Raw genomic sequence first — 57,671 nt, 5'->3', positions numbered from 1 at the left:
CAATTGATTTGTCTGTCACTATTCCGAACAACTCAGATAATGGAACATGATTGTCTGACCAAGTTGTCTTTACAGCCATTGGAAAAGCAAATCCCTTTGTGTAACCACCGTTTTGAATTTTGAGTAATTCGATGAAAAGTGTCGGAAGTTTCACTTGCAGTATATTTTCAGCAGCTGAGACCATTTTGTCGGTCAAAGTTGGATTATTATAGTAATTGTCTCTCCAGAATTCATTCTTATTAACTGCCATGGTATTTCTGTACTGTTGGTCTATAATGTTGCATAACGTGTGGCAATATGAAACGGCTGGGTTTTCGGAGCGCGACGGTATCTACCGAGGAAAACGCTGATGCGAGAACGAGACTTTTGCAAACCACTGAATCCCGGCTGTTTTATAATTGTGTGTTGGCAAATCGTTTTTTAATCCTCAATCAATGTCAAGCTTAAATTACTATATCGGTCATTAATAGTTCCATTTACATCAATTTGATAAGTGTAATTTCCTTTTTTAAGAAGTGTTTCTCCTACATAATCTATTGGCTGTAAGGTGTATGTTTTTCCATCAATTTTTAATTCAACAAAAGCATATCTATAAGCTTTGTCAAAATCTTTATATTTAGATTTTTGCCCAGCCTCTAAATCCTCAAAGTTTACATTTCCAGTTGTAGTGTTTACAACAATATTTTTAAAATTATATTGGCTAACATTTGATAATCGAATTTTAACTTTATTGTTCACATTATCTTTTGAGCAGCTGAATAGTGTGACTATTGTAATAAATAGAATAGTTATTTTCTTCATCGTTTTTATTTTAAGTTTACTATTTATATAAGATGTTTGATAGCTCAAAAGGTTGTCTCAAAATGTTTGCCAACGAATAAATAGGGCTTGGCGTTGTTGGGGAATTAGAATTCCGTCAGCTTGGAACCGAAGCCCAATTGAAATACTGAAGTTGAAGATAACAACTAAAAGCTAAATTGAAAAACGTTGAGCTGGAACAAAAGCAAAACGGAAGTACGAAGGTTGATTGTACTTCCGTTTGCCCCAATGTTGCCAAACCCCATGTTAGCGGTTCGTTGTTTTCTTGTATTTAGTAATATTTATTTTATAAAACGATGTATTGCTTTATCAGCGTTATCTTGGAAAGTAATATTTTTCAAATCAGTGTAAAAAGTACTTTGGTCAACCACGTCCCCTGATAACTTACCCTCCTTACTTGCATAAAAAACGCCACTTTCATATCGGTCATCGGAAATGCCATCTACAAAACGTTTTGCACCTACTTCCAACTCATGCACCATTCCTCCCATCAATGGGAATACAACAGGCATCATAAAATTCTTCAACATAAATTTCATTGCCGGGGGCAAATTATCAGGTGCATTAGTTCCGCCCGTGTTCCCGGGGCTCATTACAATAAATTTGATGTCAGGATATTTTCTTGCCATTGAAAGCGTCCACATGGCTGTTACATATTTAACGTATCCGTATGCTTGCGTTGCATCAAATTTATGACCAAAATAGGTTCCATCAAGAACAGCAGCAAACTCATCTACGGAAGAAGTCTTCATGGCAACCGGTTTCATTCCGAGCATCTTTACGCCTGGCACAGCTTCAGCACTTACTGATAATACTACTTTTTTTAACTTATCATATTTTATTAATTCTTCCACTAAAATTACATGACCCAAAATATTGGTAGCCGCCAATTCATTCATACCGGAGGGCGTAGCTTTAGCAGCCGTTTTCCCAACCATTCCACCTGCATTTAAAATCACGGCATCAACAGGTTCTTTTATTTTTTCTACTGCTTTTCTTACAGAATTTGCATCCGAAACATCTCCAATAATAATTTCAAAAATCCTTTTCCCCGTTTGCTCTTCCAGGTCTTTTTTTGCATCCTCGGCTTTCACTTGATTTCTGCAGAAAAGGATTACCTTTTTTGTTTCTTCTTTCAAGGCTAACTGTCGGGCTGTTTCTTTCCCAAGTCCAGTATTTGCTCCTGTTATTAATACGCTTTCGTTCATTTTTTTTATCGTTTTTATTAGTGAAAAATCACGATACAAAAATGAAACTTAAAATAAATTCAAACTTGTCAGTAAAGTTCAAAAACTGGTAAATTCAGCTCAACTACTTCTTACGATATACGGAAGGAGGTTGATTATACTTTTGTTTGAAGGTCTTTGTGAAATGTGAAGTGTCCTGAAAGCCGACTTCGTAACAAATTTCAGATACAGATAATTTAGTTGATTGTATTAGCTCAAGAGCCTTTTCCAATTTCTTTTCTTTAATGAAATTGGCTGGTGTATCACTAAATTGTGTTTCAAATTCTCTCTTAAATGTTGAAAGGCTACGCCCTGTCAAACGGGCTAACTCGACTATAGAAATGGGTGAGTATAAATGTGCTTCCACTACCTCAAACAAACTTGCTTGTCTTGGATTAAATAAATGTGAGAATAAAGTAATTATATTTTCTGCATTGTCTGTTTGAAGAAGTAATAGGATGAGTTCTTTGATTTTTAATTTAAGCAAATCGTCTGTAACCAAGTTTGGATTCTCAAAATAGAAATCAAGGCTTTGGATGAAATGGGTTATAACACTTTTTTTTTCTATTTTCTTGATATAGGGTTTGTGAGCATCGCTTTTTATGAAATTCGGAAATTCATTTTTGTATAATTCTTTTAAAATGTCTGGATATAGATGGACAGCATAAACTTCACAAGTCTTAGCAGGATGTTTTTGAATTGCGTTTGTGAAGTAGTTACCACATCTTAATAAAACACTTTCCTCTGTTTGAATAGATAAGTTGTCAGTTGGGGAAGTGAGAGATAGCTCTCCTTCCTTAAGGTAAGTAAAACAGGCTTCGTCCTGAAAAACTGCATCAAGTCTTATTGGTGGCTTGATTATTAATTTTTCAATTGCACATTTATTATTGATGTCAAAATGTTTTCGGTCGAGTATCATTTCTTATTGTTCCTGTCTTAATAGTTGTGGGGTGTCCTACAATGACCGCTAACGTTTTGCAGCTTGGCGTAGTGGCGGATTTTTAGCACAAAAGTTCAATCGAAGCACTGCACTTGAACCTACCACAAAACTGTCATACGAAGCACTGCACCCGCCATTACGCCAAATCGCTGTTAGCGGTTCGTTGTTTTTATTTTCTAGTCAATTTATACTTCAAATGTGTTGTCAAGTCAGATGGAATAACGTCTATAATTTGTAAGTCATACTTGTCTTTGTCAATGCCGTCAAAAAGTCGGATCCCACTGCCTAAAAAAACAGGTGCAATGTGAATAAAAAATTCGTCCACAAGTCCTGCATTTAGAAACTGTTGAATTGTGTTTGCACCGCCTTGTATTCTTATATCCTTTCCTTTTGCTGATTGTCTTGCCTTGTTTAAGGCACTTTCTATTCCATCATTTACGAAGTGAAAAGTTGTCGTGCCTTCTTGAATCCAAGGTTCTCGTATTTCGTGTGTTAATACAAATACGTCTGCTTTGTATAGGTCATTTGGCCAACTCGCTTCGCCTTCCTCAAACATTCGTTTCCCCATAATAAATGCTCCCGTTCTTGCAATTGTTTCTCGAATGTATTTTCCGTCTGCACTATCTTCTTTTCCTCCTTCAAACCCAAGGTATTCCCAAAAAGCTTTTTGATTAAACATCCACGAATGAATTTGTCCGGAAACTCCGCCCATAGGATTTTTAGGACTTCTGTTGTCGCCCGCGAAAAAACCGTCAAGTGATATTCCGCTGTCAAAGATTATTTTGCTCATCATTTATTGTTAGTCAAATTTAATTTTTTCGGTTTGCACTGTCACCTTACAATGACCGCCAACATCTGTATAAATGTAATTAATTTCGTTTATATCCGCTATGAGTGTAGTTCTTCGGGTTTGTCCAACATGATAAAACTATCCCCTATGATTTCGGTTACGGGTGCTTCCGCTATATGCCGGTTTTGAAAAAGCACAAACAGCCAATGCACATGAGTTAAAAAAAACGAGCGATGCCCCGAAAGACATCGCTCGTTTTGAAAATCGATTGGTAAGAATCCTTATTTACCTGCTTCAAACAATTGGAAGAACTGATCCAATTTCGGCAAAATAACGATTTCGGTACGACGGTTCTTGCTGCGGTTTTGGCTGCTGTCGTTGGCTACTTTAGGCAAGTATTCGCCACGACCACCGGCAGTCATACGCTCAGGAGCTACGCCGTATTTCTTTTGAAGAGTACGTACTACTGAGGTGGCGCGTTTTGCACTCAAATCCCAGTTGTCTTCCAATACAGAAGCGCTGCTGTACGGTACGCTGTCGGTATGACCTTCCACCAAGATGTCAAAATCTTTGCGGTCGTTTACAACTTTAGCGATTTTGCTCAATACATTTTCAGCTTGAGTTGTGATGTCGTAGCTGCCGTATTTAAACAACATCTTGTCGGAAAGAGAGATATATACAACTCCTTTTTTCACTTCGACGTTTACGTCTTCGTCGCTTACATTGTCCAAAGAACGTTTTAAGTTCATCACAAGCGCCAAGTTAAGTGAATCTTTACGACGCAGGTTTGAATTCAGATCCTGAATGTATGAACTTTGACGGTTAAGTGCATCCAATGATTTTTTGATGCTTTCTGCACCGTCTTTGCTTACGATAGATAAATCAGAAAGGCGATCCAACAAATTGGTGTTTGTACGTTTCAGGTACGCCAATTCATCTTCCATCGCTTTCAATTTGGCCCGCTCGTTGGTGATGTCGCCATCTTTCATTTTGAGCTGATTGGTCAAATCACTAAGGTCGTTTTTCAATTTTGCGCTGACAGCATCACAATCTGCTTTATTTTTGTCCAGAAGAGCCTGAAGTTCAGCTTTGTCTTTTGTTAGTTGAGCTAATTGTTTTTTGTTACAGGATGCAAACAATACTACGGACAGTGAAAACAAAATAATCTTTCTCATTGATTATGAGGTTTGAGGTGAACAGTTTAAATTAAGGTTAGAAATTAGCAATTAAATTGCCTTTATTTAAGTATATAAGCGTTTTTCAGGGTTTTTTACTTTAAGAATAACGTTTGAGTATTAGGTAAAAGTCCTAAAAAAGCGCTGCAAAGATAGGCAAGTATGATGATATATCAGAAGGATATAAAATATACTTTGCTGTAAAATGCATTTGATAATATGATGAATTACTCCAAATCTGCCCTAAGTACTATCCCAAAAGCCAAAAAAAATCCCTTTTTTGGAAATACGCTGGATTTTGTCCGTAACCCGTTGAGCTTTCTTGAAAAAATGCAAAAAGAGTTCGGGGAGGCAGGTTTAGTGAAACTAAATTTGGTCAACCGTGACTTTTTTCTGGTCTTAACACCGGAAGATACCAAGCACGTGTTGCAGGAAAACAATCGCAATTACCATAAAAGCGAAGCATACAAAGTGTTAGCGATATTTTTGGGCAATGGACTGCTGACAAGCGAAGGAGATTTTTGGCGGCGACAGCGTAAACTGGCCCAACCTGCTTTCTACAAACAACGCCTTGCGCTGATGGTGGAAATGATGAATGAAGAGGTTATGAATCTGTTGAAGCGTTGGGAGCAGCATACGAAAAATGAGGCGTTGGACATGTCGGAAGAGATGCTTAATCTAACCTTGCGAATTGTAACAAAGGCGTTGTTTAGCACCGATGTGAAGCATCGGCTGGGGGGCATTTCAGAATCCCTCAATGAGATCATGCACTTTGCCGACAATACGCTCAAAAGTTTTATTCGATTTCCGTTGCACATCCCAACGCCCCGAAATCAGCGGTTTAAGCGAGCCGTGGAAAAAGTGGAAGCGGTCATTTACAGCATTATTGAAGGACGACGTGAAGAATTGAAACAGGATGAAAATGTTCGTTATGATGATCTGTTAGACATGCTCATTCATGCCAAAGACGAAGAAACGGGCGAAACCATGAATAACCAACAATTGAGGGACGAAGTGACGACTATTTTTATGGCCGGGCACGAAACAACCGCAAATGCGCTTTCGTGGGCACTTTATTTGCTTTCAAAGAACACTGATGTGGCACAAAAACTTCGCGAAGAAATTAACACTGTACTGGGAGAAGACGGAATGCCAACCTTTGAAAATGTGCGTGAGCTTCGGTACACGCTTCAGGTGGTGCAGGAAGTGATGCGTTTGTACCCACCCGCGTGGATCATGGGCCGTAAAGCACTGGGAGAAGACCAATTGAGTGGTCATCCCATTGAGGCCAACACTTATTTGATTCTTCCGATCTATCTGCTTCACCGAAATCCGGCGTATTGGCAGAGACCTAATGAATTTTATCCGGACCACTTCTTACCCGAAAACACCAAAAATCGACCTACCTATGCTTATATCCCTTTTGGCGGAGGGCCGAGAATGTGCGTAGGGAATAATTTTGCGTTGATGGAAATGCAGATCGTACTGGCATTGCTGATTAGAAAGATGGATTTTTTGCTCGTTGAGAAAAACGAAACCAAACCTGACCCGTTGGTGACTTTACGCCCTAAAAAAGCATTGAAAATGAAAATAAAGACTGTAGATCGTTGAATAGGTCAAAAGCATAAAGTAAAAGATAAGCCCCAAAAAAGGGGCAGAAAAAGCCGATTAGACCACTTAAATGATTTTCCCGGAATGGTATAAAGGTTTATGAGCCGGTTTTACAAAAAATTCCTATTTTTACGCCCGTTTTTAACCCAAATCTGAATTTTATATACATATACAATGAGACAAATACTTTTCCGTGAAGCCTTGCGTGAGGCCCTGTCTGAGGAAATGCGCCGCGATGCGAGCGTGTTTTTGATGGGTGAAGAAGTCGCCGAATACAACGGAGCTTACAAAGTAAGTCAAGGAATGCTTGATGAATTCGGGCCTGAGCGCGTCATTGATACGCCCATTGCCGAATTGGGTTTTGCCGGAATCGGTGTAGGTGCCGGAATGAACGGCCTGCGCCCCGTCATTGAATTTATGACATTCAACTTTTCGTTGGTTGCCATTGACCAAGTGATCAACTCGGCGGCGAAGATTCTTTCTATGTCGGCGGGACAATACAGTTGCCCGATCGTCTTTCGAGGCCCTACCGGCAACGCAGGTCAGTTGGGTGCACAACATTCTCAAAACTTTGAAAACTGGTACGCTAACACTCCCGGTCTAAAAGTAGTGGTTCCTGCGAATCCGTACGACGCCAAAGGATTGCTAAAAGCCTCTATTCGTGACAATGACCCCGTTATTTTCATGGAATCGGAGTTGATGTACGGTGATAAAGGTGAACTGCCTGAAGAAGAATACATTATTCCGTTGGGAAAAGCGGAAGTGAAAAAAGAAGGTTCTGACGTAACCATCGTGTCGTTTGGTAAGATGATTTCGCGGGTGGTGAATCCTGCCATCGAAGAATTGGCGAAAATGGGCATCAATGCCGAACTTGTTGACCTTCGTACTGTTCGTCCAATTGATTATGATACAGTGATCAACTCGGTGAAGAAAACCAACCGTTGTGTCGTGGTGGAAGAAGCATGGCCATTGTCATCCATTGCCACAGAGTTGACCTATATGATTCAACGCAAAGCATTTGATTATTTGGATGCGCCTGTTATTCGTGTCAACAACATGGACGTATCCTTGCCTTATGCACCTACATTGGTAGAAGCTGCATTACCGAGCATCAAGCGTACCATTGATGCGGTGAAGGCTGTTATGTACCGTAACTAAGCTCTTATAAGAGTTAAAAGGTGGAATGGGAGGTTAATATTTTTTCTCCTCTCTTTTAACTTTCAATTTTTTAAGCTCCTTTCGAGGAGCTTTTTTTGTTTGGCATGATTTTTTTAGTAAAACTCTTATCATAAAACCGCTATTTTTGGAGTTATTCATCCAAAAATCAATTTTTTGCACTATGAACCGATACATAAAAATTTTTCTGATAGCAGTAGTTGCGCAAGCAGGACTCTACGCGCAGACGGCCGCCGTGACGGTTGATGCCATTTTTGATAAATATTATCAGGCAACGGGCGGCAAAGCACTTTGGGATGGCGTACAGACGTATACCATCAAGCAGGCATACCGGGCCGGAACAGCCAATGATTACGATTTAACAGTACAAAGCTCACTGCCGCAACAGGCAATGTCAAAAACGCGTACTATCATGAAACGTGATTTTATTTACGGTATCAAAGGCACTGATGGCTGGATCAAAATTCCCATCGGGAGCCGCGATAAAGTAACGCAGTTTCAAACGAGTGATATGAGCGAAAAAGAACGCGAAACCATGCGCCGCGAGCTTGTAGATCTTGTGGCACCTTTTGATGATTACACTCAAAAAGGCTACATCGCTACCGTAGTGGGCACCGAGCAGATAAACGGAAAACCTGCCAATCAAGTGGAAATGGAAGGAAAAGGAGTAAAGTATAATTTGTATTTTGACGCTGAGTCCGGTTTATTGGTTCGGGAAAAGTTAACGTTAGCAACCAAAGAAGTCCAGACGCGCGACCATACACAATATGCAAAATCAGCGTACGGAATTTCGTATCCTTCGGAATCAACGTTTGTAAGCAGCATTGATAAAAAACCCGTGAAAGTAACCACCACCATAGACTTTAATCAAGCCATCCCCGACAATACATTTGCACGATAAATGCAGCAGGAGATGGCTTGAAAATGATGCCACGACGCAATGTCGTGGCATTGATATATCAACAAATTAAGACGTCATTACCCACCATACCACCTGCGTGGTAACATCTCCGTACCGGTTTGAGAAAAGTAGGCAAAATAGTTCTTTTGGTCTTCATCGGATTATTATTGGTTTTGGGTACTGCCATCGTTTGGTTACAAACGGGGTCGGGACAGGATTGGCTCACGCGGCGTGTGGTGTCCTATCTGCGCCAAAAACTCCAGACCCGCGTGGAGGTGGCGCATGTGCGCTTTCAATTGCCTGATTGGATAGAATTACAAAACGTCTATTTGGAAGATAAGCACCGTGATACCTTATTGATGGGAAAAAGGCTGTTTGTGGACATGGATGTATGGGGACTTCTACAAAGCAAAGTAGGGATCAACAACATTGAATTAGAGGATGTATACCTCCATGTACACCGGACGCTGCCCGATACAACCTTCAATTTTGCCTTTATTACTCAGACATTTGCCGGTACTGATACTCAGTCTGATACCCTTTCTAAACCTATGGAAATGCGGTTGGATGCCATCAAACTCAAAAATGTAAAACTGGTTTACCGCGATGCGCTCATTGGCACCGACGCTAATCTTTGGATCAGTGAATCGAACGTGACGTTTTCGGCATTTAATCCTTCTTACAATCGCTATCATTTGACAAGTACTGTGCTGAATACCGGTAAAGGCTCGGTTCGGATGTACGCGCCGCTTCGCCCGTCAAAAACGGGAGCGGACAGTTCGGAAGTGGCAACCAATCCTTCCGATTCGTTGGATTTTAGATTGGGAAAGATCCAGATAAAAAACTACGATATATCCTACGAAGACGAAACCCAAAAGCTGAAAACCGGCGGTAAAATCGGGCAGATAGATTTGGAAAGCAATTTTGTTTATCTAAATAAACTCGCGGTATCAATAAAAAAACTCGGAGTTCAGAATACAAGTTTAGTCTTTAAAACTGACGATTTGGCGGTTGACGTAAGTCGTTTCAATACCCAATTGGAGGATTTTACGTTTACGCCCGAACGCACGGCCGGAAAGCTGAAATCCGCCAGTATGGTGGAAAAAAGAGGATTTGTATTGCGGCAGGTACAAACCAATTTTGTGTACTCCAATACGCAAACTTCACTCGAAAATCTGTTTGTACAAACCAACGAAACTATCCTTCGTAATAAAGCGATTTTGCGTTACAGTTCATTGGATGAATTGTCCAAGAATATTGGCAATGTGAACGTAGATGTTAATCTGCAAAACAGCCAATTAAGCTTTAAGGATGTGCTTACGTGGATGCCCACGCTTCGAAAAACGCCTCCTTTTGACCAAAATCCGACGGCCATCGTGAAAGTGAATGGAATCGTGACGGGTAAGGTCAATAACTTAACGTTGAAGGCCGTTGATGTGCGGACATTGGAAGGAACGCGTTTGCGCATGGAAGGAAAAATCGCGGGTTTGCCCGATCCGCAAAAAATGGCAGTGGACGTAAAAGTCAGTGAATTGGTCACGACGCGGGCCGACATTGCGCGTATCATGCCTAAAGATGCTTTGCCGACTTCTATCGACATTCCTGCAAAGTTGGTAGTGACAGGAAGCTTCAAAGGAAGTCTTGATAACCTTACGCTGGATACTCGCCTGGCATCTGATTTGGGCGATGCAACCTTTGCCGGAAACGTAAAGAATTTTGTAAAAGCTAAAAATCAGAGCTACAAAGGAACGCTGGTTTTAAAAGACTTTAACGCGGGAAAATTGCTCAAACAGCCACCCGAACAGCTTGGCAAACTTTCTTTAACGGCAACGGTTGACGGACACGGAATTGACCCCAAAACGTTGCGGACAGAATTGAAGGGGACCGTACAAAGTGCTGATGTAAAAGGGTATACCTACAAAGATCTGAATCTTTCCGGGACGTATCGTCAACAGCAGGCCGATTTTATTGCTGCCATTGCTGATCCCAACGCTACCCTGCGTTTGAATATTCAGGCAGATTTACGGCCTGAATATCCCGTTATTTCGTCGGAGGTAGATATTGATGAATTAAAACTGAAACCCCTCAATCTGTATTCTGAAGATGTAGAGATACGCGGCAAAATAACGGCGGCTTTTCCTTCTACTAATCCTGCCGATCCGCGTGGCACATTGTTGATTCAGGATGGCGTTTTGGTACAGGATGGTAAAGTAATTCCCTTGCAAAACATATCCGTCAACCTCGAAAATGAAAATGGCGAACGATTGGCGGTCATTGATGCACCCTTCCTGAAAGCGCGGGCAACGGGCGTATTTCGGTATGAACAGTTAGCCGATGTAATACTCACCGAGATCAATCGTTATTTTGCCTTGCCTGATATTCAGTACAAGCCCGTAACAGAACCTTATCGGTTTGCGCTGGAGGGAAAAGTAGCTAATCATGCGGTGTTGAAAGCCTTTGTGCCTGAATTGACGAAGATGGATACGGTTCGGTTTTCGATGCAGTTAAACAGCCAACAAGACACAACATTACGGATACAACTACAGGCACCGTTGGTAGAGTATGACAGTATCTTGGTACAGCAGGCAAGTTTTAAGGTGGCAGGTGCCAACAACAAGGCAAATTACAACGCACATGTCGACAAAGTTACATCAGGAACTACTAAAGTCGAACGGACGTACCTGAACGGAGAAATCGCCAATAATATCGTAGGATTTAACCTGGTTCTGAAAGATTCGGTGGATAAGGACCGTCATGGATTGGAAGGAATGTTGGCTACGGTGAACAATAATTACCGCGTACAATTGCGTCAAAGAGGGCTGTTGCTGGACTATAAACCCTGGCGGGCTGATTCGACCGGCTATATTCAGTATGGAAAAGAAGGCTTATTAGCTAAACATTTCAGCATTCAACAAAATAAACAACGACTTTTTGTAAATAGCCTGACCGAAACCCCCAACGGCCCGATTCGGGTTGAAATGGACAGCATCAATCTGCGTCCGTTGGTAGGCATCGTGGCCGATTCCATGATGGTGGCGGGTGTGTTGGGCGGCAATGTGGTATTGCAGAATTACATGACACAAACGCCGGCGTTTACGGGAGATTTCGCCATTCGGAATTTTACCTTTACCAACATTCTTATTGGTGATCTGAATGTAAAGGCTGCCAACCAATCAGCCGAAAATATTGTAGCGGAGGCTACACTCAAAAGCCCTCAAAACGACGTGCGATTGAGCGGAAATTATTACCTCAAAAGCAAAACACCGCTGGATCTGAAATTGGATATCAAGCGCATGGGCATGCAAACGGTAGAAGCCTTCAGTGCCGGACAATTGCGCCGTACACGCGGATCGTTGACGGGACAGGCAACTGTTAAAGGAGCTCTTGACAAACCCCAAATTGATGGCCGGATGGCGTTTGACAGCGTGTCTTTTAACGTAACACAATTGGGTGCTACGTACCGTATCAACAGCAGCAGTTTACAGTTCAAAGGCTCGGAAATTGTACTGCAAAAATTCATCGTAAGCGATACCTCCAATCGTCCGTTGCAAATAGATGGAAAGGTCAATATTGCTAAAATTCCGGATGTTTCGTACGATCTGACCATTGCAGGAAAAGACTTTACGGTGCTGAACGCGACGCGCAAGGAGAATGAATTGTTTTACGGAAAAGGCATTGTAGACGCCAATTTGCACGTAGCGGGCACAGGTGCTAAACCGGTCATTGACGGTTCGGTCAAATTGAAAGAAGGAAGCGATATTACGATCTTATTGCCTGACAGCGATTTGAGTGAAGACGCTACTGACGGAATCGTAGAATTTATCAATCCCAACAAACCGACCGTTGCCGAAGCAGATACAGCCGCCTCAAACTCTGTTAACTATGCTTCCGAAATATCTTTGAATCTTGAAATAGATGACCGCTCGCAAATGACCATCATTGTTGACGAACTCAACGGCGACAATCTGAAAGTCAGAGGCAATGCTCAATTGAACGCAGGGATTTCGCCAAGCGGTGATGTATTCATTTTGGGATTGTATGAATTAACCCAAGGTTCATACGACCTCACGTTTGAGGTGTTAAAAAGAGGCTTTACGATTGAGAAAGGAAGCCGCCTGATTTGGACCGGCGATCCAATGAAAGCAGATGTAGACATTACGGCGGTATATCCTGTAGCGGCCGAGTTGACCCCGTTAGTGCCTAATTCTACCGAATATAAATACCGCAAAGTACCGCTTCAGGTATTGCTTAAAATGCAGGGAAGTCTGGAAAAACCACAAATTACCTTTGATGTTCGCCCCGATCAAACAAAGTTGACCTCAGGAGATATTGAAAAAATAAACAACGACAGGATATTTGATGAACTCAAAAAAAGCCCTGCCGAAATGAACAAGCAGGTATTTTCGTTGCTGGTACTTAATAAGTTTTCGGGACAACAATCTTCTGACTTCTTCTCGAGCGTTAATCCGGAACTGATTGCTCGTGAAAGTGTGAGCAAATTGCTGACAGATCAACTCAATATGCTGGCTTCTGATTTGATCAAAGGTGTTAAACTCGACTTTAACCTTAATTCTACTTCCTTAACAACTAACCAGGGAACAGCCGCGCAAACCGACCTGAATGTAGGATTGAGCAAAGCTTTCATGGACGATCGTTTGACCGTGAACGTAGGCCGAAATTTTGAGATCGAAAAAGGGAGAGCCGCTCGTTCTACCGAACTTATTGACAACGTCAATGTAAACTATAACCTGACCCGTGACGGCCGATATGCCGTTCGTGCGTATCGCAAAAATCAATACCAAGCTGTTTTGGAAGGATTTATTGTAGAAACCGGCGTCAGCTTTGCCGTAGTAATGGATTATGACAAGTTGAAAGAAATATTTAAATAGATGATTGTTAGATTTATCCGCATTATTGTTCTTCTCTTGTCCTTTGGTTTGACGGGTTGTTCGGTAACGAAATACTTGCCGGCCAATGAAAGCCTTTATGTGGGGGCTGAGGTAAAAATGCTTCCTGACTCTAATGTATCGGCCAAAACGGCAAAAACCGTGAAGAGTGAATTGGAGCCGCTCCTGCGTCCTAAGCCCAACAAACTCTTGTTTGGCTTTCCGCTGAAAGTATGGATGTATTATGTGTTGGGGGAACCTAAAAAAGAAAAGAGCTTTCGGGGCTGGTTCCGAAAACGCTTCGGCGAGCCTCCCGTTTTTGCCAGCAAACGCGTTGCTACCACCAACAGCCTTGTAATTGGCAATTACCTCAATAATGAAGGCTATTTTCGTTCGTCGGCAACGGGTGAATTGAAAGAAAAGAATCGGAAAGTAAAAGCCATTTATAACGTTACATTGCGGAAACGCTATACTATCCAAAAAATAGAATTCCTGAAGCAGGACACCGGTGCTTTCTTTAAAAATTTTGACCTTACACAAAAAAACAGTTTACTGAAAGAAGGTGATCCCTACCGGCTGATTGTGATAGAAACGGAACGGGCGCGCATTGACCAGGAACTGAAAAAACAAGGTTTCTACTATTTCCGCCCTGACTATCTGATTATCAAAGCAGATACCAACCTCAATAGCCATCAGGTCAATCTGTCGATGCAACTAAAGCCCAATACCACACAATTGGCTTTAAAAACCTACTTTATTCAGAATATCTTCGTAGTGACCGATAATGGAATGTTGTCTAAGGATACGCTTTCGGGGGCAGTACTTCGGCGCGGCGGCTTGCGGATCGTTGATCAGGAAAATGCGTACAAACCCCGAATTTTTTATAATTCCATTGGGTTCAGAAGAGGAACAACCTACAGCAGTGAATTGCATGATGTGTCATTGTCGCGGCTGATCAACCTCAAGAATTTTAAATTTGTTAAGAATCGATTCGACCTTGTGCCGCGTTCAGATTCCGCGATGTTGGATGTGTATTACTATCTGACACCTCTGAAAAAGAAAACCATGCGGGCAGAAATCAGTGCGGTAACAAAATCCAATAACTTAACGGGTAGCCAAGTGGGTGTAACATGGCTCAATCGCAACATTTTTAAGGGGGCAGAGCAACTGAGAATCAGCGGAAATGTGGGGATAGACGTACAATTGGGCGGCAGGCGCAACAAATACATCAGGGATTATTATCGTACAAGTGCGGAAGCAGAATTAACGTTTCCTCGCTTTGTGATACCTTTTTATAAAATTCGGCCCGAAAAAAATCAGGCACTCCCCAAAACGACATTTTTGACGGGTTTTGAACGGTTGACCCAGCAGGGGTTGTATACACAAACTTCGTTCAAACTGAATTGGGGCTATAGCTGGCGCAAAAATGTAGAAATTGAGCACACCTTTTTGCCCATCGCTCTCAATGTGATCAAACCGAGTAATATAAGCGAGGCGTTGATTGACAGTATATTTACAAGTTCTAAACCACAGGATCTATTCCGCTACCTGACCATTCTGGAGAATCGCCTGATTTTAGGGGCGCAGTACAACATCACGTATACGCCTACGCCAAAGCCGTTAAGCAAAAACAGCTTTGTGATTACGGGCGGTTTTGACATTGCCGGAAATGTGGCAGGCCTTATTTCCAAAGGCCGGAAAGAAGTGGGGTTGGCGTTTGGTATTCCTTACGAACAATATGCACGATTTGATGCAGAAATTCGCTATTACCGCGATATTAATCCGAAACTCCGGTGGGCCAACCGTGTACTGGCCGGTATTGGGATTCCCTACGGTAACTCGTTGTCATTACCACAAATTAAACAATACTTTGCGGGCGGAACCAACGGTATTCGGGCGTTTCGGGCACGTAGCTTAGGACCCGGGTCGGCGAGGCCGGATACCACAAGTATCTTTTTTAATTTGACTTTTGGAGACATACGCCTTGAGGCAAATACCGAATTACGGTTAAGGATCAATAAATACATCGAAACCGCTGCGTTTGTGGATGCAGGCAACATCTGGATGTACCGTAATTATGACGAATCCTATTACACACCCGAAGATAACGCCGTTTTTACCAATCAATTCTACAAACAATTGGCCATTGGTGGCGGTTTAGGAATACGGATCGTTACGCCTTTTGTGTTGGTCCGATTTGATTTGGCCACTCCTTTTCGAAAGCCTTGGTTGCCTGACAATGAACGATGGGTATTTAATAAATTTGATTTCGGCAGCAAAGCCTGGCGAAAAGAGAATTTAGTGCTGAATATTGCCGTTGGGTATTCTTTCTGATTACATATAAACAAAAAACGTGAATGGGATTCCCATTCACGTTTTTTGTTTATATGTAAGTATGAATTACACCGTTACGGCCAAAAGCTGATCCAGAATAAAACGCCCGTCGGCATTGCCTAAAGCCGGATCGGAGGCGCGCTCAGGGTGAGGCATCATGCCGAATACATTTTTACCGGCATTGGTTACGCCTGCAATATTCTCTAAACTGCCATTAGGGTTGGCGGCTTCGGTAATAAGGCCGTTTTCGTCGCAATAACGGAACAGTACCTGATCGTTGTCATTGAGGCTTTTGAGGGTATCTTCATCAGCAAAATAGCGGCCATCGCCGTGAGCGATGGGTATTTTATACGCTTCGCGGTCTAAACCACCCGTTAAAATCGTTGATTTGCTTTGAGGGTTCAGGTAAATATTGCGGCAAATGTAGCGTTGTGAACTATTGCGCAATAATACTCCGGGAACCAACCCCGCTTCGGCCAATATCTGGAATCCATTGCAAATTCCCATGACGTACCCGCCGCGTTGTGCGTGGGCAATAACCTCATTCATGATAGGAGAGAAACGGGCAATGGCGCCGGTGCGCAGATAATCACCGTAAGAAAAACCTCCGGGAAGAATCACAAAATCACACCCCTGAAGGTCGTGGTCTTTGTGCCAGAGTTTTACCACTTCTTGGCCTAAATTGACCCGTAATGTATAGACAGTATCATCGTCGCAATTGGAACCGGGAAAAACTACTACGCCGAATTTCATATGATATAGGAAGTAATTGAGCAAATGTTTGATTGACTTACCGGGGCAAAGTTACGATTTTAGAGGCGGTATTGATAACAAAAAGCAGGTAACTTTGTTGAGAATGTAAAAAGCTTGGAATAAGCGCGGCGTTCTGATGCGGTAAAATGTGCTTCATTAAGCCTTTGGTGATAAAACAGCGGTATATGCAGATATTAAAAAACCTTTTTCAAGTAAGCGGCGACCTGAACGGAATTACTTTTGACCAACCCGGAGCCTTATGGAATGATGGCAATGCGTATGTATTAAAAACACCGCAGGGATTGATCCTGTTTGACAGCGGTTGTGGTGATACCATTGAGCAACTCTTTGACAATATGCGCTATTGGGGTCTTGCGCCTGAAGATATTCATTATTGTTTATTGACTCATCCACACATCGACCACGCAGGCGCGGCACATATTCTCAAAAAAAGAGGAGTAAAGATCATGGCCATTGCCGAAACGGCCGAAGCCATCGCGGCGGGAGACGAGCGTTGTTTTGGTTATTTGTATCATAAAACGTTTCAATCCGTGAGCGTGGATCAAGTACTGGTTGACAAGCAAAAGCGAAACCTTTTCGGAGTGGAAATAGAGGTTATGCACTTGCCGGGCCACAGCGCAGGCTGCACGGCTTATTCATTTATGTTAGACCAAAAACGAATTATTATCAGCGGTGATGTGATCGGCGTACAGCCCAATGGAGACTTCGGTTGGGACAGTGCCATTGATTTCGACAAACAAAAATACACCGCCTCCTTACGCCGACTTTCCAAGGTAGATTTTGACATTTTATTGCCGGGCCACGGCATGGGGTATTTTCATAAGCCGCGCCAAAGGGTGGAAGATGCTTTTGTCAAGGCCTTGGTACAATTTCGATAAATCCAATATTTCTACAAAGGTTGCGCTTCTCCGAAGCTTTTGGGATTTGGGTATTTTTATCTCTACAAAGGTTTGGGCTTCTCCGAAGCTACTAAAACTTCGGAGAAGGTCTTACTTTTACATTTTTCAGTTTATCATTTTTCGGTTATTCCATTAATTCCCCAAAGTGATTTCTTTCTCTTTATAGCCGCCACGGGTAGATGAAAGCTTCACTTTCGCCTTAACAGGGCCTTTTTGATTGAGCTTTACTTTAAAAACAGCTTCTTTTTGTTCTCCGACTTTGGTATAACCTGTATAAATTGTTTTGTCAAACAAAGCAGGTTGAGTGATCGTTACTTTGGCTTCTTCATAGCCTTTGAGCAATGCTTTATCAAAGTCCAATGTTACTCGGTCTTCCTGTACTATTTTTACCAATTTGGCTTGTTCCAATGCTACCGGCAGTTTGCCGGAATTACTCCATGTAACTTTTATTTCGTATTCGTTGTTAGCCAATGCTTTCACGTTTACGTCTTTCAAGTCGATTTGCGGTAACTCTTTAGCCATTGCCAAGTTAAACTTCGATTGTTTGGAGATCCAGTTTTCCAATTGCCACGCTGGACCGTTTTGCGCAAAGAATTTGGGGTGAAAACCGCCGATTTCCACTTCTCCCAAGGTGGGGTGCGTAAGTTTTGTCCACGGTTTGAAACCATTTTTCTTATTTGCTTCGTCGTCCCACATCAGACCATCGTATTCATCATAGGCACCGTCTTTGTCGTAATCTTTCATGGCACCGCCGTTCCAAAGTTCGTCACCGTACCAAACGGAGCCGTAATAAAAATAACCAAAGTCGGGACCGTGACCAAACAACGGTTGCGGCTTGGAAGGGTCGCCCGTTGTGCGGTCGGTTTTGCTGCGGGTGCTGTACGTTTCATACACATCACCCGCCCAAGGATAACCCGTGAAGGCCAAGCCTACGCTGTCCATGTGTTTGTAGATTGCCAAGTCAGCAGGAAACATACTTTCGGCACTTTTGGAAGTGGAAGGTGGTCGGAGGTGCATCGGCACGCGTGTATCCATCGAGTTGACTACCGAAATATTCGGATGCGCCAAGAGCCACAAAACCGTTGAGCGCGTTTCGATTTCACTCAGAGGATATTCGCCCGCGCCGCCCTGTGTGTAGCCGCGTCCGGTCAGGTCACCGCCTTGGTCAGGACGCCAGTTTTCGGGGTAGTTACGGTGATTGTCCAAGCCACCGATGCCGTCTTCGTTATATTTGCCATCGCCGTCATTGTCAATGCCTTCGGTATAGACCAGCCATTCGCCTTTTCCTTCCAAAACGCGTTTCATCAGTCGGCCCGAGGGGTCTTTTGGGTCGAGTATGAAGTCAGCTCTTTCTTTTTCGGCTTTGGTAACGGCTTTTTTGCGGAGTTGATAAATGACACCGTCACCGTCGAGGTCTTCTTCCGGGTCTTCGTCCAGCAATCCGTCACGATCATCGTCTTTGGGACGTACGGTACTGCGGTTGCGTTGTGCCGTAAAAAGGTACATTGTTGAGCCATCGGGGTTATTTTCAGGGCGCAGATAAATGGATTTCGTATCTACCAACTGCGTGATGGAGGCGTCTTTGCCATAATTTTCGAGCAAGTGCTGCGTTAACCATAAGATGGCTTCACTACTGGTAACCTCACCGCTGTGCCGACCGGCTTCAAAATAGGCAGCAGGTTTGTCGGTGTGTTTTCCCGTTTTTTTGTTGGTAATGGTCATTTGTAAGATTGGGCGACCTTCGTAGCTTTTGGCTACTTCATAAAGCTCTACAATGTTGGGATATTGTTCGGCCCATTTGCGATACCAACTGTACATCACATCGGGCGAGTGATAAACGTCGAACGTCAACTTATTGCCGGGTTTGTACTCAACATCTTTAAAATAGTGTTTCTTGAAAAAACTGACACCGTGACGTTCGCCCTTGACGGTATAAAATTTACTGGCGGTGTCTTGTTCGGGCCATTTCTCCTCGCCGTAATAAGGTTTTTGAGCAGCGACTTCGTTCAGGGAAAATAAGCTTAAAAGGAGTATAAAAGTGTTTTTCATAAATAAATGAATAAGAAAAGAGTTTAAAGTACAATTTGGTTTTAAAAGGCTAGTTTTCAGGCTGATATTACTAAAATTTTTGCTTAATGAATAACCTTATAATGAGTAATTTTTTGAAAAAAGAATCTCAATGGTTAATGATTGTTAATCCTATATCCGGGGGGGAGTAATATGAACCGGAAATACTAAAAATTTCGTTTCATTTGTAAATAAACTTTGTCACCAAAATGTACTCTAACTCGAAGACGGAGTCTCACTTAACCAAAGAAAATGCCATGAAAACAATTCATAAAATACACGCCGTTTGCCTGCTCTTTGTGATGGCTGTCGGAATGAGCACTCCGAGTACTGTTCATGCCCAGCCGGGGGTTAGTATTTCGCGGCAGGATTTTTACAACGAACTGTCTCCTTATGGTCAATGGATGAATAATCCGTCATACGGACAGGTATGGAGACCTAATGTAGGCCCTGATTTTCAGCCATATGCCACTGATGGCCATTGGGAAATGACCGAATACGGTAATACTTGGGTTTCCGATTACGATTGGGGTTGGGCACCTTTCCACTACGGACGTTGGCTGATGGATGATTACTATGGTTGGATATGGGTTCCGGGCGATGAGTGGGGACCTGCGTGGGTAACGTGGCGTTCGGGTGGCGGCTACTATGGTTGGGCACCTTTAGGTCCCGGGATGGGAATTGACATAAATATTAACATTCCGTATAACTACTGGGTGTTTGTGCCTGACATCTATATTCAAAGCCCGCGTGTGTACAGTTATTGTGTGCCCCGCAATCGAATCGGCAACATTTTTGGCGGCACCGTTTATATCAATAATTATTACCGCTACAATAACAGATTATACGCCTATGGGCCGCAACGCCATGATATTGAACGTATAACGCGCAATCGAATCAATGTATATCGTGCCGATGATATTTATCGTCAGGGACGTTATGCACGCAACAACGGTGGTTCGCGTCCCTATGATTCACGACCTAATTACAATGGCAACGGACGGAATTGGGATAACAATAACGGTCGCCAAAACCAATCACCACGTTACGATAATGATAATCGTGTATCACGCAACGACCGTTTTGACAATAACAACCAAGGGCAGAATCAAAACCAAAATCGTTATGACCAACGTCAGAACAGCCCTCAACAACCGCGTCAGGATGATAGACCGTATACAGCTCCTGAACGTGGAAATGCGCAACGGACGTGGTCAGATAACGGCAATTCCAATCAACAGCCTCGGGCAAATCGGGAACAGGCGCCACAGCGTTCGTATGAAAGCAGAGAAAATTTGCCGCAAAGAAGAAGTAATGACAACGACCAACCTCGTCCTACTGAACGCAACGGTGGATCGTATCAACAACAGCCACAGTCGCGCGGCGGTCGTGAGTCTTCGCAACCACGCACTCAGGAACAGGGGCAAAGAAGTTCGTCAGAGAATTCCGGAGAAGGGCACCGTGGAGGACGTCGCGGAAATTAACTAAGAATTAGTACTATACAATGGACGTAAATGGGAGCGTAAAAACTCCGGTTTACGTCCATTTGCTTAAGAACTGATTGAAAGAATCTTTGTACTGATCGCTTACCGGGATAGTGACATTGCCGATCTGAATGCTGTTGCGGGTAAGCGAATTTATTTTATCCAATGAAACAATGAACGACCGATGTACCCGCATGAACTTCCGCGTTGGCAGCCGATCTTCCAATGCTTTAAGGCTGGTCAATGATAAGATAGGTTTTGTAGTGCTTTGCAAATGAACCTTTACGTAATCTTTCAGGCCTTCGATGTATAAAATATCATTGTATGCTACCCGCACCAATTGATATTCTACTTTTAGAAACAGAGAATCTTCTTCAGGTTCTGCCGCAGCTGTTGGAGCTGTAACCGGTGCGGGACGGTTTATTAACTCAAAATAGGCTTTTGCTTTGTTGGCTGCCCGCAAAAACTCTTCATAGTTGAATGGTTTGAGCAAATAATCCAAGGCATCCACTTTGTAGCCTTCAAGGGCAAAATTGTTGAAGGCCGTTGTAAAAATAATGCGGGGACCTGCGCCCCCTTGTTGTGATTGCCCCAATACTCGTGCCAATTCGATGCCGGTCAGATCGGGCATCTGAATATCCAGAAAAATAATATCCACTTGCTCATGATGCAGCGCCTGCAATGCTTCGATAGCGCTGGAATATTTCCCAACCAGATGCAGAAAAGGTGTCTTTTCAATAAAAACACTCACCAGACCAAGGGCGAGTGGTTCATCATCAACAGCGATGCAGTTAAGCGTCATAATGCGCGGGGCTTAGAGTGGTACTTTGCTGTTTAGCGGTAGCGGTCGTATGGAGCGTCAATTCCACTAAATACTCGTCTTTAGGTGTATGCTCTGTAATTTTCAAAGAATAGTGATTGGGGTACAATAAGTCGAGTCGGCGACGGGTATTGACCAAACCTATTCCATTGCTCTCATCCAAAGTGACCCTTTTCTCAGTAAAGAGCGTATTCCGAACTTCTACCCGTAAGGTCTGCCCTTCCTGAGCCAAACCAATGAAAATTTCGCTGGGACGTGTGGCACTCACCCCATGTTTAAAAGCATTTTCAAGAAACGGCAAAAGCAACATAGGGGCAATGGCTACGTCGTGATGAGTTGCAGGTTTCTCAAAACTCACTTTAACTTTATTGGTCAAACGAAGCTGCATCAGTTGAATATAATCTTCTAAAAATGCTATTTCCTGACTCAGTCGTACAGTACCTTCTTTGGTTTCGTATAATACATAACGCATCATGCGCGAAAGCCGATGGAGCGCCTCCTGTGCTGATTGCACATCCAGCATGGTGAGTGCGTAGATGTTATTTAAGGTATTGAAAAAGAAGTGGGGATTGATCTGCGCTTTCAAAAAAGACAGTTCAGAGACTACTTTTTCACGTTCCAACTGCTCACGGATTTGCGTATCCTTTTGCCATTTTTGCACGACCGTTAAACTGGTACTTACGCCAAGAGACAACAATGAATACAAAAAGGTAAACATGTCAAAATGCCGGCCACGGTTGGGATTAAAAGGTCGGTCCGGACGAGTGGCTTTGTGCCATAGTTCGGGCAGATTAAGCCATGAATCTACGCCTTGAATTGCCCAATAAATGAATGCCGCCGTACCGACAATAGAAACCACATACCAGATAGTGTGATTTTGGAACAATAAGCGTGGTAAAAGAATTTTCGCATTGAGATAAAAAGCACCGGCCAATAATCCCAGCAATATCCATTGCTTTATCCAGTATTCATCAGGCATTGTAAAGCGCCCGCCAAAGGGGGGCATCAGTACCAAAGCGGCCAATAGCCCCCAAGCTAAGAGGTGAATAAGAAGTGTTATATTTTTTCTGTTTGGGCGAAGTAACATAGTTGTATTTTTTTTATAACTACCGATGTGGATATAAATCGGTTATTCAAAAATGACAGCAATCCTATAAAAACAATTTCATACTTATTCTACCAATCGCCGGATTGCCAAAATTTACCGATAATTGGACATTTTTTATCTTTAAATATACCTATGATACCCTGTAACAGGTCGAAAAGGCAACTCATCGGTCATAAATCGACAATTGGTCGGTAATTACACTCTCTCTATCTATTGTATTTTTTTGTGAAAGAAAGCTGCCGTTATTTTGGAGCATCAAAACGCACAATCTCCGTCACCAATATAATTTAATCGTGACGACCAACAAATACAACAAATGAAAACAATTATCACTTCCATTCTTTTTGCGTTGGGTCTGACAGCCGCCCACGCCCAATTTCCAGGCGGCCCCGGTGGTCCCGGCGGTATGCAAAGCGGCGACGGTAACGGTCGCAACAGAAGTACCAACAACGCACAAACCCCAACGCTAAACCTTGAAGGAACTGCTCCTAAAGGTAATTCAAAGATAACGGGTTTTGTCATAGATTCAGCCGCAACAAAGGCCGTTGAGTTTGCCAATATCGCACTTTATAATAAAGCAACAGGCAAACCGGTAGATGGTACCGTAGCCGATGAAAAAGGTAAATTTACCCTTAAAAGCATCGCCGTTGGTGACTATAAACTGATGATCTCTTTCATTGGTTTTAAAGACAAAACGGTTGATAATATAAAAATCGCCAAAGGTCAGGATCTGGATTTGGGCGTCATCAAAATGAGCCCCGATGTCAGAACCCTTGACGAAGTGGTGGTGACGGGCGAAAAATCGATCATTGAAGAGAAAGTGGATAGATTGGTTTACAACGCTGAAAAAGACCTTACCGCTCGTGGTGGTGATGCCGCCGATGTACTCAAAAAAGTACCTATGTTGTCGGTCGATCTGGACGGCAACGTATCGCTTCGCGGTAGCCAAAATATTCGGGTATTGATCAATAACAAGCCTTCTACGATTGTAGCCAGCAGCATTGCCGATGCCTTAAAAATGATTCCTGCGGACTTGATCAAATCAGTTGAAGTAATCACTTCTCCTTCGGCGAAATATGACGCAGAAGGCTCAGCGGGGATTATCAACATCATTACCAAGAAATCAACATTGCAAGGCCTTACCCTCAGTGCAGATGCAGGAGTTGGAGCGCGCGGTTCAAACCTTAGCCTTAACGGAAACTTTCGTCAGGGTAAATTAGGAATTACTTTGGGAGGTTTTGGCCGTGCTTTCTACAATAAAGCAAATTCAACCTTAGATCAAACCACGCTGCAAAACGGAGCATCGTTATTGACAAAACAAAATACCGATGCTTATGATAACGGCTTATTTGGAAGATACAATATTGGGTTTGACTATGAGTTGTCAAAAAACCAATCTTTGAATGCCGGCATCAGCTTCGGAACGCGTAACATGGTTCGGACGCAGGATATGACAAGCAATTTGTTTACCAACAATGCGCTGACAGCTACCACTTACCGCGACGTGACTACCAAAGATCTATCCAATAACGTGGACATGAATCTTGACTATATCCGCACTTTTAAAGTGCCCGGCAGAGAATGGTCTATCTCGACTCAATATAGCCGTAACACGCTTACCAACAACTTTAACGCTGATTTGTTGAACGAAAGCAGTGCTTTATTGAGCCGTCAGAAAAACCTGAACTCTAACCTGAACCAGGAAGCTACGATTCAGACGGATTACCAAACGCCGATTAGGAAAAACCAAATGATTGAATTTGGAGCGAAAACGATCATGCGTCAGGTAAACAGTGATTACAGCTATCAGGTAGCAGGTGCTACGGGTGCTTTTGCCGCCGATGCCCGCAACCCTGTCGGTAGTCTGGATTATAGCCAGAACATTGTCGCAGGATACTTATCATACACGTATTCGACTGCCAATAAATACACGTTCAAAGTAGGTTCACGCTACGAATACACCACGATTGACGCCAAAGACCAAATCGGTAAAATTTCGATTCCAAGTTACGGGACGCTTGTACCAAGTATCAACGTGTCAAAAAGCCTAAAGGCGGGAACGACGCTGAAAGCTGCTTACAACCGTCGTATCCAACGTCCGGGTCTGCAACAGTTGAATCCTAACTACAACGCTGCCAACCCGTACAATATCAGCATCGGTAACCCGAATTTGAAGCCTGAAATGACTAATAACTTTGAGTTGAGTTTGAGCACCAACATTAAGAAAACATACTTGAACGCATCGGTTTTCAGCCGCTCTACCAACAACAGCATCATGCGTTTGAGCGCTCCTTCCGATACGCTTATCGGTGCCATTATCACTACCTTCCAAAACATCGGTAAGCAGGAAGTGATGGGTGCCAACGTATTTGCCAACGTTTACCTTACGCCAAAATGGACATTGAACGGTGGTGTGGATCTGTACTACAACTACCTGGAAGGAAAAGTACAGGGATTGGATGGTACTTCAATCAACACCAGCAACTCTGGTTGGGTGATCGGCGGACGTATCATGTCCAGCCTTGCACTTAACAAAGGTTGGGCAATGCAGGCACACGGCGGTATGCGCGGAAACCAAGTAACGCTCCAAGGAGTACAAGGCAGTTTCTACATGTACTCTTTCGGTGTGAAGAAAGACTTCAACAACAAGAAAGGAAGTCTTGGATTGGCTACTGAAAACTTCTTAGGAGGAATGAAAATGAAGTCAACTTCCGTAACGCCGGTGTTGAACCAAACCATGGTCAACAACATCTATAACCAAAACATTAAGCTGACATTCAGCTACAAAATCGGAAAGATGACGTTTGCCGCTCCTAAAAAATCTAAGAGTGTGAAAAACGACGACGTGAAAGAAGGAGGCGATAACAACTAAGGAAGCCTGACATTCAATAAAATAAACAGCTATGAATGGATTAAAACTTGGGTTGGCTTCAATGGCGAGTGTTATAGCCGGCCCTTACCAATCACTGCCCGAAGTACAGGGATTGTTTATTTCACACCTCGAAAATACGTTGGGAACGTCGTTGGATCTAAAGATTGTAGCACGCTCTTATACTGCGGCTCGACAAACTGAAAAGGTTATTTTAGCAGAAATAGAACGCCTTAATACTATTCTCAGCAGTTATATTCCCACCAGCGAATTCAGTCGCTGGTGGGCTTTCCCAAAAGAAACCATTCCTGTTTCTGATAATCTTTGGGCCGTTTTAAATGAATTTACAGAATGGCATGGGAAAACAAACGGAGCCATTAATGCCGCTGCTGAAGGTATAAATCAACTTTGGCAACGTGCCGCTCAAACGCAAATTCTCCCTTCGGAAGCAGAAAGGCTGGCCGCTGTTTTGATCGCCAATCAGCCTCATTGGATACTTGATCCCGCCAACCGGACGGCTACCCGTGTCAGCCAATCCCCTTTACGGCTGCATTCGTTTGCTAAAAGTTATATTTTAGAGCGTGCGGCAGAAGCAGCACTGAAAAATGCTGACGTTGACGCTGTCGTTCTCAATAGCGGGGGCGATCTGGTGATACGCGGTAATTGGACAGAATCGGTTGCCGTTACAAATCCCAATGACAATGCCGAGAATGCAGTACCTCTAACGTGGCTTGCCATCCGGGATCGTGCAGTCGCAACGAGCGGAAACTACCGCAGAGGCGTATGGGTGAATAATACATGGTACTCGCATATTGTTGATCCTCGGACAGCATTGCCCGCTCAGGATGTTATCAGTGCTACTGTAGTACATCCCGACGCTGTTACAGCAGGAGCTTTGGCTACGGCATTTAACGTGCTTGCACCTTTTGAAAGTAGGAAGTTGGCGGCTACTATTCCGCAGACAGACTATCTCATTGTCACGAAAGAAGGTCAATCATTTACGAGTCCGGGGTGGAATGAACTTTCAACGCCTGCGGCTTCATATACTTCGGTAAAAACGGCGCAAATTTTGTCAATGACAAACACCAAAGATAAAGTTTGGAATGCTAATCAGGAATTGCTTGTTTCGTTTGAACTCAGCCAATTTGAAGGTCGTTCTCATCGTCCTTTTGTAGCGGTATGGATTGAAGACCAAAATCACGTTCCCGTTCGTCAATTGGCGATTTGGTATAACAAGCCCCGCTGGCTTCCTGAATTGCGCACTTGGTATACAATCCAACGCAATGCCGGATTGAATACTGCTTCCATTGCCGGAGCCACTCGTTCGGCAGGTAACTATTCATTGGTGTGGGACGGCAAAGACGATCAGGGGCAATACGTAAAGCAAGGAAAGTATACCATCAATATTGAAGCTGCCCGTGAGCATGGCACGTATCAATTGATACGGCAGGAAATGGATTTTAACGGAAAACCGAAACAGCAAACTCTTAATGGAAACACCGAAATCGCCGCCGCAGCCTTGGACTACCGTGAGAAAGGAAGCAACCGCTAAGGGACAATCACAGCCTTCTAATGGGAACTCAATACGGCAGCCTAAAATGTCGGCAGTGGCCCGGTGGCTTCATTTATACCTCTCTATGTTCAGTTTTGTGCTGGTATTATTTTTTGCAGTAACCGGCCTGACCCTCAACCACGCTGATTGGTTTGATGATGCTTCTGTTACGGCTGAATACAAAGGCCAATTGCGCGCTGAATGGGTCAACGTTGCTGATACGTCGAAGATTAATAAATTGGCAATTGTTGAATACTTACGGGCAACTCATAATTTAAAAGGAGCCATGAGTGATTTTCGTATTGACCTTGCAGAATGCTCGATTTCTTTTCGGGGGCCGGGGTATACCGCTGACGGGTTCATTAATCGAACAACCGGCTCTTATCAACTGACTGAGACCCGTATGGGTTTGGTGGCTGTGATAAATGATCTGCATAAAGGACGCGATACAGGGAAAAACTGGTCGTTGGTCATTGATGCTTCTGCCATTTTTATGACGCTGGTGTCTGCAACCGGCCTGCTTCTTTTGCTTTTTTTGAAAAAGCGCCGAACAGGCGGACTGGTATGGTCGGTCATAGGACTTGTCATTTGTGGGCTATTGTATATGTTTTTTGTGTAGCCTCTTACAAAGCAGGCCTCGAGCTGTTTTCAAAATAGACTCAAAAATGCCTTGATTATTAGCAATAAAGAAAAATCAGGCTTGACAAAACATAAGTAGATAGATAATAGTGAGAAAGTCAAACGGCGGGCAATATGTCTGCCGTTTGCTTTTTGTCTCAAAAAGAGACAAACGCTTATTTTGAAATTCTCTAAATTAAAGGATATGCCATTTTATGCGCAACATGAGCCAACACATTGACGTAATAGAGGATAACAAACATTTAAATAGTACGATCGGACATGAACAGGTATCAATTTTTGAAATCAATGGGTTTTCGAGGGGCAGCTTTGATGGCGGTCATGTCTTCGTGCATTCGGGAAGAGGATACATACATCAACGCACTGGTAGAAAAGCCAACAGATACCGCCACCACTCCTGTAGCAACTAATCCCGTTACGACAACACCAAGTACAACGACGGATCTGAGTACCATTAAAAATCCATTATTGACCCTCGATCTTAGCGCCACAGCCAATGCAAGTCTCAAAACGGTAGGCGGCTATGTGGCTAAGAGTGGCATTGTGGTAGCGTTGACAAGTGCGGGCAATTACGCTGCTGTGACGCAGACGTGCAGTCACGAACCTAAAAAGAAAATTATTTTTAACAAGACCGAGTTTTACTGCACCGATCACGGCGCTCGGTTTGATCTGACGGGAAAAGGCCTGAACAGTTTCGGCAGCAAAGGGCTCACGGTCTATAAAGTGGCCGTCAGCGGCACCACCCTCGTAGTGTATAGCTAAGTTTGAGATGAAATTCTAACCTAAATTATAAGACAATAGTGAAAACAATCATTTCTCTTTTTATTGCCGGTCTGTTATTCAGCGCGCCACAATGGGGTGGTAATTTTGAAAAAGCAAAGGCAGAAGCTGCCCAAAACAATAAATACATTCTGTTAAATTTTTGTGGATCAGATTGGTGCGGCCCCTGTATAAAGCTCAAAAAAGACATTTTTGAATCCGAAGATTTTCAGCAATACGCCGAAGGACATTTGGTATTGGTTCGGGCCGATTTTCCGCGACAAAAAAAGAATCAACTGGAAACTGCCCAAACCGCACACAACGAAGCACTGGCTGAAAAATACAATCCACAGGGTAAATTTCCTTTTACGCTTTTGTTGGATGCCAATGGAAAAGTACTGAAAGAGTGGGAAGGGTATCCTAAAACACTCAATACATTGGCGTTTGTGCATGATATAGCCTTGGTTGCCAATGCCGGAAAGTGAGTTGACGGTGATGCCGCAATTGTATCAAAGAGTACTTAGGTTGATGGGCAACCGCTTTGAAATCAGTGTAGTATCGGAAGATGAGGCATGGGCCGAAGCAAGGATTGATGATGCCGTGGCTGAGATTCAACGTATTGAAGCATTGTTGACCACGTTCAGCGACAATAGCCAAACCAATCAAATCAACGCGCAGGCGGGTATAAAACCTGTAAAAGTAAATCGTGAAGTATTTGAGTTGATCCGGCGCTCGATTCGCATCTCTGAACTGACGCAGGGGGCTTTTGACATTACATATGGCTCCATTGATAAAAGCCTTTGGAATTTTGATACGCACATGACATCTCTGCCTGATGCCCAAACTGCCCGGCAGATGGTGCGACTTATTAATTACCGAAATGTGGTGTTGAACGATGCTGACGGAAGCGTTTTCCTAAAAGAGAAAGGAATGCGGATAGGCTTTGGCGGGATCGGTAAAGGTTATGCGGCGGAAATGGCCAAAAGACTATTACTGCAAAAAGGCGTCAAGAGCGGTATCGTCAATGCCTCAGGGGATTTGACCACGTGGGGAAATCAACCCAACGGACAGCCCTGGACGATTGGCATTGCAGATCCCAACGCCAAAAATCAGCCGTTCTCGTATATGAATATCAGCAATATAGCTGTCGCTACCTCGGGCAATTACGAAAAATATGCACTCATCAACGGGAAGAAATATTCCCATACCATCGACCCTAAAACGGGCCTGCCTGTATCGGGTATCAAAAGTGTGACCATCCTCTCTCCCAATGCCGAAATCGCTGATGCCATGGCGACGCCCGTCACGGTCATGGGCGTACGGGTAGGCTTGGATCTGATCAATCAAATGCAGGGAATGGCCTGTATCATCATTGATGATAATGACCGCGTTTTTACTTCAAAAAACATTAAAATCGGCTAAGAAGTCACGCTGAAAGCTTCTAATTAGAACAGGTAAATAATAAAACTATGAATAAAATCGTGAAAAAAGGATTGCTCGCTTTGTCGGGAGCAATTGCTATGTCTTCCTGTGTTACGGTAAAGGAATATCAAAAAAGCCGTATCAATGACTCTGAGATGGAGTTGTCGGCCCGCAAATCCGAAAAATTTGAACAGAGTTTTTATCTCTACCGAGAAGGTGCATCGGGAGCAAACGGCGGCAAAAGCGGGGGCGGTTGCGGATGTAATTAATATCCTTTGTCGTGCTGTAAGCACCTATAACTTCTCTTTTTATTCTTATCTAACCTAAATGAAAAAAATCGTGTTAACCGTTGGATTGTTGGCAGGGCTGCTGAAAGGTGCTTATGCTCAAACAAACAACGATAAAGAGGCTTACGAAAAACGTAAACTCAAGATTGAAGAGGTAAACTTAGTATCAAGTTATTACGGCCAAGACGGCAATAACTCGGCCGTAACGGGAGGGATCGGTACTGAAAAGTTGGGTGATTTTGCGAATTCGATTGATTTGAAATTATCATTCATTGATCGAAAAAGTCGCCAACATTTTATCAATGCTGATTTTAACATTGACCATTACACCTCTGCCTCTTCTGATAACATTGACCCACTGACGGTTTCTTCGGCGTCGCGCAGCGATACGCACGTTTACCCTTCATTGTCATGGAGCATGAAAGACGATGCTACGCATACTACAAGAGGGGTAAGTTATTCGTATTCAACAGAGTATGATTATCAGTCTCACGGATTTAACGTCAATTTTGCGAAACTCTCCAAAGACAATAACCGTGAATTCAGCCTTAAAGCCGGTGCGTTTTTTGATACCTGGACGGCAATATTGCCCTCTGAACTTCGCCCTGCGGGCTATGGTTCGGCCGCTGAAGGTGACCGTGACCCGGTCGCTTACAAACCTCGGAATTCGTACAATCTATCGCTAACGCTGTCGCAGGTGATCAATAAACGGCTGCAACTGTTGTTTACTGTTGAACCGGCGTTGCAGCAGGGACTATTGAGCACGCCTTATCACCGCGTCTATTTTACCGATGGTTCGCATACGGTCGAAAAACTGCCCGGAACCCGCATGAAGCTACCCATTGGAGTAAGGGCAAGTTATTTTCTGGGTGATAAAGTTATCCTGCGCGGATTTTATCGTTTCTACGCCGATGATTGGGGAATGGTCGCACACAGCGCCAACGTAGAAGTATCCTATAAAGTGACTCCTTTTGTGTCGCTCAGTCCCTTTTATCGTTTTCATCATCAAAGCGCTGTGCGTTATTTCAAAGCATACGGCAAGCAAAGCCCCACGGCTGCGTACTATACGAGCGATTACGATATTTCAGGCTTTACAAGTCATTTTGTAGGAGCCGGTGTCCGACTTGCGCCGCCCGGTGGGCTATTTGGTATCAAACAGTGGAATACCGTCGAATTTCGCTACGGGCACTATATTCGCAGTACCGGTATGATAGGAAACAGTGTGACACTGGCAATGAAATTGAAATAGGCCGGCGTCAGAGTTAACGTCGGCGGCTCCAAGCCTCGCCGACGTTTTATTTTTCACTAATCCCCCAAAATTACAAACTCATTCTGCTTTTTTCAGCGTTTGTTTGATGAATTGACTTTTGAAAATTATCTCAAAACTTTTTTAGGAGGCAAAGCTTTTACTTTGCTCTTTTTGTTTTTCAGAAAATCGCTAAATGCCTTATCATCATTATTATTGGTTGGCTCTACTGAACTGTTTATCATTAAATCAGCCTTGTGTAATTTTTGGAAGTTAGGAGTATTTTTCACCTGAGAAATTTTGATAAGATGCTCTAAACCAAACCCAGATTGTGTTGTAACTATTTGCTCAGATTTTGAACTTCTAAATCAATGTAAGGCTCAAGTACATTCTCGGCTATGTATAGCTTGTTGAAGATAAAGGCAGCATAGTAAACCATGTCTAAATCGGTATCAATGATTTTTCGATTAAATTTTAGTATATCAGGCGGAGCTACTTCCCTAAACCATCTATTGAACAAGATATTTCGAGCTCTTGCCTGATTATCAAGACTGTCGCAAATATATAATAACACAGAATCGGGGTAGATATCCGAAAAATCTTTCAATACTTTCAAAATAGTTGTCCTGATTCTGTCATCAAAAACAGAAGTGCGATTACCTACAGGGTAGAAGCTAAACTCGAAAGACTGGTAGCCTAATTCGTAAAAAGCAGTATGTTTTTCAAAAACTATCCTGTATTCTATACCTGCGTCGGTTATAAATAGGAGACCGTTTGAGAATGGCTCAATGTTATAGGGGACTAACAAACTCAATACCTCGGCTGGTTGTAAGTTCTGACAAATCTTTTCCTTGTTTGATATACTCGCGTATAAGCCTTTTATCCTCTATCTTTTTTCTGATAAAAGACTCTGCTTTGGAGCTTGCCTTAACGGGTTGAGCATCAGGGCTATCGGAATTTACAACAATAATCATGACTACTGTTTGGCTTTTGTTTTGGCTATTCAAAGATAAGAACGAAATCATCAAAAAAAAATTCGTATTCCCACTAATCCCCAAAAAATATAAACTCATTCTGCTTTTTTCAGCGTTTGTCTGATTCCCCTTAGCCGCGCCGACTTCACACCATAGCTTTGCATCAACATCCATGAAAACTGATGAAAAAGCTATTCTTTACGTTTCTTCTTTCTCCACTCTTCGTCTTGGCGCAAACCGTGATCAAGGGCAAAGTGACCAACCGGAAGGGTGGGGTAATGATTGGGGCAAATGTCTTTATTAAAGGTAGTTATGACGGTGCTTCCACCGATGCTGACGGAAATTTTTCGTTTAAAACTTCCAAAAAAGATACTATAACGATTTCGGCCTCTAATTTGGGTTATGAGAATTTCGAGCAAAAAGTAATCTTAACTTCAGCTTCGTTTGAGATCATGATTAAGCTTAAAGAAGCCATGAATGAGCTCAATACCGTGACCATCACGGCAGGCACTTTCGAGGCGTCAGACAGCAAAAAGATGGTGTTGCTTAAACCCATGGACATCGTCACAACGGCGGGCGGTGGCGCTGATATTACCGCCGTGATGCAGTTTTTGCCGGGGGCGAACCGCGTCGGCGAACAGGAAGGACTTTTTGTGCGCGGCGGTTCAGCCAACGAAACCAAGACGGTAATTGACGGAATGATCGTTCAAAATCCATTCTTCAGCAGCACGCCCGACGTGCCGCAACGCGGCCGCTTTACGCCTTTTATGTTCAAAGGCACTGCCTTCAGCACCGGCGGCTATTCAGCCCAATACGGGCAGGCGCTTTCGTCGGTTCTTTTGTTGCAAACGCAGGATAAAACCACCGATAAAAGCGGCTGGAATTTGGGCGCAAACCTCGCGGGCGTATCGGCTACATATACCCACAAAGGCAGTATTACGGGCTCGCTCAATTATACCAATTTGCAGCCTTTGTTTAACATTATTAAATCCAATATAAACTGGGAGAAAGTGCCGCAGGGCGTTGGAGCTTCGTTGACAATTAACGAAAATCCTACGAAAAACAGCACGCTGAAAGTATACGGGACATTTTCTGATAATCAGTCTATTATCTCGTTTCCGTCGTATGAAGAGATAGGCAGCAATTATCGGTTCGATATGCGCAACAGGAATCTGTTCACCAATGGCAGTTATCAGGTGAACTTTGACGAAGGCCGCTGGATTCTGCAAACGGGACTTTCGTACAGTCATAATGTTGATAAAATTAAGATCGATACCAACGATGGCGACCGACTCGACGAGCGCAGCCAAGTTCGGGCAGTATTGACGCGACTGTTTGGCAAGGAGAATCGTAATTCTATTTTGTTCGGTACAGAATTTCATTCGATTCATACCGAGAATATTTACAACGGATACACCTCTAAATTAACCGATAATTACACCGCTGCATTCGCAGAAACGGAGCTGTATCTTACTCCAAAACTGGCAGGAAGATTAGGCATTCGTGGTGAATATACGAGTGTAATTGACAAAGCAAACGTGGCTCCACGACTTTCGTTGGCTTACAAAACGGGCCAATACAGCCAAGTATCGCTGGCGGCAGGACAGTTTTATCAAACACCTGAAAAGAACTATTTATACCTGAACCAAAAGCTGGATTTTGAATTGGCTAACCATTTGATTCTGAATTACCAGATCATCAAAAATGATCGCACTTTCCGCATCGAAACCTTTAAGAAAGACTATAAAAGTTTAGTGTCGGAAAAAACATCGTTCTATGACCCTAATCCATACCGTTTTCCAACAGGATTGACCAACAACAACGGCTCAGGTTATGCCCAAGGATTTGATGTGTTTTTCAGAGATAAGAAGACGGTGAAAAATGGTGACTTCTGGGTGACATACTCGTTTCTCGATACCAAACGTCTGTTTAGGAATTACAGCGTTGAATCCATGCCAACGTTTGCCTCTAAGCACAATTGGAGTATTGTTTACAAACAGTTTTTGACTAAGATCAACACCAACGTCGGCATTACCTATACTCACACGAGTCCACGCCCGATTTATGCTTATGGCACGACAAACTTTAAACCTGAATACGCCAAAACTTTTGACAATCTGAGTTTGGCTGCGAGCTACATTACGACCATCAAAGGCAACTTCATGGTATTCTATGCCACGCTCGATAACGTTTTAGGTAGAAAAAATGTCTTTGGTTATCGCTATTCTGCCGATGGGAAGCAGCGCTTTGAAGTCATTCCACCGGCCTATCGCACCATTTTCTTTGGCGTATCCATCAACCTTTCGAGCGGATTGGCGAAGCCTAAAGAGAGCAATTTAGATATTTAACCCCAACCCCCGGTGAGGGAAGGGGAGTTCACGACCATTGCTGTTCCCGATTTGCAATCGGGAACGAGACTGCGGCGGATTTACAATCCGCATTATAAACATAACTTATTCAAAATCAATAATAATATCACGTAACAACAATGAAACAAAACATCCTTTTATTCCTTGCCTTGGTAGGCATTCAAACCGTAGCTTCGGCTCAAAATCCCGAATACGTGAAAGCTATGGAAGAAGTGGTTACTAAAATTCAGACGGCTGCCTTTGAAGAAGATTTAACGCCGCAGGCTAATCTGCTCGAAAGAATTGCAGCGGCTGAGCCCAAAGAATGGCTGCCTAACTATTGGGCAGCGTACTGCTACACCATGAGATCATTGTCGGAACCCATAGCCGACAAAAAAGATGTAGTGCTCGAAAAAGCGGAAAAATTGATTGCTTCTGCCGAAAAACTATCGCCCAATAACGACGAAATTGAAGTGATGAAAGCCACTATTGCCGGTGCGCGATTGGCCGTTGACCCACAGAATCGTTGGCAGAAATACGGACAGATTTCGGAAGAAGCATTGGCGGCGGCAAAAAAAATAAGTCCCGAAAATCCACGCGCCAAACTATTGGAAGCACAAAGCATTTTTTACACGCCCGAAGCCTACGGTGGCGGTAAAAAGAAATCGGAACCGCTTTTAAAAGAAGCACTTGAGAAATTCGCTAAATTCAAACCTGTATCTACGATTCATCCCAATTGGGGTTTGAGCGTAACGCAGTATATGTTGTCGCAGATATAATTTTCGATTTATAATAAACAAAATGGAACAGACAATTGCTAAAATAGGCTTTGCCGAAGTCACACAGGAAACGCAGCGCTTCATTAATAGAAATTGGTTGATCGTTGGAATCCTGAATCTCGTGGCTGCGATAGGACGATTTGTGCAGGAAGGTGGTACCGGAAGAATTTCTGCCGAGGCTTTTCTTACGTTAGAAATTGCCGTTGAATTGTCGCGGATTCTGTTGGTGCTGTTGGTGATAGGAAATGGCTCAGTTGCTAATGGTTTTCGTGCTGTCATTTCTGTTTTCAGAATGAAACGCGCTGATTGGAAGCAGGTTTGGAATAATGTGCGAACCAACGTAGCATGGAACAAGATCACGCTTTCCATCAACTTTATCATCTTCATGGTCATTGGAACCGCTGCCAACATAAGCATTGATCTGTTCACACATTTGTTCCTGTTGGAGTGGCTCAAATCCCATGATCTTTTGGTGGTAACCGCTTCTCAATGGCCTGTGATCTTATTTCTCAAAAATATTTCCATCATTCCTTTTACGCTCGTTTTTGAATGCGTATTGGTGTTAATTTTAATCGGTAAACTAAAGCCATGATGACTGCAAAAGTGGAAACGCCAACGACAGATGTACCAACGAAACTCCTGACGTATGCTGCCGAGAACCTCAAAAATTTTCGATTGGATGCCTTTTCAGGCCCTTCCGAAATTATTGGGTGGGAAAAAAACGAAGTGAGAATAGAGATCAGAGTGACGATCCGGCGCTGGAGTACGTTGTTTCTGGTAGAAGAGCCACTTTCCGAATTGGACTGGGACGATGATACACTGGAAGTATTTCGTAACGATGAAACGTTGTCGCTTAACTCAAAACCCAATTATGGAAGTTGGACCAACTGGCTGAATTTCCCCAAGGTTGCATTTAAAATTTACCTGCCGGAAGTAATCAACACGCATATACATCACTTATTTGGCGGAGATATCACGCTCCAAAATCTGAACGGCCGGCACCAACTCAATACGATGGGTGGAAATATCCGCCTGGAATCCATTGTGGGGGAGATACGGGGAAAAACAATGGGTGGCAATATAAATGTATTGGCCTGTGATGCAGTGGCCGATGTGTCAACCTTCGGAGGCAATGTATTTATTGAGCATTGCAAAGGGGAAGTGAAAGTCTCAACCAAAGGAGGCAACATCAAAATTCAGCGGTGCAATGGCAAGATCTATACCGATACCTGGGGCGGAAGTATTAAAGCGTATGATTGCGCAGGAGACCTAAAGTGTTATACATCAGGAGGTAATATCAGTTTTGAAGGAATTCAGGGTAACCTTGGCGCTTCCACCAAAGGAGGAAATATCAAAGCGACCGTGAAAGCCATCAACGACTATTTTTGGTTGGAAACGAGCGGAGGAAATATCCGCGTAAGCCTGCCGCTCAATCAGGGAATGCAACTGGATGTGAAAGGATCGAGCATTAAAACACCGCCTTTGCCGGGGTTTGTCGGTAAGAAAAAAACGCATCGACTCAGCGGCCAATTGAATGGCGGAGGAGCGAGCGTAAACCTTAAAACGCAGGGCGGAAATATAACCATAAGCCAATACGAAGAAAAAAAAAATGAAGACGATTTTGTAGAAGAGCCGCGTCCGCGTATTCCTATTCCTTCCATTAAAAATTGGAATTGGCAAACTACAACGATCCCTACCCTTTTTTATTCGTTTTTTATATTGATCGTTTTTGTGTACGGGCTAAACAGCGTTTTCTATTTTTCGCTGGAATTGATGAACCCCGATTCCTCCGAAAATGCGCAGAATACAGCCCTGTTTTTGGTAAATATCAGTACAGGTTTTGCCTGCTTTATTTCAATCACGGTTTTTACCACTTTCATTGAAAAAAGGCTTCATCATAAATGGCAAAAAAACGTAGCACTGATACTGCTTACTTACATTTGTGTTCGCCTGATTCATTTATTTCAGTGGCATTTCTACGTATATTTTCCTGACAATCAAGCTTTCTGGCCGCATTATTGGAGAATATTGGATTATAATGTCCGGAATATTTATAACAGTAACAGTTCACTGTTATTTGCCTTCATTCCCTTGATAGCGGTATCGGCATACTATTATTTTTGGGAAAAATCGAGGCATTTTACCCGTAAGATTTCGGAGCAGGAATACCAATTGCTGAATCTGGAAAAACTGAAAACCAAGGCTCAGCTCAACGCATTGGAAGCGCGGATCAATCCGCATTTTTTGTATAATTCCCTGAATAGTATTGCCGGACTCGTACATCAGGACCCCGACAAAGCCGAAGAAATGACGATTCAATTATCCAAACTTTTTCGGTATACCACCGGTCGTAACGAAGGCCATTGTCATTCTGTCGCCGAAGAATTGGAAGTAGTTAAATCGTATTTAGCTATTGAACAGATGCGTTTTGGCGCTCGATTGCAATTTACGATTGAGGTAGGTCCCAATTTGATGGAAGTGAAAATTCCGCGATTTTTGTTGCAACCCATTGTCGAAAATGCCATCAAGCACGGAATTTCACAGATGTTGGAAAATGGTAAGATCGAAATTAAAATTGAACAAAAAGAAGATACTGTACAGTTTGTGATTCACGACAACGGCCCCGCGTTTAAAGAAGACGTAGGCGGCGGTTATGGGTTGAGAAGTATCAGAGATAAATTGAACCTGTTTTACGGCGAAAAAGCCTCGCTTCAGGTACAAAACAATGACTACAAAGCAGTGCTTATCAGCATTCCGATGTCGTATGATTTGATCGAATTTACGTAACTGTTAGACTTTTGAAAGACCATGTATAAAACCATATTGATCGACGACGAACAGATAGCCCTTGGACGGCTGAAAAGATTGCTGTCCAATTTTGAGGATATGTTCGAAATTGTGGCCGAAGCGGCAAACGGCCACGAAGGAATTCAGAAAATCGAATCATTAAAACCCGATCTTATCTTTCTGGATATTGAGATGCCGCTCATGACGGGCTTCGAAATGTTGTCGCGGCTCACCTATATGCCATTGGTGGTGTTTGTGACGGCTTATGACCAATACGCTATCAAAGCGTTTGAAGAAAATTCGATTGATTATTTGCTGAAACCCGTTGAAAAAGAACGACTTTTCAAAACGGTTGAAAAGCTGAGATCCCTTAAACCCGAACAGGAAAAATCACTGACGCACGAAAGCCTGCTTCAATTGATCCATCAAATGAATCCTAAAAAGGAAATTCATTCCATTTCGGTAAAAAGCGGAGAGCGGATTTTGTTTATTCCGTTGGCCGATATCAGCTTTTTTCAGGCGGAAGATAAATACGTATTGCTCAATACCGCTGATAGTCGGCAATACATCATGAATTATACCATCAGCAGCTTGGAAGAAAAGCTTCCGTCAAGCTTTATTCGGATCAGCCGTTCTACGATTGTCAATACCATTCGGATCAAGGAAATGGAGCGCTATTTTACGGGGAAATACATGGTTGTAATGAACGACCAAAAACAATCGAAGATTGAGTCAGGTACTACTTATCAGGAGAATCTGAAACGGTTGATGGAGATTTGATACATAAACTTGAAATCATTTATAGTTCAAATTGCTGAAAACCTCTTTTGTAAGAGCAATATGTTGTCAAAAAAACTGCCCCATAGGGGCTACCTGTTTGTAGCATCAAAATTTAACATTCATTGGTGTAAATTTGCTCCGTAGGAGTAACCCAATCGTTCGAAAGTAAATCAAAACGGGCATCTGCAAGTACTCTAAGGAAGATTTGCAGATGCCCATTTTTAGTATTAGTTAACATAAAAGAGCAAATCAAAAATTGTATTGAACAGTCATTTATCAGCGCCTTATTTAGGCGGTCGTAGCGTTATATGAGTAGTTGCTCTCTTTTTTATGGCTTTTGGGTAGTAATCGCTGTTAGCTTCGTGTACGAATATTTACATTTGTAGTTATATAGTATATTAGCCTAACTCTATTTTGCTGATTCCACGTATTTTGTTTGACTACTAACCGGTATTTTAATGAATTGTCTTAAAAAAACGCACTTCTTTTATATCCCTTTATCTACCCTTGTCCTTTGTTTGCTTTTCTCGTCTTGTAAGGAAAAGAAAGAAAAAGAAAAACGTGATGAGAAAAAAGAAAAACCAACCATTGTCGATGTAATAGTGGCAACTCCTCAGGCACTTACCAGTGTAGTAGAGGCAAACGGTACCATCATTGCCAACGAAACAACGGAGTTGCGACCCGAAGTCAGTGGCCGGCTTACCTACCTGAACGTTCCCGAAGGAAAATCGGTAGCTCAGGGTACAGTACTGGCAAGGATCAATAGTGCAGACTTGGAAGCACAGGTACAACGGTCTAAAGTGCAGTTGGAGATAGCAACCAAGACCGAAGAAAGACTGAAACAATTATTGGATATAAACGGCATCAATCAAAGTGACTACGATTTGGCCCTGAATAACGTAAATACGTTGAAAGCCGATATGGAGTATACCAAAACATTGATCGATAAAACCGTTATCAAAGCACCTTTTACGGGAACGATAGGATTGCGGCAGGTGAGCCCCGGCGCGTATGTTTCGCCGGCAACTGTGTTGGCTACCATGCAACAACTGGGCAGAATGAAGATCGATTTTACATTGCCGGAAGAAAACAGCGATCTGATACGCATCGGAAATACCGTTAAGATCAAACTCGAAGGAAGAGATACGACCTTGAGAAGAGCCACTATTATTGCGCTTGAGCCGCAGGCCAATCGCCAAACCCGTAATATCTTGGTTCGGGCGGTGCTTGATAATGCGAACGTTAATCCCGGGGCTTTTGCCAAAGTAATAATCAACAACAGTACCGATAAAAGAGCCATTCTGGTTCCTACCAACGCCATTATTCCCGATGACAAAAACAATCAGGTAATTTTGGTGAAAAACGGAAAAGCAACTTATACCAATGTTCAGACGGGATTGCGTACCGACAATAATGTAGAAATCACTCAAGGGCTCAGTATGGGTGATTCAGTGGTAGTGACGGGAGTATTATTTGCCAAACCTGATGCAGTGCTTAAAGTAAGAAAAGTTGTAAAACGATGAATATCTCTGAATTATCCATCAACCGGCCGGTGCTTGCTACGGTGTTGAACCTGGCGATCATCATTTTTGGGGTAGTAGGTCTTACGTTTTTGGCGGTAAGGGATTATCCCGCCATTGACCCGCCGATGATTTCGGTCAGCACCTCTTATACGGGTGCCAACTCTGACATCATTGAGAGCCAGATCACAGAACCCCTTGAAAAACAGATCAACGGTATTCCGGGGATTCGTACCATTACATCTTCGAGCTCGCAGGGCAATAGCCAGATCAGCGTCGAATTTAACTTGGGCGTTGACCTTGAAGCGGCAGCCAGCGACGTGCGCGACAAAGTGAGCCAAGCGGCACGTAACCTTCCGCAGGATATCAATGCCCCGCCGGTAGTATCCAAAGCCGATGCCAACGGTGATTTTATCATTCTGATGGCTATTCAGAGCAACACAAAAAGTTTGCTTGAATTGAGCGATTACGCCGAAAACGTTTTACAGCAACAACTTCAAACGGTGGACGAAGTAAGCGCCATCAATATCTTTGGTCAGAAAAGCTACGCCATGCGCGTGTGGCTTAATCCTGATAAGATGAGTGCCTACAATGTTGCCTTTTCAGACATCCGTACTTCGCTCAACAGCGAGAACATTGAGTTGCCTCCGGGGAAAATCTACGGAAACAATACTGACCTGACCATTCGGGTTTTAGGTCGTTTGACGACCGAAAAGCAATTTCGTGACCTGATCATTCGGGAAGACAGTACGGGCATTGTTCGCCTGAGCGATGTGGCCAAAGTAGAGCTTGGCCCCGAGCAGATGGAACAAAGTTGGAAATACAACGGATTGAATGCCGTGGGTTTGGCCATTATTCCGCAACCGGGCGCCAATAATATCAAGATCGCCGATGAGGTCTATAAACGCATTGAGCAGATCAAGAAAAGCAACCGGAGTGATATTGAGATGATCGTTACGTCGGACAACACGAAGAACATTCGTAACTCATTGGCCGAAGTAGAAGAGACGCTTATCATTTCCTTTATTTTGGTGGTATTGGTTATCTTCTTTTTCTTCCGTGACTGGCTCATTGCCATTCGTCCCTTGATCGATATTCCCATTTCGTTGGTGGCGACCTTTTTTATCATGTATCTGGCGGGCTTCTCCGTCAATATCCTTACCATGCTTTCCATTGTATTGGCTACCGGTTTAGTGGTGGATGATGGGATCGTGGTCACGGAAAATATTTTCAAGAAACTTGAGCAGGGCTTTCCTATTCGAAAAGCGGCGATCGAAGGAAGTAAAGAGATTTTCTTTGCGGTTATTTCTACCTCTATTACGCTGGCGATCGTGTTTTTGCCCGTGATATTTTTAGAAGGTTTTGTGGGGAGTTTGTTTCGCGAATTTGGAGTTTCATTGGCGGCGGCAGTATTGGTATCAGCCTTTGTATCATTGACCATCACGCCTGTACTGAACGTATATTTGACCCGTAAAAAAGCAGGGCATGGTTGGTTTTATCGCAAGACCGAACCTTTCTTCCGGGGTATGGAAGATGGCTACCAGCGCTTATTGAAAGGATTCCTTAAAGTACGTTGGATGGCATGGGTGATCGTAGCGGGTTGCGCCGGAATCATTTATTTTTGTATCGGAACATTGAAAAGCGAGTTGGCTCCTTTGGAAGACCGCAGCAACATCCGTTTCAACGTAACAGCACCCGAAGGCACAAGCTATAGTGCTATGGCAAAAATTGCCGATGACTTGGGTAAGTTCCTGTATGATTCCATTCCGGAGCGCGATTTTATCTTTGTCAGAACGCCCGGTGGTGGACCCGGTGGCGGTGGTGCTACCAACAGTGCGGCACCTCGTCTTGGTTTAGTACCTCCTACGGAACGTACTCGTAGCCAAAGTGATATTGTCAATGATCTGCAAAAAAAATTAGGCCGATTTAATCAGGCGCGGGTTTTTGCGGTACAGGAACAAACCATTTCGGTAGGGCAAGGGTCGCGCGGTGGGTTGCCGGTTCAGTTTATTTTGCAAAGCCAGGATCTGGAAAAATTACGTGAGGTTATCCCGAAATTTTTGGATGCGGCACGGAACGATAAGACGTTTGCCAACGTAGACGTAAACCTCAAATTCAACCGTCCCGAATTGAAACTGACGGTAGATCGGATGAAAATCAAGGATCTGGGACTAAGTACCCAAGATGTGATCGCGACGATTCAAGCGGCATTCAGCGGTGGCCGATTAGCATATTTCATTCAAAACGGATTCCAATATTCGGTCATTGCGCAGGTAGAGAGAGGTGACCGCAATAAACCGGAAGACATCGGAAGACTGTATGTACGCAACAATCGCGGTGAAAATATACCATTGAGCACAGTAATAAAATGGGAAGAAAGCACTAACCCGTCAACACTGTTTCACTATAACCGCTATAAGTCAGCCACTATTTCGGCATCATTGTCGGAAGGCTACACGATTGGAGACGGTATTGCGGCGATGGATAAGATTTCCGCTCAACTATTGGATGAAAGTTTTCAAACAGCGCTTTCGGGCCCTTCCAGGGATTTTTCTGAAAGTTCTTCCAACATTCTGTTTGCATTTGCACTGGCGTTGGTGTTGATCTATTTGGTATTGGCGGCTCAGTTTGAAAGCTTTATTGATCCCTTTACCATTATGATTACGGTGCCTTTGGCATTGGCGGGCGCATTGTTGAGCTTGTGGGTATTTGACCAAACCTTAAATATCTTCTCGCAGATCGGAATGATCATGCTCATTGGCCTCGTAACCAAGAACGGTATCCTGATCGTGGAGTTTACGAATCAGCGCCGCGAGCAGGGACTGAAGAAATTCGATGCGGTCATTGATGCTGCTACCCAACGCCTTCGCCCCATTCTGATGACCAGTCTTGCGACCTCATTGGGAGCATTGCCGATTGCATTGAGCTTAGGAGCGGCCAGTACAAGCCGTGTTCCGTTGGGAATTGTGGTGGTTTGCGGAATTTTATTTTCACTCGTTCTTACTCTGTTTGTAGTACCGGCAGTATACACTTTTGTATCGGGCGAACATAAAACAACGGAAAACGAAACGACTGAGGAAAAAGAAGTAGCAGTTCATTAAAATAATAACGTCGGCTAGGACTGGGCGTCTGCCGTTCAAAACCTAGCCGATGTTGTCAAGGTCAAACCTCGCCGACGTTCATTCATACACATAAAATACTTTTTTCTGTAAAATACGATCTTCAAAATGAAGAAATACACTTTAATACTATTCACTTTATTTTTTACCCAAAGGCTCTTTTCGCAAACACTTTTATTGCCCGATGCAATCAGTATGGCGTTGAAGAACAACCTTGATATTGAAGTGTTAAGAAATAACGTACAAATTGCCGACATCAATAATCATATCAGCATTGCGGGCGGTCGACCCGTTGTTACGGCGTCTATTACTGATAATGAGCAAATTACGAACGTAAATCAAAAACTGAATACGGGAGTAGAGATCAAACGTGATGGCGCTGCTGCCAATCAGTTCAGTTCTAACGTGACCGGAAGCATGTTGCTTTATAATGGATACAGGGTAGTGGCCACAAAAAAACGGTTGGAGCAAATTGAATTGCAAAGCCTGCAATATGTGAATGCCCAAGTACAGAATACCATCGCGGCGGTAATGACGAAGTATTATGATATCGTTCGCCAGCAAGCCTATACCAGAACCATTGACCAATCCATCGACGTAGCTCAAAAACGCCTTGACATAGTAAAAGCGCAGCAAAGTGTAGGTTTGGCCAATAACGCCGATCTGTTTCAATCTCAAATTGATTTGAACACCCTGTATCAAACAAAACAATCGCAACAGCTTATTATTGAGCAGGCGAAAACGGATTTGGTGCTGTTGATGAACGTAAGGCCTGATACAATGATCAACGTTCGGGATACTATTATTGTGAATCGCGGCATTGTCATGGAAGATATTTTAAAAAATCTGAACAGAAATGCCGAATTGATGGCTGCCGAATACCAGATACGGATTGCCGAGCAAGTGATCAAAGAAACGTCAGCGTTGCGTTATCCTACGCTGCGGGCCAATGCAGGTTATAACTACAACCGCAACCAGCAGGCGGCAGGACAACTTCTGCTTAACCAAAGCAGTGGGCCTTTTCTTGGACTGTCATTAGGGATTCCGATCTATAACGGCGGAATTTTTAAACGACAGGAACAAATAGCAACAATCAACGCCAAAAATGCAGGATTACAAAAAAGTATCCTTCTGCGGAATTTCAGCAATGCGGCTGTCAGAACGTATCAGGCATATAGTATGAGTCTGCAACAATTGGATGAGCAGAAAAAGACGTTAGACTTGGCAAAACAGCTGTTAAACTTGGTGCTTCAACGTTTTCAACTTCGCCAGGCAACTATCGTGGAAGTACGTCAGGCCCAGCAAAGTTTTGAAAATGCAGGTTATACATTTACCAATTTAAGTTTTGCTTCCAAAGCTGCTGAGATCGAACTGTTGCGTTTGGTCAATGAATTGAAGTAATGCTTCCCAAGAACTTCCGTTTGCTGTCGTAGGCGAGTCCAACGCCTACGCTGTCGAGTTTGTTTTCTTCAGATACAACAGCATTCGGGAACAACTCCCTGAACTTTAATTGTACCGCAGGAATCTCGGTAGAGCCTCCCGTTAAAATGATCAGGTCAATATCCTGCGGCGTTACGCCTGCATCCTTAACACATTGATGGGCAGCCAGAGCAATAGTTGTGATTTCCTGATCGATCGCGGCTTCAAAAACTTCTTTGGTGGTTTCTACGGCAAAACCCGCTTCGATGAAATCAATGGGTGCATCGTAGGCATCATTGGACGTAAGCGCAATTTTTGTGTCTTCCACGACGCCCAAAAGAATATGGCCACTCTCCTGATTAAGTACGGTTACCAATCTCGAAAAACGTGTTTTATCGTGCGATTGCCCCAAATACTGACGAAGCAGCATCAGGTTTTTGGGCGTATACAGCGAATTTATTTTGCTCCATTCCGACAGATCATAGTAAAACTTCAAAGGTACAGGCAGGTTTTTATCACCATAAGTGCTTCGGTAGCCGAGTTCGGGCATGAAAGCATTTAGACTCAGGTCTTTATCAAAGTCATTTCCCCCAATTCTGACACCTGTATTAGCCAAAATATCGCCTGAACGGTCAGATTTATTCAAGTACTTTTGAGCAAGCCGAATGACCGTAAAGTCGGAAGTACCACCACCGATATCGACAACCAAAGCCAATTTTTCACCCGTTACATGTACTTCGTGCGCGAAGGCGGCGGCAATGGGTTCAAACTGAAAATCAATGTTTTTGAAACCTACATGTTGAGCAATCGTCCTTAATTCTTCCTGCGCATTTTTATTACCGATAGGGTCATTGTCAATAAAATGAACCGGCCGACCCATGATCACATTTTCAATTTCCTGTTCGGCAAATGCTTCAGCTTTGTTTTTCAGGTGTTTGATAAATTGGCCGATGATCTTGTTGAAATTCATGGGAGCGCCATTGACCAACGTTCCCTGTTTCATGACCGACGTACCCAATACGCGCTTCAAACTGCGCATAAAACGTCCTTTCTCGCGGTCTAAAAATAAATCGACAGCTTCCCGACCGTAGTAGGGAGTATTGCTGATACGCTCAAAAAAGATGGCACTTGGTATGGTAGTATGGTGTTTTTCAACGGGAACCAATGTAAGGCTGTTGCCTCGGTAAAATGCAATGGTAGAATTCGACGTTCCAAAATCTACTCCACAAGATATGTCAGACATTATTACTCTTTTATTCTCCAAAAATTTCTTTTGCTAACGTTTTATCTAATCCGTACAGATCATTACGGAAATTTAACTGACCCGTTTGGTCTACCCACGCCGTAAAGTAAACAATGTAAACAGGTAGTGACGGTCGGACGGTTATCCATTTCTCCTTCTGAGTATCCCATACACTTTCCAGTTTGTTTTCGTTCCATGCAGGATCATTCTTTAATACATGCAACACCAAACGTTCGGGCTCAGCCACACGAATACAGCCATGGCTGAAGGCACGGCTTGATTCTCCAAACAGGCCTTTAGAAGGCGTATCGTGAAGATAAATGCTGTAATTGTTGGGAAACAGGAATTTTACTTTTCCCAGAGAATTGGATTTTCCGGGTTTTTGTCGAATCGTAAAAGGTACATTTTTACTGTACGACTTCCATCGGACGGAGTAAGGGTCAATCACTTTTGTGCCCGATACGACTTCCATATTGTTGCGGGCAAGGTAGCCGGGATTTTGCTTCAACTTGGGCAATATTTCATTGTTGATGATATTGTTGGTTACCACCCAATAAGGATTCAACACGACATACGAAAGGTTGCCTTTAAAGATGCTCGTTTTATTCGCTTCTTTGCCCACCACTACGTTCATCATCCACGGCTGTTGACCGCTCTCAAAGACGTGCAATTTGAATTCAGGAATGTTGACCAGCAGCATATTGGGTTCCATTTCGGCCGGCACCCACCGCAGGCGTTCCATATTCAACATGATCTGACGGATTCTGAAGCTTACCGGTCGGCTGAGTTCGGCCGCTGTAGCTGCGTCGATCTTGCCGCTTTCCCTAAGCCCTAAGCGGTGCTGAAAATGCTTGACTGCCACCACCAATGAGTCGGTGAAAACATCGGTGGTATCGGCCGATTTTAAATCACCCTGCATCACTAAAGTCCTTTTGACGGCAAAAAGCAACGAATCGGTATCGTCTTTTTTGAGTGTCTTTTTGCCAAAATCAATGACGCCCCATCCTCCGGCCTTTTCGATGTTCCTATACTGTCGAAGTTGGTCTTTTAATAACGTGTAATACCGATTTACCGGTTCACGGATGAGATTACCCTTGGCCGAAACCAATGTATCGAGTAATGCCTGATAATCTTTCTTTTTTCGGGGAATAAACCATTCCAAATCCGGCAGATTTTTGACTGAACCTGTAAAGGCTTTGTCGGTGTAATTAAAGAAAGCGGCCGTTAATAAAAGTTCTAATTTTCGAACGTTCACCGGATTTGCCAGAAAGGTAGGGCTTTGGTTTTGTGCTTCCGCCAATAAAGTGTCAATTTCGATATTTTGGAGGCTGCTGTCGGCAAAATCCGTAATGTAAGCCTGTCGTTGGCTATTGAAATTGAGGGCAGCATTAGTAAGGTTATTTTCGCTGAACCAGGCATATTGGTAGGCTCTCCTTCTGTAAAATTCACTGATATCTTTTTGCGTACTGTCTGAGATCAAATGCGTACGATAAAAAACAACCAGGGCTGCACTGTCCAGAATAAAATTGGTATAGTTCTTCTTGGAATAGATACTGGAATCGGGCGCAAAGGCTATTTGCGGTTGTTCTTTCTGACGGAATTGGTAGTATAAAACTCCGCTGATGATCGCGATAATTCCCGCTCCTACAGCAATGTGCGGCCAGTATTTTTTTAGGTGTTGCTTCATTCAGAATTGTTTTTCTCCAACCGCAAAGCTAATCATTTCTGCTTTGATGACCTGTTAAAAAGAAATTCACCCCGAACTATCTCTCCAACTATTTTAATTATTGGTAGTCATCATGTGTTTGAAACCGAATACCCTCTTTACTGCGCCATCCCACTTTTGCGCACATTTTTACCCGTTCGTTTCAATAGATCATCCCCTAAATCTTCGCGCGCTTCTTCGGCGACTTTTTGAAGCTCCGCCAAAATTTCGGGGTACACTTCCTTTACATCGTAACGCTCGGCGGGGTCGCGGCGCAGATCATAGAGCGCTAACGGAAACGGATGATTTTCAGGCGCTTTTCCCGGAAAGCCATCGTTGCCCGGTACTTGACCTTCGTACGTACGGCCTTCATGCGGCAAAACAAGTTTCCAGTCGTCGCGACGTACGGCTTCGAGGTTGTTGCGGCGATAATAATAGTAGAAGTATTTGCGCGGGGCCGCTTCCATATCTCCTTTTAAAAGCGGTAGAATATCAACGCCGTCGATCTTCTTTTCCGGTAATTTTGTACCGCAGATGTTGGCAATAGTAGGCAATAAATCAATGGTAGATGTAAGTTTATTACACACCAACCCCTCAGGCGTAACACCTTTCCAGCGCACGATACACGGCACGCGTTGACCACCTTCAAAACTGTTGCCTTTTCCTTCCCGCAAGCCACCCGAGGAGCCGGCATGATTGCCGTAATTGAGCCAAGGGCCGTTGTCGCTCGTAAAGATCACTACGGTATTTTTGTCTGTGCCGGTTTCTTTGAGCGCTTTCATGATTTCTCCTACCGACCAGTCAATTTCCATTACAACATCGCCATAAGTGCCTTGCTTACTTTTTCCTTTGAACTTAGCAGATGCGGCAATAGGCACGTGCGGCATGGAATGAGGCAGATAGACAAAAAAGGGTTTTTGTTTATTTTTTCTAATAAAATTCACCGCCCGCTCGGTATAGATTCCTGTCAATTTTGCTTGATCGTCCAACGTTTTTATTTCCTGAATGGTGTCGTTATTGCTCAAAAGAGGCAGTAAAGGAAAGTTTTTCTTGCGATTATCGGCATCAACGACGGGCTTGCCATCGTATCCTACCGGCCACATATCGTTGGAATAAGGGAGACCTACGTATTCATCAAAGCCTTGTTTGGTAGGCAAAAATTCGGGACGGTCACCCAAATGCCATTTTCCGAACATGCCTGTGGCGTAGCCCTTCTCTTTCAATAATTCGGCAATGGTCGTTTCGTCAGGATTTAACCCGACTTTTGCGTTGGGGTATAACGCCCCCGAAATTCCGATACGATTAGGATAACAACCGGTCATCAATGCAGCCCGCGAGGCGCTGCAAACGGCTTGGGCTGCCAAGAAATTCGTAAAACGGATGCCTTCTGCTGCCAATTTGTCGAGGTTTGGAGTGCGGTATTGCAACGCTCCGTAGCAACTCAGATCGCCGTAACCCATATCGTCCATAAAAATCAAAACGATATTAGGCCGGTTGGCTTTAGAGACTTTTACAACGTTTAAAAATTGGAAAGCTGAGAGAACAGCTACAGCTATTAGCGTAACTGAAAATAGTAACGTCTTTTTCATTTCTTCAATTTAATATCATCAACCACAATGGACACTAAGAAGAGGCACTAAGAATCACAAAGTACTCATTGTGACCTTTGTGCAATTCATTGAGCTCTTTGTGGTTAAATAGTTATTTCTTTACTTCAAATTTGGGGTCTATAAATTCCCATTCCTGTAAATGCGAAGGACGATGTTCGCGCTGTACGATTTCGTCAAATTCTTTAGCAAGTTCAGGATGAGCTGCTGCAAGATTGTTGCTTTCGCTGATGTCTTCTTTTAAATTATAAATTTCCCAAGCTGTAGCGGGATTGCTTTTCACATTTCGTTTCACACCTTTCCAATCTCCTTTCCGAATGGCCAACTGCCCGCCGTTTTCGGGGTATTCAAAGTAGAGAAAATCGTGTTGTTTTTGAGTGCCTTTGTTGAGCAATGTCGGCAAAAACGAAATACCGTCACCCATCGTAGGGGCAGGCTTTACGTCTGCCCGCTTTACGTCTGTCCTCTTCTGCGTTCTCTTTTGCTCGTCTGTCCCTTTTATCGTGGATTGGGCAGGCGTAAAGCCTACCCCCACGTTGAGCAATTCGGCATAGGTGGCCATTAGGTCATATTGTGTTGAAACGTGATCGGTGGTTTGACCGGGTTTGATTTTGTTTTTCCAGTAAGCGATCATCGGAACGCGGATCCCGCCTTCATAAACTTCCATCTTTAACCCGCGAAATTTGCCCACGCTTTCAAAAAAACGAGTGTCCACCTGCTTCACAAACGTAGCACCGTTATCGCTCGAAAACATAATGATGGTATTTTCTTCCAAGCCTGATTTTTTGAGCAAATCCCGGATTAACCCCACTTGTTTGTCGAGATAAGAGATCATGGCTGCGTAAGTAGAATATGGATAACGCGTTGAAGCATAGCCTCCTTGACCCCTGTAGGGCTTTTCGTCAAATTGACCGATGTATTGCTTCACGGCTTCGGCAGGAGCTTGCAGTGAGACGTGAGGCAGCGTGTAGGGCAGGTACAAAAAGAAAGGACGATCTTTATTTTCGGTAATGAAGGCACTTGCCTGTTCGGTCATTTTATCAATAGCGTATTCCTTTCCGACGTAGTAGTCATAGTTTTCATCGCCTTCGGCCATGGGTTTATGGACTCGGATGAAGGGATTATTGAGCGGAACTTTCTCCCCGTTTTTCCAAAGGTGAGTTGGATAAAAATTGTGGGATTGTTTCTGGCACAGCAGTCCGTAGAAGAAATCAAACCCCTGTTGATTGGGATTGCCGGTCGTATTGGCCATTCCCATGCCCCATTTGCCCACGGCTCCCGTTCTATAGCCTGCTTTTTGGAAAAGGTGGCCCAAGGTAAAAGCACCTTCGTTGAGCGGCATTTGCCCGCCTTCTTTATCATCTTCAAAACCACCTAATTCATAATTCCCGCGAATATACGTATGACCTGTATGGCGACCGGTCATGAGCCCGCAGCGCGACGGAGCGCACACCGGAGCGGAAGAATAGTGCTGGGTAAAACGCATTCCACCTGCTGCCAAACGATCCAAATTAGGCGTTTTTATCTTTTTTTGTCCATAACATCCCAGTTCACCATAGCCCATGTCATCGGCAAAAATGTAGATCACATTGGGCTTGGAGGCTGATTTTTGAGAGTATGTTAAAAACGAGAAAAGGAAAATGGGCAGCAATAAGAGTCGTTGCATAACAGAAATTGGAATGGATAGAAGGTGTCCGGTTCTTTTGTACAAAGGTAAAATGATCCCAAATCTAAGCAACAAAAAAGCAAAGCCTTCGCGAATCAATTCGAAGGCTTTGCTCATGAAGATAATGCAAAAAGAAACCGCTTATTTCAGACCTAACAAAAATCCAATGGTGAAGTTGGCATCCCAGTCAAACACAAACTGTTTGCAACCCGTAGCATCGGCAATGGCTTTATAGATATTGCCGCCGGCCTTTGCTTTGGCTTTGTCTAATTTATAGGCGTCGGGTGCTTTTAACACGGTATAACGTTCTTTGCCGTTGCGAACTTCTTTGGCCAGATCAAACGGAACGCCTCCAATGATGAAGCAAATATCTCTTTTGGAAGTGGGTACTTGCTTGGCTTTAGCACCTGCTTCTTCATAAACGACGTCGGCACTTGTACCGTTTTCATAATATTTGGCTCCGTACGTTTCCAGGCTTTTGACATCGCCGCCGGTCGTCCATGCGATCTTTGTGTTTCCGGAGCCAATGTCGGTAAAAAAGCCTTTGTTATAGTAGGAAGGTGGAAGCGTACATTTCAGACCCAAGGTTCCTTCCTCTTCGGGCGTTACGGTGTTGACCATGTAGCCCATATCTTTCAATACTTTGATGATCTTTTGGGTTACGTCGGCCTTGATTGCGCCGGAGCTTACCACGAAGTGAATATTTTTTCCGTTAACTCCTTGGTCGATCATGTTGCTGATGTATTTTTTTAGACCCACGCGAATATCGTAATCGGAGGCCATGTTTTCAATGACCATGCTGTTGCCGAATTCCGCTTTTTCCAGCTTCCAGTTTTTGTCTTTGTCGATGTTGACCACAAAAGAATTGAACCCACTGGCACCTAGTTCAACTACACCTTTGAGTGTTCCGTCTACAGGCTCGGGCGCAGTATAAGAAAAAGCGGTGCTTCCCGACGAAGTGGCCGACGACTCGCTGCTTGCGGTGTTGTCGTCAGAGGCAGTATTGTCAGTAGATGTTGCATTTGAAGGGCCGCCTTCGGGAGCCGTGGTAGAAGTGGCCGTTTCGTTGAATACGGGATGCGGATTGGGCCCAAAAAAGTAATACCCTGCTCCCAATGCTCCTACTATTAGAAAAATCAAGGCTATTTTGCCTGCTCCTGTTAAATTCATAGTGTTTTGATTGGTTTTATGGAAGTAATAAATAGAGTTTGTCTCTACTTTTAATGATTACAAACACCGGTTTTAAGAAATATACTGCTTAATGCCGTTTTCTATCAATGCCATTTCATTGGCAACACCGTCTTTGGCCGTGACGGTTGCCTGAATTTTTTGTTCGATTTCGACAAATTTATCGTTGAATTTGCTGTCAATGCCGTTCAATGCGCTTAATTTCTCCGATTGTGCTTTCTCCAGATCGGCGATCTGCTGCTTCAACTTGCCCAATTGTTGTTCAATATTAGATACTTCGTTGTTCAATTGCTTTTGCTCTTTGTCTTTTTCTGCATTCAGGGCCGATTTTTTTTGCTCTCCGGCACTCACCGTTGCTTCGAAAGCCTTTTGCAATTCGGTTTTATAAAAATTGGCCGATTCCAGCAAGAACTGCTGGTTACAATTGGGATTCAATAACTTAGCACCTTCATAAGCTGTTTTAAAATGTTCTACTGAAGGATTTGTACTTGTGCGCAGCAGCATCAGCGAAAATTCATAAAAGTCGAAGCCGGGCTGATTCTTGTCTTCCAATATCTTACGGAATCGATTTCGCAGATCATCTACAAAGTCGCTTGAAGCAGGCGGTGCAGAAATGGACGGAGCGGCGGTAGCGGGGCTTTTTGCTGCTGTAGCAGAGGTTGAAGCAGGAGGAGGTGCAGTCGTTGGTTTTTCCTCGGTTTTTTTATCATCCATGACCACAAATACACCCGCCAAATCGCGGAGCCAGCCACTCATTTTACTTTTTTGAGGTTCTTCTGCCACAGTATGTTAAACGTTTAATGTGTGAAAAAGTTGGGATTGGTAATGCTGATGCGGAAAGTTATAAAAACGCCCGTAAACATGTTATAAAGGTAGAGAAGAAATTATTTATTGGTGACCAAGGAGTACAGGAGCGGTTTAAAATCGGGCCGACCAAGGCAGTTTTTCGGATGAACAGCAGTTTTTAGGAATTTTAAAATGAGAATGGCTATTTTAGCGTCTATAATATAGTTTCCACTTATGCTCAGATCTAACCCTTTTATCTACACTTTAGGGATGATTGTATTTTTGGTACAATCTGCTTTTAGTCAGGCCACGCGGCCTAATGTCATCATTATTTACGCCGATGACTTGGGCTATGGCGATGTAAGTTGCTACGGAGCCAAAAAAGTGTCAACGCCCAACATTGATAAATTGGCCAAGGCCGGTCTGCGCTTTACCAATGCGCATACTACCTCGGCCACTTGCACCCCATCTCGCTACTCCATGCTGACGGGTGAATACGCCTGGCGCAAACAGGGTACGGGCGTGGCTACTGGCGATGCTGCAGCGCTGATTTTGCCCGGGCGCAGCACATTGCCGTTGGTGTTTCAGCAGGCAGGCTACAAAACAGGGGTAGTAGGCAAGTGGCATTTAGGTTTGGGGCCGCAAGGCGGGCCTGATTGGAACGGCGAAATCAAACCGAGTCCCTTGGATATTGGATTTGATGAATCGTTTATCATGGCCGCTACCGGTGACCGCGTTCCGTGCGTATATGTAGAAAATCGCCGCGTGGTGAATCTTGACCCTGCCGATCCTATTAAAGTAAGTTTCAAAGAACCGATCGGTAATGAACCCACCGGCCGCGCCCACCCTGAACTGCTGAAAATGAAACATTCGCACGGGCATGATTTTACCATTGTTAACGGCATTGGTCGTATTGGCTACATGACAGGTGGGAAATCGGCGCGCTGGAAAGATGAAGATATGGCCGATATTTTTACCGAAAAAGCTGTTTCTTTCATCGAAAAACATCAATCAGAGCCGTTCTTTTTATATTTTTCTACGCAGGATATTCACGTACCCCGTGTTCCGAACCAACGGTTTGTGGGCAAAAGCGGCATGGGCGCTCGTGGCGATGTCATTCTTCAATTGGATTGGACGGTCGGCGAGGTAATGAAAACGTTGGATAAATTGAATCTGACCAAAAATACGCTTGTCATTTTCTCCAGCGACAACGGCCCCGTAGTTGACGATGGCTACCAAGACCAAGCGGTAGAATTGCTTAATGGCCACACACCGGCAGGTACATTGCGCGGTGGGAAATACAGTGCCTTTGATGCCGGTACCCGCGTGCCGTTCATTGTTTGCTGGCCCATGCAAGTGAAAGCAGGAGTTTCCGATGCGTTGGTTAGTCAGGTGGATTTACTCGCTTCCTTTGCGGCAATGACAGGACAGAAATTTGACGCAACGACTGCTCCCGATACCAAAGATTATTTGTCGACGTTTTTGGGAAAAGACAAAAAAGGGCGCGATTATCTGATTGAACATGCCGGTACCTTTTCTATTATCAAAGGCAATTGGAAATACATTGAACCGAGTAACCGCGCAAAGAAAAGTATTGAAACCAATACCGAATTGGGCAATGACCCACAACCGCAGCTGTATGATTTGGCCAAAGATATCGGTGAGAAGAACAATTTGGCAGAAGCCAATCCTGAGAAAGTGAAAGAGTTGCAGGAGCTTTTAAAGGAGGTGAAGAAATAGTAATTTGCAGTACGAGGGAAGTGACTCAAAATCTCACATTACATACAACTGCTATGTAGCAGCGTCTATTGAATGTTTGGGTATTTATTCAGGATTCGAGTCCTTGTTGCCAACCGCTAAATTAAACAAAACAAAGAAAGCCGAAGAAAATACATTCTTCGGCTTTCCCAATAAGAATCAATGGTTATTTATTTTGTCGAGAAGCATCCGGTTTGAAAGTCGCTACCAATGCCCAAATGCCTAATCCGATCAATGCCAATCCACCAATCACTCCTAAAGCAACGCTGCCCGAAGCACCGCCGCATTGAATGCCGCAGACCAGTACTACGATTCCCGCCGCAATTCCAATAGCTCCCAGAATAACGCCCAGTGCCGTAGGCATCCGTTCGCTTTTGGGCCTAAAGAGGCTTTTCATTTTGATGGCGTGCGTAGAGTTTTTGAAGTAGTTGAAAAAGCTTCGTTTTACCGATGTGACAGTAGTTTCGTTGCTTGAGGCTGTCGAATTCTCACTTGAGCCGGACGACAAACTGGTCAAATGAATGATTGACGACTCAGCTGTTTTTGAGGTTGTTTCTAAGAGTGGATTAAAATACTGTACTGTCTGATTGCCGATGTACATCCAAAGAAAAAAGGAAGCCATACAAACTGTAAATTCCAGACCTTTTATTTTCCAATACAGTTGGTAAATGACTTGCCGGGGGTTTTTAGGGTAAAACCAAGCCGCCGCGATCATAAGAGCGGTCAGGGCATAGACGGTGTATTCAGGGATGGTGTAGCCCCAAAAATAAAATTCACCTCCCAGCACAAAGGCCATTCGACCAAAGAAATAAAAAGCGATGGGTAATACAAAAAAACGAATGAGAATGCGGTGGTGTCCCGCCCAACGGGTAATTTTTTGTACATTTTCCATAAATAATTTAATTTTTTGTCTAAAATATCGAATTGCTTTCGAATATGGCAATTGTAATACCACTATTTTTATAGACCCCACTATTGGGCAATAAATTCTACGCATTGCTCATTTTCAGGATGTTATAAATAATGGTATGAGCAATAATATCCTCAAATTGGGATATAGCGTGTATAAGGTTCTCACTCTTTAAATTTATGGTAAAAAGCAGCGGAAAGGACGTGTATAAAAAACAAAAGCCGACTTCTTGCGAAGCCGGCTTTGCGGTTGGAAACCTTATCATCAAACTTTAATCTCTACATCAACACCACTTGGCAATTCAAGTTTCATCAAAGCATCTACGGTTTTGGCGCTTGACGAGTGAATATCGATCAAACGTTTGTAGGTACAAAGTTGGAATTGCTCACGTGATTTTTTGTTCACGTGGGGTGAACGAAGCACCGTGTAAATTTGCTTCTCAGTAGGCAATGGAATCGGGCCGCTAACCACAGCACCCGTTGATTTCACCGCCTTCACGATGCGGTCAGCCGATTTGTCCACCAAGTTGTGGTCAAATGACTTCAGTTTGATACGAATTTTTTGATTCATTGTAATTTTGCTGGCTCAAATGTGTGTTTTTTGTCATCTTCGTCGAAAGAGCCATTTACTCCGACTTCTCTTTTGCGGGTGCAAAGGTACGGAATTAATTTTTGGTAAAAAACAGGCTACAATTTAAAAAGAGCAACTTACGGCTTATTTTAAACCATATTTGTCCACAATCGATTGCCGCTGCTCCGGAAACATCGTTACTCCGAATCGTTTATCAAGTGCTGCCATGCGTTTGGCAATGCCCGGATCCATGGGCGTTAGGTTTTGTTTGGCCATATCAGCGTAGATCGTATGAAAAAGCTCTTCCAGATATTCCTCAAAATTTTGGTTAAAGTACAAATCCATGAATCGCAAGGGTTTATCGGAGGCATTCCAAAAAGTATGAATAATGCCTCTGGGACGCAAGTGGAAGCCACCGGCCTGCACCTCGTAAACTTTATCTTCCACCAGTACGGAGGCTGTTCCTTCCAATACATAACAGATTTCGTCCAACGCTTGGTGAATATGCGGTGGAGGCCCCATGGTTTTAGGAGCTACGGCTGCTTCGATGCACGAAAACTGATTGTTGGTTTGGGTGCTTCTTACCCACGTTCGGATGTCCAAGCCAGCGGGGCCCGGCGCTAACGGAGGAGCAGGAGGCAAGTAAAAAGGTTTGAGAACCTCAGCGTTTGGGGCGGCAAAGGTATTGCCCATTGTGGCTGCCAATGCGCCCACAATACCTGAAGTTA

At 43.6% G+C, this 57,671-nt stretch carries 46 protein-coding genes (2 of these 46 cut by a window edge); 24 read left to right on the top strand and 22 right to left on the bottom strand.

What is annotated here, in order from left to right; genetic code table 11:
- From ACQY73_RS13445 to ACQY73_RS13420, 6 genes are all read right to left on the bottom strand, one after another.
- Positions 1-250 carry the 5' portion of an SMI1/KNR4 family protein gene (locus ACQY73_RS13445; RefSeq protein ID WP_428666788.1) on the bottom strand. It extends 233 nt beyond the left edge of the window, so 250 of the gene's 483 nt are visible here — the first part of the coding sequence; it begins with the start codon at positions 248-250; its stop codon lies beyond the left edge, outside the window.
- 170 nt (positions 251-420) lie between these two features.
- Positions 421-801: a hypothetical protein gene (locus ACQY73_RS13440; protein WP_428666785.1), complete on the bottom strand. Its 381-nt coding sequence runs from the start codon at positions 799-801 to the stop codon at positions 421-423.
- 299 nt (positions 802-1,100) lie between these two features.
- Positions 1,101-2,027 (bottom strand): SDR family NAD(P)-dependent oxidoreductase, encoded by a 927-nt coding sequence (locus ACQY73_RS13435; protein WP_428666782.1) that lies wholly within the window; start codon positions 2,025-2,027, stop codon positions 1,101-1,103.
- A gap of 103 nt (positions 2,028-2,130) precedes the next feature.
- Complete coding sequence (locus tag ACQY73_RS13430) at positions 2,131-2,964, bottom strand: helix-turn-helix domain-containing protein (protein ID WP_428666779.1); 834 nt, start codon at positions 2,962-2,964, stop codon at positions 2,131-2,133.
- 190 nt (positions 2,965-3,154) lie between these two features.
- A complete protein-coding gene (locus ACQY73_RS13425) occupies positions 3,155-3,778 on the bottom strand; it encodes a dihydrofolate reductase family protein (protein WP_428666776.1) in 624 nt (207 codons plus the stop codon).
- Positions 3,779-4,056: 278 nt separating this feature from the next.
- Positions 4,057-4,950 carry an OmpA family protein gene (locus tag ACQY73_RS13420; protein WP_428666774.1) on the bottom strand — a complete coding sequence of 298 codons (894 nt, stop codon included), beginning with the start codon at positions 4,948-4,950 and terminating at the stop codon, positions 4,057-4,059.
- Positions 4,951-5,169: 219 nt separating this feature from the next.
- Between ACQY73_RS13420 and ACQY73_RS13415 the strand changes: the two genes are divergently transcribed.
- The 5 genes from ACQY73_RS13415 to ACQY73_RS13395 all read left to right on the top strand — a co-directional run bounded on the left by ACQY73_RS13415 (position 5,170) and on the right by ACQY73_RS13395 (position 15,858).
- The gene (locus ACQY73_RS13415) at positions 5,170-6,561 is read left to right on the top strand and encodes a cytochrome P450 (protein WP_428666771.1); all 1,392 of its coding nucleotides are present in this window, start codon (positions 5,170-5,172) and stop codon (positions 6,559-6,561) included.
- Between the two features lie 174 nt (positions 6,562-6,735).
- Positions 6,736-7,719: a pyruvate dehydrogenase complex E1 component subunit beta gene (locus ACQY73_RS13410; RefSeq protein WP_428666768.1), complete on the top strand. Its 984-nt coding sequence runs from the start codon at positions 6,736-6,738 to the stop codon at positions 7,717-7,719.
- A 181-nt stretch (positions 7,720-7,900) separates the two neighbouring features.
- Positions 7,901-8,638, top strand: a complete 738-nt coding sequence (locus tag ACQY73_RS13405) for a hypothetical protein (protein WP_428666765.1) — start codon at positions 7,901-7,903, stop codon at positions 8,636-8,638.
- A gap of 119 nt (positions 8,639-8,757) precedes the next feature.
- Entirely contained in the window at positions 8,758-13,527 is a 4,770-nt protein-coding gene (locus ACQY73_RS13400; protein WP_428666762.1) for a translocation/assembly module TamB domain-containing protein, read from the top strand.
- Positions 13,528-15,858 (top strand): BamA/TamA family outer membrane protein, encoded by a 2,331-nt coding sequence (locus ACQY73_RS13395; protein ID WP_428666759.1) that lies wholly within the window; start codon positions 13,528-13,530, stop codon positions 15,856-15,858. It begins immediately after the preceding gene.
- A 66-nt stretch (positions 15,859-15,924) separates the two neighbouring features.
- Here ACQY73_RS13395 and purQ read toward each other — a convergent pair whose 3' ends face one another.
- Entirely contained in the window at positions 15,925-16,611 is a 687-nt protein-coding gene (purQ, locus tag ACQY73_RS13390; protein ID WP_428666756.1) for a phosphoribosylformylglycinamidine synthase subunit PurQ, read from the bottom strand.
- Between the two features lie 185 nt (positions 16,612-16,796).
- Here purQ and ACQY73_RS13385 point away from each other — a divergent pair, with 185 nt between their 5' ends.
- The gene (locus tag ACQY73_RS13385; protein WP_428666753.1) at positions 16,797-17,510 is read left to right on the top strand and encodes an MBL fold metallo-hydrolase; all 714 of its coding nucleotides are present in this window, start codon (positions 16,797-16,799) and stop codon (positions 17,508-17,510) included.
- A 153-nt stretch (positions 17,511-17,663) separates the two neighbouring features.
- Here the strand turns inward: ACQY73_RS13385 and ACQY73_RS13380 are convergent, their stop codons facing one another.
- Complete coding sequence (locus tag ACQY73_RS13380; protein WP_428666750.1) at positions 17,664-19,580, bottom strand: M14 family metallopeptidase; 1,917 nt, start codon at positions 19,578-19,580, stop codon at positions 17,664-17,666.
- Between the two features lie 275 nt (positions 19,581-19,855).
- Here ACQY73_RS13380 and ACQY73_RS13375 point away from each other — a divergent pair, with 275 nt between their 5' ends.
- Positions 19,856-21,082 carry a DUF6600 domain-containing protein gene (locus ACQY73_RS13375; RefSeq protein WP_428666747.1) on the top strand — a complete coding sequence of 409 codons (1,227 nt, stop codon included), beginning with the start codon at positions 19,856-19,858 and terminating at the stop codon, positions 21,080-21,082.
- A 52-nt stretch (positions 21,083-21,134) separates the two neighbouring features.
- Here ACQY73_RS13375 and ACQY73_RS13370 read toward each other — a convergent pair whose 3' ends face one another.
- Together ACQY73_RS13370 and ACQY73_RS13365 are read right to left on the bottom strand one after the other, a co-directional pair.
- A complete protein-coding gene (locus ACQY73_RS13370) occupies positions 21,135-21,884 on the bottom strand; it encodes a LytR/AlgR family response regulator transcription factor (RefSeq protein WP_428666744.1) in 750 nt (249 codons plus the stop codon).
- Positions 21,874-22,989 (bottom strand): sensor histidine kinase, encoded by a 1,116-nt coding sequence (locus ACQY73_RS13365; RefSeq protein ID WP_428666741.1) that lies wholly within the window; start codon positions 22,987-22,989, stop codon positions 21,874-21,876. The genes ACQY73_RS13370 and ACQY73_RS13365 overlap by 11 nt, the downstream gene beginning before the upstream one ends.
- Before the next feature lie 337 nt (positions 22,990-23,326).
- On the opposite strand from ACQY73_RS13365, the gene ACQY73_RS13360 reads away from it, so the two are divergent.
- From ACQY73_RS13360 to ACQY73_RS13325, 8 genes are all read left to right on the top strand, one after another.
- Positions 23,327-25,882: a TonB-dependent receptor domain-containing protein gene (locus tag ACQY73_RS13360; RefSeq protein WP_428666738.1), complete on the top strand. Its 2,556-nt coding sequence runs from the start codon at positions 23,327-23,329 to the stop codon at positions 25,880-25,882.
- A gap of 31 nt (positions 25,883-25,913) precedes the next feature.
- Entirely contained in the window at positions 25,914-27,431 is a 1,518-nt protein-coding gene (locus ACQY73_RS13355; protein ID WP_428666735.1) for a DUF2271 domain-containing protein, read from the top strand.
- The gene (locus ACQY73_RS13350; protein ID WP_428666732.1) at positions 27,370-28,050 is read left to right on the top strand and encodes a PepSY-associated TM helix domain-containing protein; all 681 of its coding nucleotides are present in this window, start codon (positions 27,370-27,372) and stop codon (positions 28,048-28,050) included. The genes ACQY73_RS13355 and ACQY73_RS13350 overlap by 62 nt, the downstream gene beginning before the upstream one ends.
- Before the next feature lie 281 nt (positions 28,051-28,331).
- Complete coding sequence (locus ACQY73_RS13345; protein WP_428666729.1) at positions 28,332-28,832, top strand: Rieske (2Fe-2S) protein; 501 nt, start codon at positions 28,332-28,334, stop codon at positions 28,830-28,832.
- A 38-nt stretch (positions 28,833-28,870) separates the two neighbouring features.
- On the top strand, positions 28,871-29,314 hold the full coding sequence (locus ACQY73_RS13340; RefSeq protein ID WP_428666726.1) for a thioredoxin family protein: 444 nt from the start codon (positions 28,871-28,873) through the stop codon (positions 29,312-29,314).
- Positions 29,301-30,251: an FAD:protein FMN transferase gene (locus ACQY73_RS13335; protein WP_428666723.1), complete on the top strand. Its 951-nt coding sequence runs from the start codon at positions 29,301-29,303 to the stop codon at positions 30,249-30,251. Before ACQY73_RS13340 ends, ACQY73_RS13335 begins: the two co-directional genes overlap by 14 nt.
- Positions 30,252-30,298: 47 nt before the next feature.
- A complete protein-coding gene (locus tag ACQY73_RS13330) occupies positions 30,299-30,520 on the top strand; it encodes a DUF4266 domain-containing protein (RefSeq protein WP_428666720.1) in 222 nt (73 codons plus the stop codon).
- 58 nt (positions 30,521-30,578) lie between these two features.
- Positions 30,579-31,787 (top strand): DUF3570 domain-containing protein, encoded by a 1,209-nt coding sequence (locus ACQY73_RS13325; RefSeq protein WP_428666717.1) that lies wholly within the window; start codon positions 30,579-30,581, stop codon positions 31,785-31,787.
- A gap of 125 nt (positions 31,788-31,912) precedes the next feature.
- Here the strand turns inward: ACQY73_RS13325 and ACQY73_RS13320 are convergent, their stop codons facing one another.
- Genes ACQY73_RS13320 through ACQY73_RS13310 form a run of 3 tightly spaced genes read right to left on the bottom strand, consistent with a single transcriptional unit; the run spans position 31,913 to position 32,932 of the window.
- Complete coding sequence (locus ACQY73_RS13320) at positions 31,913-32,074, bottom strand: hypothetical protein (RefSeq protein ID WP_428666714.1); 162 nt, start codon at positions 32,072-32,074, stop codon at positions 31,913-31,915.
- A gap of 50 nt (positions 32,075-32,124) precedes the next feature.
- Positions 32,125-32,598 carry a DUF6169 family protein gene (locus ACQY73_RS13315; RefSeq protein WP_428666711.1) on the bottom strand — a complete coding sequence of 158 codons (474 nt, stop codon included), beginning with the start codon at positions 32,596-32,598 and terminating at the stop codon, positions 32,125-32,127.
- Positions 32,576-32,932 (bottom strand): hypothetical protein, encoded by a 357-nt coding sequence (locus tag ACQY73_RS13310; protein WP_428666708.1) that lies wholly within the window; start codon positions 32,930-32,932, stop codon positions 32,576-32,578. Before ACQY73_RS13310 ends, ACQY73_RS13315 begins: the two co-directional genes overlap by 23 nt.
- 8 nt (positions 32,933-32,940) lie before the next feature.
- Here ACQY73_RS13310 and ACQY73_RS13305 point away from each other — a divergent pair, with 8 nt between their 5' ends.
- The 8 genes from ACQY73_RS13305 to ACQY73_RS13270 all read left to right on the top strand — a co-directional run bounded on the left by ACQY73_RS13305 (position 32,941) and on the right by ACQY73_RS13270 (position 45,492).
- Complete coding sequence (locus tag ACQY73_RS13305) at positions 32,941-35,106, top strand: TonB-dependent receptor (RefSeq protein ID WP_428666706.1); 2,166 nt, start codon at positions 32,941-32,943, stop codon at positions 35,104-35,106.
- Positions 35,107-35,246: 140 nt separating this feature from the next.
- Positions 35,247-35,885, top strand: coding sequence for a hypothetical protein (locus tag ACQY73_RS13300; RefSeq protein ID WP_428666704.1), 639 nt, complete (start codon positions 35,247-35,249; stop codon positions 35,883-35,885).
- A gap of 22 nt (positions 35,886-35,907) precedes the next feature.
- Positions 35,908-36,477 (top strand): hypothetical protein, encoded by a 570-nt coding sequence (locus ACQY73_RS13295; RefSeq protein WP_428666701.1) that lies wholly within the window; start codon positions 35,908-35,910, stop codon positions 36,475-36,477.
- Complete coding sequence (locus tag ACQY73_RS13290; RefSeq protein ID WP_428666698.1) at positions 36,474-38,672, top strand: histidine kinase; 2,199 nt, start codon at positions 36,474-36,476, stop codon at positions 38,670-38,672. The genes ACQY73_RS13295 and ACQY73_RS13290 overlap by 4 nt, the downstream gene beginning before the upstream one ends.
- Before the next feature lie 21 nt (positions 38,673-38,693).
- Positions 38,694-39,452, top strand: coding sequence for a LytR/AlgR family response regulator transcription factor (locus ACQY73_RS13285; protein WP_428666695.1), 759 nt, complete (start codon positions 38,694-38,696; stop codon positions 39,450-39,452).
- Positions 39,453-39,910: 458 nt separating this feature from the next.
- On the top strand, positions 39,911-40,975 hold the full coding sequence (locus ACQY73_RS13280) for an efflux RND transporter periplasmic adaptor subunit (protein ID WP_428666693.1): 1,065 nt from the start codon (positions 39,911-39,913) through the stop codon (positions 40,973-40,975).
- Positions 40,972-44,073: an efflux RND transporter permease subunit gene (locus ACQY73_RS13275; protein WP_428666690.1), complete on the top strand. Its 3,102-nt coding sequence runs from the start codon at positions 40,972-40,974 to the stop codon at positions 44,071-44,073. Before ACQY73_RS13280 ends, ACQY73_RS13275 begins: the two co-directional genes overlap by 4 nt.
- A 126-nt stretch (positions 44,074-44,199) precedes the next feature.
- Positions 44,200-45,492: a TolC family protein gene (locus ACQY73_RS13270; protein WP_428666688.1), complete on the top strand. Its 1,293-nt coding sequence runs from the start codon at positions 44,200-44,202 to the stop codon at positions 45,490-45,492.
- On the opposite strand, the gene ACQY73_RS13265 is transcribed toward ACQY73_RS13270, so the two are convergent.
- The 6 genes from ACQY73_RS13265 to ACQY73_RS13240 form a co-directional block, all read right to left on the bottom strand.
- On the bottom strand, positions 45,476-46,753 hold the full coding sequence (locus ACQY73_RS13265) for an Hsp70 family protein (protein WP_428666685.1): 1,278 nt from the start codon (positions 46,751-46,753) through the stop codon (positions 45,476-45,478). The genes ACQY73_RS13270 and ACQY73_RS13265 overlap by 17 nt on opposite strands.
- A gap of 10 nt (positions 46,754-46,763) precedes the next feature.
- Positions 46,764-48,440: a L,D-transpeptidase family protein gene (locus ACQY73_RS13260; protein ID WP_428666683.1), complete on the bottom strand. Its 1,677-nt coding sequence runs from the start codon at positions 48,438-48,440 to the stop codon at positions 46,764-46,766.
- A 137-nt stretch (positions 48,441-48,577) separates the two neighbouring features.
- Complete coding sequence (locus tag ACQY73_RS13255) at positions 48,578-50,047, bottom strand: sulfatase family protein (RefSeq protein WP_428666680.1); 1,470 nt, start codon at positions 50,045-50,047, stop codon at positions 48,578-48,580.
- 112 nt (positions 50,048-50,159) lie between these two features.
- On the bottom strand, positions 50,160-51,848 hold the full coding sequence (locus tag ACQY73_RS13250) for an arylsulfatase (RefSeq protein ID WP_428666677.1): 1,689 nt from the start codon (positions 51,846-51,848) through the stop codon (positions 50,160-50,162).
- 24 nt (positions 51,849-51,872) lie between these two features.
- Positions 51,873-52,901, bottom strand: a complete 1,029-nt coding sequence (locus tag ACQY73_RS13245; protein ID WP_428666674.1) for a hypothetical protein — start codon at positions 52,899-52,901, stop codon at positions 51,873-51,875.
- A 72-nt stretch (positions 52,902-52,973) separates the two neighbouring features.
- Positions 52,974-53,702, bottom strand: a complete 729-nt coding sequence (locus ACQY73_RS13240) for a hypothetical protein (RefSeq protein ID WP_428666671.1) — start codon at positions 53,700-53,702, stop codon at positions 52,974-52,976.
- 237 nt (positions 53,703-53,939) lie between these two features.
- On the opposite strand from ACQY73_RS13240, the gene ACQY73_RS13235 reads away from it, so the two are divergent.
- Entirely contained in the window at positions 53,940-55,445 is a 1,506-nt protein-coding gene (locus ACQY73_RS13235) for a sulfatase family protein (RefSeq protein WP_428666668.1), read from the top strand.
- A gap of 184 nt (positions 55,446-55,629) precedes the next feature.
- On the opposite strand, the gene ACQY73_RS13230 is transcribed toward ACQY73_RS13235, so the two are convergent.
- The 3 genes from ACQY73_RS13230 to ACQY73_RS13220 all read right to left on the bottom strand — a co-directional run.
- Positions 55,630-56,355: a hypothetical protein gene (locus ACQY73_RS13230; RefSeq protein WP_428666665.1), complete on the bottom strand. Its 726-nt coding sequence runs from the start codon at positions 56,353-56,355 to the stop codon at positions 55,630-55,632.
- Between the two features lie 282 nt (positions 56,356-56,637).
- A complete protein-coding gene (gene rpsJ, locus ACQY73_RS13225; protein WP_028522456.1) occupies positions 56,638-56,943 on the bottom strand; it encodes a 30S ribosomal protein S10 in 306 nt (101 codons plus the stop codon).
- 144 nt (positions 56,944-57,087) lie between these two features.
- Positions 57,088-57,671, bottom strand: the 3' portion of a protein-coding gene (locus ACQY73_RS13220) for a cupin domain-containing protein (protein WP_428666662.1). The gene runs 19 nt beyond the window's last position; 584 of the gene's 603 nt are visible here — the last part of the coding sequence; its start codon lies beyond the right edge, outside the window — the gene reads right to left on this strand; the stop codon is at positions 57,088-57,090.

This window comes from Runella sp. (assembly GCF_965279615.1).
Lineage (GTDB): Bacteria > Bacteroidota > Bacteroidia > Cytophagales > Spirosomataceae > Runella.
This window is presented reverse-complemented; position numbering and strand designations above follow the sequence as displayed.

Bases quoted from the DNA above. Each gene is read 5' to 3' on its own strand.
- ACQY73_RS13285 (WP_428666695.1), top strand. From the start codon at position 38,694: ATGTATAAAACCATATTGATCGACGACGAACAGATAGCCCTTGGACGG.
- ACQY73_RS13410 (WP_428666768.1), top strand. From the start codon at position 6,736: ATGAGACAAATACTTTTCCGTGAAGCCTTGCGTGAGGCCCTGTCTGAG.
- ACQY73_RS13335 (WP_428666723.1), top strand. From the start codon at position 29,301: ATGCCGGAAAGTGAGTTGACGGTGATGCCGCAATTGTATCAAAGAGTA.
- ACQY73_RS13440 (WP_428666785.1), bottom strand. From the start codon at position 801: ATGAAGAAAATAACTATTCTATTTATTACAATAGTCACACTATTCAGC.
- ACQY73_RS13360 (WP_428666738.1), top strand. From the start codon at position 23,327: ATGAAAACAATTATCACTTCCATTCTTTTTGCGTTGGGTCTGACAGCC.
- ACQY73_RS13250 (WP_428666677.1), bottom strand. From the start codon at position 51,848: ATGAGCAAAGCCTTCGAATTGATTCGCGAAGGCTTTGCTTTTTTGTTG.
- rpsJ (WP_028522456.1), bottom strand. From the start codon at position 56,943: ATGAATCAAAAAATTCGTATCAAACTGAAGTCATTTGACCACAACTTG.
- ACQY73_RS13375 (WP_428666747.1), top strand. From the start codon at position 19,856: ATGAAAACAATTCATAAAATACACGCCGTTTGCCTGCTCTTTGTGATG.
- ACQY73_RS13300 (WP_428666704.1), top strand. From the start codon at position 35,247: ATGAAACAAAACATCCTTTTATTCCTTGCCTTGGTAGGCATTCAAACC.
- ACQY73_RS13415 (WP_428666771.1), top strand. From the start codon at position 5,170: ATGATGAATTACTCCAAATCTGCCCTAAGTACTATCCCAAAAGCCAAA.
- purQ (WP_428666756.1), bottom strand. From the start codon at position 16,611: ATGAAATTCGGCGTAGTAGTTTTTCCCGGTTCCAATTGCGACGATGAT.
- ACQY73_RS13355 (WP_428666735.1), top strand. From the start codon at position 25,914: ATGAATGGATTAAAACTTGGGTTGGCTTCAATGGCGAGTGTTATAGCC.
- ACQY73_RS13380 (WP_428666750.1), bottom strand. From the start codon at position 19,580: ATGAAAAACACTTTTATACTCCTTTTAAGCTTATTTTCCCTGAACGAA.
- ACQY73_RS13435 (WP_428666782.1), bottom strand. From the start codon at position 2,027: ATGAACGAAAGCGTATTAATAACAGGAGCAAATACTGGACTTGGGAAA.
- ACQY73_RS13290 (WP_428666698.1), top strand. From the start codon at position 36,474: ATGATGACTGCAAAAGTGGAAACGCCAACGACAGATGTACCAACGAAA.
- ACQY73_RS13310 (WP_428666708.1), bottom strand. From the start codon at position 32,932: ATGGATGTTGATGCAAAGCTATGGTGTGAAGTCGGCGCGGCTAAGGGG.
- ACQY73_RS13235 (WP_428666668.1), top strand. From the start codon at position 53,940: ATGCTCAGATCTAACCCTTTTATCTACACTTTAGGGATGATTGTATTT.
- ACQY73_RS13395 (WP_428666759.1), top strand. From the start codon at position 13,528: ATGATTGTTAGATTTATCCGCATTATTGTTCTTCTCTTGTCCTTTGGT.
- ACQY73_RS13405 (WP_428666765.1), top strand. From the start codon at position 7,901: ATGAACCGATACATAAAAATTTTTCTGATAGCAGTAGTTGCGCAAGCA.
- ACQY73_RS13305 (WP_428666706.1), top strand. From the start codon at position 32,941: ATGAAAAAGCTATTCTTTACGTTTCTTCTTTCTCCACTCTTCGTCTTG.
- ACQY73_RS13270 (WP_428666688.1), top strand. From the start codon at position 44,200: ATGAAGAAATACACTTTAATACTATTCACTTTATTTTTTACCCAAAGG.
- ACQY73_RS13260 (WP_428666683.1), bottom strand. From the start codon at position 48,440: ATGAAGCAACACCTAAAAAAATACTGGCCGCACATTGCTGTAGGAGCG.
- ACQY73_RS13275 (WP_428666690.1), top strand. From the start codon at position 40,972: ATGAATATCTCTGAATTATCCATCAACCGGCCGGTGCTTGCTACGGTG.
- ACQY73_RS13245 (WP_428666674.1), bottom strand. From the start codon at position 52,901: ATGAATTTAACAGGAGCAGGCAAAATAGCCTTGATTTTTCTAATAGTA.
- ACQY73_RS13430 (WP_428666779.1), bottom strand. From the start codon at position 2,964: ATGATACTCGACCGAAAACATTTTGACATCAATAATAAATGTGCAATT.
- ACQY73_RS13295 (WP_428666701.1), top strand. From the start codon at position 35,908: ATGGAACAGACAATTGCTAAAATAGGCTTTGCCGAAGTCACACAGGAA.
- ACQY73_RS13230 (WP_428666665.1), bottom strand. From the start codon at position 56,355: ATGGAAAATGTACAAAAAATTACCCGTTGGGCGGGACACCACCGCATT.
- ACQY73_RS13280 (WP_428666693.1), top strand. From the start codon at position 39,911: ATGAATTGTCTTAAAAAAACGCACTTCTTTTATATCCCTTTATCTACC.
- ACQY73_RS13330 (WP_428666720.1), top strand. From the start codon at position 30,299: ATGAATAAAATCGTGAAAAAAGGATTGCTCGCTTTGTCGGGAGCAATT.
- ACQY73_RS13370 (WP_428666744.1), bottom strand. From the start codon at position 21,884: ATGACGCTTAACTGCATCGCTGTTGATGATGAACCACTCGCCCTTGGT.
- ACQY73_RS13255 (WP_428666680.1), bottom strand. From the start codon at position 50,047: ATGAAAAAGACGTTACTATTTTCAGTTACGCTAATAGCTGTAGCTGTT.
- ACQY73_RS13350 (WP_428666732.1), top strand. From the start codon at position 27,370: ATGGAAACACCGAAATCGCCGCCGCAGCCTTGGACTACCGTGAGAAAG.
- ACQY73_RS13365 (WP_428666741.1), bottom strand. From the start codon at position 22,989: ATGTTACTTCGCCCAAACAGAAAAAATATAACACTTCTTATTCACCTC.
- ACQY73_RS13265 (WP_428666685.1), bottom strand. From the start codon at position 46,753: ATGTCTGACATATCTTGTGGAGTAGATTTTGGAACGTCGAATTCTACC.
- ACQY73_RS13425 (WP_428666776.1), bottom strand. From the start codon at position 3,778: ATGATGAGCAAAATAATCTTTGACAGCGGAATATCACTTGACGGTTTT.
- ACQY73_RS13345 (WP_428666729.1), top strand. From the start codon at position 28,332: ATGAACAGGTATCAATTTTTGAAATCAATGGGTTTTCGAGGGGCAGCT.
- ACQY73_RS13325 (WP_428666717.1), top strand. From the start codon at position 30,579: ATGAAAAAAATCGTGTTAACCGTTGGATTGTTGGCAGGGCTGCTGAAA.
- ACQY73_RS13385 (WP_428666753.1), top strand. From the start codon at position 16,797: ATGCAGATATTAAAAAACCTTTTTCAAGTAAGCGGCGACCTGAACGGA.
- ACQY73_RS13420 (WP_428666774.1), bottom strand. From the start codon at position 4,950: ATGAGAAAGATTATTTTGTTTTCACTGTCCGTAGTATTGTTTGCATCC.